This window comes from Tractidigestivibacter sp. (assembly GCF_057241865.1).
In genome coordinates this window covers 57,672-101,888 of sequence record NZ_DBHHPX010000007.1, presented here as the reverse complement: position 1 = coordinate 101,888, position 44,217 = coordinate 57,672, and the positions used below count along the sequence as shown (strand labels likewise).

The window sequence follows — 44,217 nt, the reverse complement described above, 5'->3', positions numbered from 1 at the left end:
CCGGCTCGGTTTGCGAACACCCCATGGGGTGTTCGGGTGAAGTTGCAAATCAACCACTACTAGCCCCCAAAGGCCTACTTCGTCGTTTTTATGGCTCCGACGTGCACTCTTGCGCGTGTCGTGCTATAGTGTCCCAGACGCAATGCACCGCGTGCGTGTTCGTACGGCATGCGTGCGTATCGCAACAACCCCCTCCCTGCATGTGATGGACGGTTCTCTCGTAGCTGTTCCGAAGTCGCGTCGAGGGGTCGCATCGGGCACCACGGCCTCGACGAAGCCTATCAATTAGTTAATTTGCATGACGACTTGGCGCGACACGCGTCTTGCGTGAGAGTGAAAGGTAATACAGCATGGCAGATGAGACACCCGCGGGTTCTCAGGACGCTAGTTCTGAGCAGGCCCCCGAGGAGACGCCCAAACCCAGGCGGCGCCGCCGTACTCGAGCCGAGATTGAGGCCGATAAGCTCGCGAAGGCGGCTGTGGCTGCGGTCGAGCCAGTGCCCGCCGAGGGCCAGCCTGCGGCAGAGGAGGCGCCAAAGCCGCGCCGTCGCCGGGCGGCCAGGAAGAAGGGCGAGGAAGCCGGTGCTGAGCAGGGTGAGCTTCCCATCGCTGCTGCCTCCGCGGCACCCGAAGCCGCTCCTGAGGAGGCGCCAAAGCCGCGCCGCCATCGTCGTACCCGCGCCCAGATAGAGGCCGACGAGCGTGCGAAGGCAGAGGCCGCTGCCCAGGCGGAGGTCGCAGCAGCAATGGCAGAGCCCACCGCGCCTGGCTCGGAGGAGCCTGCTCCCAAGCCCCGACGTCGGCGTCGCACACGTGCGCAGATAGAGGCCGACGAGCGCGCCAAGGCGGAGGCCGCCAAGGGACGCGCCGGCGGTGAGGCCAGCGAGCCTGCCGAGAGCGTACCGAACGCCCCGGAGCGCCAGGAGCCCAAGGTCGCAGGGACTTCCCAGCATGCCGAGCATGACCAGGCAAGCTTTGCTGAGATGACGCGCGTGACGCAGGAGGCAACGCAGGCAAGCTCGATTCCTGCCCCCATGCCGGCAGCAACGCTTGCGGAGACCGATCACGCATCCGAGCAGCAGGACCGCCTCCATAGACAGCCCCGTGAGCATTACCAACGCGAGCGCGGCGAGCAGCAACAGGGCCAGCAGCAAGGTCAGCAGCAGGGCAGGCGCCGCCGCGTGAGCTACAGCAACTCCGGCCACAACCGCTTCAATAACGGCAACGGGGGAGACGGCAGTAATTTCAACCGTCGCAACCAGCAGAATCACAAGCAGCATAACCGCCATAACGGCCAGCCCACGCAGACCCAGCCATCGTTCTCTCGTGACGACCTGCAGGCCATGAAGGTGGCAGACCTTCGTACCAAGGCTGCCGAGCTTGATGTCGAGTATATTGGCGTTCACAAGACCGACCTCGTCGAAGCCGTGTATCTGGCTGCGGCCGCAGCTGAGGGCTTCCGTCCCGTCGACGGTATTCTCGAGATGGGCAACACTGGTGCGGGTTATATTCGCACCGGCAATTACATGAAGGGCGACAACGACGCCTACGTGAGCCAGCAGTTCATCCGCAACTACGCTCTGCGTCCGGGCGACCGCATTGAGGGAACAGTTGGACCTGCTCGCACCAACACCAAATATCCTGCCCAATACCCACCCCTCACTGCCATCTCGCGCGTGAATGGCCGCAATCCGGAGTCTGTGAGGAACCGCCCGCGCTTCCGCGACCTCACCCCCATCTATCCCAATGAACGCCTGGTCATGGAGTGTGGCAAGGACTCCATTACCGGTCGTGCCATCGACCTCGTTGCCCCCATCGGCAAAGGCCAGCGTGGCCTTATCGTGAGTCCTCCCAAGGCCGGCAAGACTACCGTCCTCAAGAAGATCTGCCAATCCATTGCCGCCAACAACCCCGAGGTCCATCTCGTCTGCCTGCTCGTGGACGAGCGCCCCGAGGAAGTCACCGATATGCAGCGCTCCATTCATGGCGAGGTTGTGGCGTCAACGTTTGATATGCCTGCCGATAACCACACTGCCGTGTCCGAGCTTGTCATCGAGCACGCCAAGAGGCTTGTCGAGCTTGGCGAAGATGTCGTGGTGGTTCTCGACTCCATCACGCGTCTTGCTCGCGCGTACAACTTGGCGCAGCCCGCGAGCGGCCGCATCCTCTCTGGCGGCGTTGACTCTGCGGCACTCTATCCGCCCAAGAAGTTCCTGGGTGCCGCTCGCAACATCGAGAACGGCGGTTCTCTCACCATCATTGCGTCTGCACTTGTGGACACCGGATCCAAGATGGATGAGGTCATCTTCGAGGAGTTCAAGGGTACGGGCAACATGGAGCTCAAGCTTGACCGCGAGCTTGCGGACAAGCGCATCTTCCCCGCGATCGACCCGGTCTCCTCGGGCACGCGCAACGAGGACCTGCTCCTTCCCGCCGAGCTCACGCCCTTCGTATGGGGGATTCGCCGCGTGCTGGCGAATATGAACAACACTGAGCGTGCTGCGTCGGCGCTGGTCAAGGGCCTGAAGGCAACCAACTCTAACGAGGAGTTCCTTATCCGCTCGGCCAAGAAGGCCCAGCAGAGCGAGTATGTAATGTAGGTCTCGGTGCGGGGCTTCTTCTCGCCTGTGGCTGTAAAGTTGCGCACCCCGGCGTGTCCGCCAGGGGTGCGCTTTTCGCCGGTTGGTGGCAGTTAACCGTTCGGATTCTACGGCTCGGGTACGGCACCGTAAATTCCGAACGGTCGGCCTGCCCTAACCGGCGATTCTCTACGACTTGCTGCCCACGCCAAGGCTGAGAAGAGCCCCGTCCTATTCGCCAGTACGAGCCGTGAACAGCAGGTCCTGGGCACGCATGACCCAACTTGCTGGCAACACCTTGGCCGCCACGCTTGCCGCCAGCATGTCCGGCGAGGTCACGCAGGTGGAGCGGCCAAGAACCGCGGCATGCAGCGCCTTTCTCACCACGTCAGCGGGCTTCTCGTAACCGATTGTGGTCATGCGGCGAACATTACGCGCGTCGCCGGGATTGGCGAGAAAACCGGTGTCCATGAACTTGGGGCACACTGCCGTCACGTGGATGCCGGCAGGCCGGAGCTCGTAGTCAAGGGTGCGCGAAAGGTCAACCACAAAGCGCTTGGTGGCCGAGTAGGTCGAAAGGCCCGGCTGCGGAATGAGTCCGGCAATCGAAGCCATGTTCACCACGCGCGAGCCGGCAACCATGCGGGGGAGGCAGTGATAGGTGGTCTCGACCACGGCGAGGCAGTTAAGACGCACCATGTTGCCCTCGTCTGCCTCGGAAATCTGGCCAAAGTCGCCAAACTTCCCAAAGCCGGCGCTGTTCACAAGCCACTGCACCGTGGGCGCTTCATCCTCCAGGGAGTCGCGCAGGCACTCGTATGACGAGTCCTTGGTGAGGTCGAGGGCAAACGCGCGCACGGGTGTCGCGGTCTGCTCGGCAACGGCCCTGAGGGCCTCGACGTTCCTGGCGACAACCCAGATCTGGTCGAGCGGGCCACCCGCCCCGCGGTCGAGTTGGCGGACGAACTCGCGCCCAACTCCCGATGACGCTCCCGTGACAACTGCGATATTGGCCATCGTACCCTCCTCAAGACAATTATCTGCTTGCATTTGGCGTGGTGGAAAGTATAGTTGATAGGTAAGTTTGATGACACGCAAGTGTCGCGACGGCAAACGCAACCAAAGACGAACCACGCCGTTGTCAACCTGCCCACACCAGCCTTTCCGGCCGGTGCTCCTCAGGCCATAGGTGAGCATCGTTCGTCTCCAGCCGCGCAGTCGCGAAGGCATCGGAGGTGTATTAGGATGACATGCAGGAGGAGTCCAGCGGTTGTTGCCGGCCTTCTCGGCGTTGTTGCCTTTGGTACGACCATGGCGGCATTTGCGGAAGAGGGTGCCTTGCCCCTTGATGCGTCCCCAAGCCTGAACCTTGCGCAGCTGGGCCTCACTGGCATCGACCTTACGAGCATCAATGCCGAAACTGCCGGAGCCCTTGGCATAAGTTGTGCGTGCGGCGCTCTCGTCTCGATGGGTACCTATGCGCTTCTCCGCGCCATCTCGCGCAAGCGGGCGGTTGCGAACCCCCATGAGCCAGAATCCGCCACCGAGAAACCCGCCGAGTCGACGCAAGCAGGCGACGCCCCCCGTGCCGCGCACGCGCCGCGCCACATGCGCCCCAGGGACTGGGAGCGCGCGGGTCGTCTGAGTGCTGCTGAGAAGGCCGAGGAGATTGCCGACGGACTGGCAGCTAAAGATGCTTCCGGCATGCATGCCGCTCACGGCTACGAGCAAATCGCTGAGAACTACGTGAGCAAGCAGACCTTTAGGCAGCGCATGGCAACGCGCGCGCAGGGCGTTGCTGCGACCCTTTCGGCGCGCATTGACGCCAACCGCATGGAGGGCCTTCCCGTCATCGAGCGCGCGGACGGCTCCGTGGGAGACGTTGGGACCGCGTGGTGGACCGCCGCGATGGGACCCTCGATCTCTGGCCCCATCGACGTGAGCGATGGCACCGCGGATGCCATACCCTCCGAGTTTGGCGCCGAGGGCATTAACGACCTGCAGTTCATGTCTGTAGGCCCGCGTGACATTTCTCGCCGCGTCTCGCCGGTCGAGGAGGATGCCTATCCAGAGAAGCGCAGCGTGGGGGACGCCGGGGATGACGACTGGGACCGCGCCCTCAAGGCCATGGACGAGAGGCTCGGCGTTTCTGGCGCTTCTGTGGCACAGCCGGTGGCAGCGCGGGCCGGCGCGGTCGCGCCCCTCGAGCCCTTCTCGGACTGCGTTGGCGATGAGGGCTCGATTGATGAGCCCGAAGGCATCGAGCAGGACACGGAGTTTCTTTACTTCAGGCCGCCAGCCGGACACCCCGAGGTCGTCGACACCGAGACCTACGTCGATTACCTGGTTGCTGAGGAGTTCTCGCGCAACCCATCTGCTGCTGTGCGCAAATCCTCCCGCGACTACCTGCGCATCATCGAGGGTGGGACCCAGACCGGGGGCCTGCGTGTACAAGGCCGCCACATGGCACCCAGGCGGGGCGGTGACTCTATGGGGAAGACCACCGATTCCATTGGGAAGACTGGCAGGTACAAGCCGCGTCACTTTGCCGGCTCCGTGCCCCTTTCGCACGTCGACGCCTTGGAGGCGTGATGCGAGACGGGATGGGGGAGTCGTCCGACTCCGCAAAAGAACGACTCGGGCCGAGCGCCCGCCACAGGTGGTGGGCGCTCGGCTTCTGCCTGTGGGTTGCCTTCATTTGGGGGCACTCCCTCGTGCAGGGCCCTCAGTCCTCGGCTGAGAGTGCAGGCGTGGTTGCCCAGGTGGCGTCCCTTCTCAACGCGCTCGGTATCACGAGCGAGCATGCCATGACCCTTGCCGTGCGCAAGACCGCCCACTTCCTTGAGTACGCCGTGCTGGGAGCGCTGGCCGTGCCCACGCTTGGGTTTCCTGCCCGTGGGGGAAGGGCCCCTCGCTGGTTGGGCCCGGTTGCAGTCGCCCTCATTCCTGTGGTAGACGAGACAATCCAGCACTTCGTTCCCGGACGTGAGCCCTCTCCTTGCGACGTCCTTATCGACCTCTGCGGTATCGCTGCGGGCGCGCTTGTTGCTCTGCTCGCTTCCCGACGCAGGGCAGACAGGCGGACGGTGGGTGGAGCGACGTGTCCAAAATGACGCGTGCCATCGGCGTTGCCCCAGCTTGCGCATGTTACGAAAACATGCGATGTGTTACGTCTCGAATAAGCTTTCAGGCCTAGTATGCCGCGCTCGGCCCTCGTTTCATAGAGTTGTCCACGAATCGCGTGCGGGCGACCGCGCGGCCAAGACTAGGGAGGGCACGTATGAACACCAACATTTCTAGGCGCAACTTCGTCAAGAGCACTGCCGTCGCGGGCATTGGTCTTGGCCTTGCAGCCTGCGGCGGGAACTCCGCCTCTTCTGGCTCCAGCTCCGACACCATCAAGGTTGGCCTCATAGGCCCGTATACCGGTGACGTGGCCCAGTACGGCCTTGCCTGCCGCTACGGCGCAGGGCTCTACGTCAAGCAGGTCAACAACAACGGCGGCATCAACGGCAAGCAGGTCGAGCTTGACACCCAGGACGAGAAGGGCGATGCCACCGAGGCCGTCAACGTGTACAACAAGCTTGTCGAGGACGGCGTCGTGGGCATCGTCGGCGACGTGACCTCTACTCCCACCATCGCCGTGGCGCAGGCCTCCGTTGCCGACAACATGCCGTGCGTGACGCCTTCCGCCACCGCCGCGGACGTCATCTCCTACGGCAACAACTACTTCCGCGCCTGCATCACCGACCCGTACCAGGGCAGGCTCATGGCCGACTTCGCCGCTGACCAGGGCTACAAGACCGTGGGCGTGATCTACAACCAGGGTGGCGACTACGAGCAGGGCGTTGCCGACGCCTTCGCCGAGGAGGCCGGCAAGAAGGGCATCACCATCAGCGACTCCGAGGGCTATCCCTCTGGCGCCACCGACTTCAACTCCCAGCTCACCAACATCATCGCAACCAATCCCGACGCGATCTTCTCGCCCAACTACTACCAGGACGACGGCAAGATCATCACCCAGGCAAGGAAGCTTGGCTACAAGGGCGTCTTCATGGGCGCTGACGGCTGGTCCAACATCGTGGGAGGCGATGAGGAGTACGCGAGCGCCGAGGACCTCGAGGGCTGCTACTACGACTGCTCCTTCGTGTCCGAGAACACCGACTCCAAGGTCCAGGACTTCATCAAGGCCTACAAGGACGAGTACGGCGATACGCCGTCGAACTTCTGCGCCCTTGGCTACGATGCTGCGATGATCCTCCTCAATGCCATCGAGACGGTCGAGAAGGGCGGCAAGGCCACCTACGGCACCGATGACTACAGGAAGGCCGTCATCGATGCCATTGCCTCCGGCACCGCCAACGGCGTCACCGGTGACATCTCCTACTCCGGTACCGGCGACCCCGTCAAGTCCACCCTGATCATCACCTTCAAGGATGGCAAGCAGGAGGTCTTCAAGACCATCGAGGGCGAGTAAACCCGCGGTACGGTGATTTGGAGGGAAGCGCCGGGTGCGCAGGATGCCCGGCGCTTCCTGAGTTTTATTGGACAGGTTCAAGAGAGAGGAAGTGTTGTGCCGTGACGATACTGACGCAGGTGCTCAATGGCCTTCAGCTGGGCAGCATCTACGCGCTCGTCGCCCTGGGCTACACGATGGTGTATGGCATCATCTTGCTGCTCAACTTTGCCCATGGCGACATCATTATGGTCGGCGCCTACATTTCGTGGATTGTCATGAGCCAGCTGGGGCTGAACCCAGTGCTCGCAATGGTCCTTTCCGTTGTGGGGTGCGCCGGCTTGGGCGTGCTTATCGACAAGGTTGCCTACCAGCCGCTGCGCGAGGCACCGCGCATGAGCCTGCTCATCACCGCAATCGGCGTCTCGTACTTCCTCGAGAATGGCGCCCAGCTGGTCTTTGGTGCCGACGCCAAGGTGGTTCCCGAGTACTTCGACCTGCCCAACCTGAGCATCGGCGGGGCGTCACTCTCTGCAAACGCCATCCTCACCATCGTCGTGACGGCCGCCTCGACCATCGTGCTCAATATTCTGGTGCAGAGGACCAAGCTGGGGAAGGCCATGCGTGCCGTCTCCGAGGACATGGGCGCCGCGCGCCTCATGGGCATTAACGTGAACAACACCATTTCGTTCACGTTTGCCGTGGGCTCTGCCCTCGCGGGCATCGGTGCCGTGCTCTATAGCATGGCGTACGCGCAGGCCACACCGACCATGGGCATCATGCTGGGCACGAAGGCGTTCGTCGCGGCAGTTCTCGGCGGCATTGGCTCCATTCCGGGCGCCGTCATTGGCGGTCTGCTCGTGGGCTTTGCCGAGGTGTTTGTCTCGGCCATCGGCCTCTCTGTTTGGCAGGACGCCGTGGTGTTCTTGCTCCTGATCATCGTCCTCGTGGTGAGGCCCACCGGTATTCTGGGCCGCTCGATGACCGAGAAAGTCTAAGGGGGAGCCGTGACTGCATCTAGGGCAACAACTGCACAGGCAGGCACGCCGGCTGTCTCCGGCTATCGCAGCCTCTCCATGCCTATGCGCTACCTGATCAATGCCGTTCTCGTCGTTGCGTTCCTCGTCGTGGGCGAGCTCATGATTGACGGCGGCGTGATAAGCCGTTACCAGACGGGCGTCATCGAGCAGATCGGTATCTACATCATCCTGGCCGTCTCGCTCAACATCGCCACGGGCTACCTGGGTCAGCTCCCGCTTGGCCATGCCGGCTTCATGTCAGTGGGCGGCTACTCGTGCGCCATCTTCATCATGAGGATGATGGACGTCGTCGGCGTGACGACGCGTGACTTCGCCACCGGCAGCCCTGCTGCCGTGGGTCTCTTTGTGCTCGGCATCATCTTTGGTGGTTTTTGCGCCGCTGTCTGTGGCCTTGTCATCGGTGTTCCCGCGCTGCGCCTCAAGGGCGATTACCTGGCCATCATTACGCTTGGCTTTGCCGAGATCATCCGCGTGGTCATGCAGAACATCGACGGCGTGCTGGGCTTCACGCTTACGGGTGGCGCCAAGGGCTTGACGGGCATACCCTCGTACACGAACTTCCTGAACACCTTTGTCGTGGTGGTCATCTCGCTCTTCCTGATTCACACCATGATGAAGTCGCGCCATGGCCGCGACGTTCTCTCCATCCGCGACAACGAGATCGCGGCTGAGTCGTGTGGCGTCAACACCACGTACTACAAGGTGCTTGCCTTTGTGGCGTCCGCGTTCTTTGCCGGCGTTGCTGGCGGCCTGTACGCGGGATGCATTGGCGTTATGGCGCCTGCGAAGTTTGGCTTCATGAAGTCCATCGAGATTCTGGTCATGGTCGTTCTCGGCGGCATGGGCTCGATGCTTGGCTCCGTCATCTCCGCGACGGTCCTCACCATCCTGCCCGAGGCCCTGCGCGCCGTCTCCGACTACCGCATGGTTGTCTATGCCGTCGTGCTGGTCCTGGTCATGATCTTCCGTCCCGAGGGCCTTCTCGGCGACTATGACTTCTCGATGTCGCGCGTGATCGAGCGCGTCATGAACCACGGCAAGCGCCCGGAGGATTTCTCCCGCGCAGCGGCGTCGGCCGTCGAGACCGTCGCGGGGCCTGCTGTCGTGCCTGCGGCGGCTGCGCCAACCTCCGAGAAGGATAGCGGGAAGGAGGCCGACACCCATGAGTAACGACGAGACCAGGGTGGCCGAGGCCACCCCTGTCGGGAATGGCGCGGCTGCGTCACCCAAGCGCCGCCACCGCTCTGTGCTCGTGCAGATGGAGACCCCCAACCTCGTGCCCGAGCGCGACCTCGGCAAGATGCCCGTGCTTCAGGCGGAGCACCTCGGCATCGACTTTGGCGGACTTACCGCTGTCGACGACTTCAACATCGCCATGGGTCGTACCGAGATCTCTGGCCTTATCGGGCCCAACGGTGCAGGCAAGACCACGATCTTCAACCTGCTCACCAACGTGTACAGGCCTACGCGCGGAACCGTTCTGCTCGACGGCTACGACACCGCCGGCAAGAGCGTGATTGAGGTCAACAAGATGGGCATCGCCCGCACCTTCCAGAACATCCGCCTCTTCAACAAGATGACGGTTGAGGAGAACGTGCTGGTTGGCCTTGGCAACTCCATGTCGACGCACCTCCTCACCGACATCTTCCGTCTTCCCAAGCACTGGAAGCAGGAGGCCGAGTTCCACGACAAGGCGATGGACCTTCTCGGCATCTTCAACATGCAGAGCCTGGCCCGCGAGCGTGCCGGCAACCTTCCGTACGGTGCCCAGCGCAGGCTTGAGATCCTGCGCGCGCTTGCGACCAACCCCAAGGTCCTGCTTCTCGACGAGCCTGCGGCCGGCATGAACCCCGCCGAGACCGAGGAGCTCATGGAGAACATCGAGAAGATCCGTGACGACTTCCAGATTGCCATCCTGCTCATCGAGCACGACATGAGCTTCGTGATGGGCATCTGCGAGGTTATCGGCGTCCTGGACTACGGACGCATCATCGCGAAGGGCACGCCCGAGGAGATCCAGAACGACCCCAAGGTCATCGAGGCCTACCTCGGCAAGCAGGGGGTGAAGTAGATGACCATGCTCTCCGTGCAGGACCTGCACGTCTCGTACGGTGCCATCAAGGCCGTCAAGGGCATCTCGTTCGACATCGACGAGGGCGAGGTCGTCACCCTTATCGGTGCGAATGGTGCCGGTAAGTCGACCACGCTTAACACCGTTGCTGGTCTTATCAAGCCGGACTCCGGCAGCATCAAGTTCAACGGCGAGGAGCTCGTGGGCATCAGGCCCCACAAGATCGTCGAGCGCGGCCTTGCCCTTTGCCCCGAGGGACGCCGTGTGTTCACGCACATGACCGTCTCCGAGAACCTCGACATGGGTGGCTACACGCGCACCGACGCGGAGAACAACGAGACGCTCGAGGTTGTCTACGAGCACTTCCCGCGCCTGAAGGAGCGCACGAACCAGATGGCCGGCACGCTTTCTGGCGGTGAGCAGCAGATGCTTGCCATGGGGCGCGCACTTATGAGCCGGCCTAAGCTCCTTATGCTGGACGAGCCCTCGATGGGCCTGGCGCCCATTCTGGTTGACGAGATCTTCGAGATCATCCAGGCGCTCAACAAGAGCGGGACCACGATTCTTCTGGTCGAGCAGAACGCCAACATGGCGCTTAAGGTTGCCGCGCGCGGCTACGTGCTCGAGACCGGCAAGATCGTGAAGACCGGTACCGGCGCCGGACTTCTCGTGGATGACGACGTCCGCAAGGCCTACCTCGGCGGATAGTTTCCCGAGAGTTCATCTCTGCTTTGGTGATGAGACAAGGGGACAGTCCCTTTGCCTCATCATCTTTGTCTCGAGTTTTTGTCGCCGCCTATGGTAGATGTACGTAACAGCCGTATCTCTAACCGTTCAAAACGACCCTTTCACCGACTGAAATTGAATTATTAGTAATAGTCCACACCATCAGGGCACATTGAAGTCGTCGGGCACTTGAAGAATGGAAGATATAATGCGTTCGAATTCACTGAGAATGTCACTCTGGGTATTGAGCCGGTGCAAGAGGACTTGAGATCAAAAGTACTTGCAAGATCCAACATCAATCTTGGCAATGGAAGTATATGCTCGTTACCAGCGTCTACTACGGTTAGGGGGATGACATGCCGGAAATTCTGATCCTTGTTGTTGTGGCAATTGTTGTTGTCGCCTTAATTTTGGGTGTGCCTCACCTTGTCCGCGCGATAGAGGAGTACAAGCGCGCTGCAAAGTGAGCGTGCTGAGAAATGCTGGTCTGTGATACGCCGATGCCCGGCAATGCTCGCGATGGTGATGCGTCGCGAGCATTTTTTGTCTCGTGAGACAAAGAGACAGAGACAAAGGGACGGTCCCTATGTCTCATCACTACGCATCGGCCCCGCGCCCATCGGGTACAATCGGTTGCCGTTGTCAGCCAATGAGACAAAGTGAGACAGAGAGACTGTCCCTCTGTCTCATCGTTTCGAGAGGGGGGCATCGGTGCGTTTCGCGAGCGTCGCGCTCGACATACCCACGCGCGCCCTTGAGGGCACGTTCGACTATGCCATCCCCGAGGCCATCGAGGACCAGGTGGTCGTTGGCACCACGGTGCTCGTGCCCTTCTCGCACAGAAGTGCCGTGGGCTACGTGCTTGCCACCTCCGACGAGCCGCCCACAGACATCCCCCCAGCGCGGCTGCTCGCGGTGGCACAGGTGCTCGCGCCCTCGGCCTTTGGCCCGCACTCTGCGGCCGTTGCCCGCTGGATCGCGCACGAGTACGCTTGCCCGCTCGCAGACGCCGTACGGCTCTTCCTCCCCCCCGGCCAGAAGGTCCGCGTGACCCGCGAGTCGCCGGACGCCCCGTGGGAGCTTGTCGCCGAGAAGGCCGTACCCGCCGACGCCCGCTGGGTCTCTCTGGCCCCCGGCGCAAAGGGCTTCGAGCCCGCACGCAATGCGAGTCGCCAGCGAGCGGTGCTCGAGGCCCTCTCTGCCGGGGCCATGCGCCTGGCGGAGCTCTCGGCCACCATCCCCGGCGCCTCGTCGGTTGTGAATGCTCTGGCAAGGCGCGGCATCGTGAGCGTCGAGACGCGTCGTCAGATCCGCGGGGGAGAGGCCACCACGCTCTCCTCGGCGCAGGCCACAAGACCGGAGCTCCTCACGGCCGGCCAGCTCGCGGCCGTTGCCGCCATCGACGAGGCACGCTCCCGCGCGGCTGGCGACGTGGTCCTCGTCGACGGCGTGACCGGGTCTGGCAAGACCGAGGTCTACCTCGAGGCCATCGAGAGAACCCTCGCCACTGGCAAAGGCGCGCTCGTCCTTGTGCCTGAGATCTCGCTCACGGCGCAGACCGTGGGTCGCTTTCGCTCGCGCTTTGGCGACGACGTGGCGGTTCTCCACTCGCGTCTCTCGACCGGCGAGCGCTTCGACCAATGGGACCTTGTGCGCCAGGGGGCCGTCCGCGTGGTGGTGGGCGCGCGCTCCGCGCTCTTCGCGCCGCTTGCCAACGTGGGCCTCATCATCATCGACGAGGAGCACGAGTCCTCCTACAAGCAGGACTCGAGCCCGCGCTACCACGCGCGCGAGGTCGCAGCGCGTATGGCCAAGGAGTGGGGCTGCACGCTGGTGCTTGGCTCGGCTACGCCCTCGCTCGAGAGCCTCTATCGCTGTGAGGTGGGCTCGTGGTGCGGCGCCCACTGGACGCGCGTCGAGATGCCCGAGAGGCCCGGCGGCGCCGTGTTGCCAAAGGTCACCATCGTAGACATGGCGTCGCAGTTCAGGGGCGGATCGCGCTCGGTCTTCTCGGAGCCCCTGCGTCGTGCCCTCGAGGGAGTGGCCGTTCGGCGCGAGAAGGCCGTCTTGCTTCTCAACAGGCGAGGGTTCGCTAACTTCCTCATGTGCCGCGAGTGCGGGTGCGTGCCCGAGTGTCCACACTGCTCGACGGCCCTTACATACCACGAGCGTACGCACTCGCTCATATGCCACTCCTGTGGCCGCAGCTGGCCCGTGCGCGCCTACCCCGACCCGTCTACGCGCTGCCCCAACTGTGGCAGCCGCTACCTCGGTGCCTATGGTGTGGGCACCCAACGCGTCGAGGACGAGCTTGCCGTGCTCTTGCCTGAGGGGGTCGAGGTCATCCGCATGGATGCAGACACCACGCGCACGAAGGGTGCCCACCAGCGCCTGCTCGAGCGCTTTGATGCGGCGGAGTGCGCCGTACTTGTGGGCACGCAGATGATAGCCAAGGGCCTCGACTTCCCCGAAGTCACGCTCGTGGGGGTCATAAACGCAGACACCATGCTCAAGCTGCCGGACTTCCGCGCCGCCGAGCGCACCTATGACCTCCTGGAGCAGGTGGCCGGCCGTGCCGGCAGGGGAGGACACCCCGGAGAGGTTGTCATCCAGACATACTGGGCCACACATCCGGCAATGCGCGCGGTCCTCTCGCACCGTCGAAGCGTCTTTCTCGTGCCAGAGCTCGAGGAGCGCAAGGAGGCCTCATACCCTCCGTTCTCGCGCCTTGCTAACGTGCTCGTGTGGGGGAGAAATGCCCGTGCTGTGGGAAACACCTCGGCCAAGATGGCGGACGCGTTGCGCGAGAAGGTCGGCGACCTTTCGGGTTGGGAGGTCTTGGGACCTGCGGACTGTGTCAAGGCGCGCGTGAAGGACAGGTCCCGCCGTCACGTCATGGTGAAGGCCCCTCTCGACGCCGACCTGGGTGGCGTGGTGTCTGAGTGCGCTGCAGGGATTGGCCGTGGGATGGGTATTAACATGGCATTGGACATTGACGCCTACGACCTCATGTAGGCAAAGACATGCTCGCGCGGCGCTGTCGCGCTGTATTGGAGGAGCTATGAACCCGCTCGATGACATTGTGCTCTCGCCCGCACCCGTGCTTTCTGAGGAGTGCGCACCTATCGACAAGATCGATGACGAGATTCGTGAGCTTGCCAAGCGCATGCTGCGCGACATGTATGCCGCAGACGGATGTGGCCTCGCTGCTCCGCAGGTGGGCGTCGCAAGGCAGCTCGTCGTTATCGACGTTGAGTGGTCGGGCAAGGGCTCCAAGAAAAACCCGTACGTGCTCATCAACCCTAAAATCATCACGGCGGATGGGCCCGAGCGCACCATGGGCGAGGGTTGCCTTTCCTTCCCCGGCATCACCGTGGATGTCAAGCGCCCCAGCCATGTGGTGGTGCAGGCGCTCAGCCTCGACGGCGACCTCATGCAATACGAGGCAGCCGACAACCTGCTTGCTGTGTGCCTGCAGCACGAGATTGACCACCTGCATGGTGTGACCATGATCGATCACCTCTCGCCCTCGGTGCGCGTGCGCGCGATGTCCGAGTACCAAGACGCGCTCGAGGCCGGTGCGCGCCCCGGTGACGTGGGAGCTGGGGAGGACTAGCATGCGCATCGTCTTCATGGGCACCCCCGAGTTTGCGGTACCGTCGCTCGAGGCTCTTGCTGCCGCGCATGACGTTACGCTCGTGGTGACGCGACCGGACGCCGTTCGCTCGCGTGGGAAGAAGCTCGAGCCCTCGCCGATAAAGGCCCGTGCGCTTGGGCTGGGCCTTCCCGTGCTCGAGACAAGGCGTATGGACGCCGAGGCAATCGATGCCGTGCGGGCGGTCGCACCAGACCTCATCTGCGTGGTGGCATTTGGCTGCATCCTGCCCGACGAGCTTCTCGCCGTGGCGCCCTTGGGTGCCATCAACGTGCACGGCTCGCTTCTGCCGCGCTGGCGTGGTGCGGCCCCCATCCAGCGGGCCATTCTCGCCGGTGACGAGCGTACGGGCGTCTCGATCATGCGTGTGGCGCACAATCTGGACGCGGGCGCGTGGTGCCGCCAGGTGTCCGTGCCTGTTGGCACCAAGACGGCAAGCCAGCTCTTTGACGAGCTTGCACGGATTGGTGCCCACGAGCTGGTTGCAGCGGTGGCGCAGATTGCTGATGGTACGGCGACCTGGCACGAACAGAACCCAGCCCTGGTTACGATTGCCGAAAAGGTCAAGAAGGGCGAGATGCGCCTCGACCCGTTCGACGCATGTGCGACAAACGCCCTGCGCATCCAGGCGTCGACCGATGCTGCGCCGGCACGCTGCCAGGTTGCGGGCAAGGGTGTGCGCATCGTGCTTGCTGCCGTTGCCGGGGACGACGCACCGCACGTTGCCACGGGAGACGTCGCCCTCGGCCACGGGCGTGTGTTCCTCGGCTGCGCCGATGGTGTGCTTGAGCCGCTGCGCGTGAAGCCCGACGGCAGGCGCGAGATGGATGCCTCCGCCTGGGTCCAGGGCCTGCGTGCTACCGACGGTGCCACCTGGGGGCGTGCCTAGCGCATGGCCTCTCTTTCACCCGCCCGCATCGCAGCCGCGGACGTTCTCTCCCGCGTGAGGCGCAGAAACGCCCGTGCACGCGACCTGCTGCGTGTCTCGGCACCTGTGGCTCGCCTGACGCCTGCCGATCGTGCGCTGGCAACCAGGCTTACCCTAGGGGCCGTTCGCGCCTCAGGCGCCATCGACGCACTTCTCGACGCACACCTGCGCCGCGGCCACCTCGAGCCGCGCGTGCGAGATGCGCTGCGCATCTCGGCCCTCGAGCTCCTGTGGCTCGCGACGCCCGTGCCTGTGGCGCTGAGCCAGGGGGTCGAGCTTGTGCGGCGCGTCTCTCCTCGTGGTGCGGGCCTTGCCAACGCGGTGCTTCACCGTGTGGCGGAGGAGGACGTGCCTGCGCTCGCCCAAGCCCGCAAGCGCGTGGAGAGCGGAAGCTGCACCACTTCCGATATCGCGCTTGTTGCCGCGCTCCCGGCATGGCTTGCGGGCGAACTGGTGGTCTCGCTGGGAATCGAGGGCGCGTGCCACATGGCGCTCTCTGCTATGGAGGCCCCTGGGGCCTACGTGGCCGGAAACGCCTGCCTGCACGACGATGACGAGGCCGAGCGGCTCCTCTCCGCAGCCGGCCTCATCCCGCGCGCTACCTGCCTTCCCGGGTGCCTCACGCTGTTCTCGGCTGCGGGCCTTGCCAAGTCTGGGCTGGTGGACGCGGCAGACGTTGTTCCTGCGGACATGGCGGCGCAGGTCGTGGCCTGGCTTGCCTCGCCTGCGCCTTCCACGCGCATGCTGGAAGTCGGGCAGGGGAGAGGCACCAAGTCACTACTGCTCGAGTGCTGTGCGCAGCGGCGTGGTGGGCTTGCGCAGCTCTCCGCGGTCGAGCTCGAGGCATTCAAGGTTGCCGTGTCGCGTGCACGCATGGAGCGAGCGGGCCTTGGCGCCTTTGTGACCTGCACTGCGTTTGACGGATGTCGTCTTGGCGAGCAGGACCTTCCGCAGGAGATTGCGGGTTCTTTCGACTCCGTGCTTGTTGACGCGCCCTGCTCGGGGACGGGTACGCTTCGCCGCCACCCAGAGATTGCCTGGTCACTCCAGGAGTCCGCGGTTCATGTGGAGGGCCGCTCGCTTCCGGAGCTTCAGCTGGCGATGCTCCAGGCGGCTTCCGAGCGCGTTGGGGCCGGTGGTACGCTGGCATATGCGACCTGCTCAGAGCTTCGCGAGGAGGACGAGGGCATTGTTGCGGCCTTCCTGGCAAGCCCCAAAGGCGCGCGCTTCTCGCTTGTGAGCCCGCGCGCGACACCCGCCTTCGCCGCGCTGCCGCCTGAGGCCCAGGGTCTGGTAGCCACCATGATTGGCGACGATGGCATGCTGCGCACCTCTCGCGCGGACAGTGCGGATTTGCCGCTTGATGGGCACTTTCTGGCGCTTCTCATGTGTGCGGTATAGGGGCTCGCGACGCGGCCGGACGGGCGGGAAGTTGGGTTGGTGCGTACGCTCATCCCTGCGTTTCTGCCGATTCCGCCCTTGGGAGTTATGAGCTGTCAAAAAGGCGATGGCGTGCGTACGCATGACCCCGCACTTTTGGCAAGACCCCTGCGTTTGCCCAGTTGGGCGGGAGGGACTTGGCAATAGGTGGGGGTAGTGCGTACGCACGACCCGGGTTTCTCGCCAGCGGACGGCCCTATGGGGTCCAATCTGGTAGAAGCCAGAGGTGGTGCGCGCACCTTCGGGTTTCCTGCCGCCGGAGACTCCACCAGAGGGCGAGCGCAGCCCCATCCCTCTTTATCCACAGATCTGCGATTCTCTTCATTCTCAATGGCATACTGTCTGGCTTCGGACTATTATGGCTCACGCATTGTTCGAAATCGTACTAGTTTGGGGTGCTACATGCCGGACGAGCAGTTTGGCATTGCGGAGGCGGAGGGAGTTCCCGTTCCTACGGTCCGTGATATGGATATCGCTTGCCAAGAGGTCAATCGCCTCTACTATGAGATTTCAAAGGGGTGCGGCGTCTCCGAGACCGCGTGCTGGATTCTCTTTGATGTGCTGGTCGCGGGTGGCAGCTGCCCTCAGAGCACCTTTGCCAGCATGCACTCGCTTTCGCGTCAGACGGTGAGCTCCACCATGAAGTCGCTTGTCGCACGGGGCCTGGTCTCGCTCGACTATGGCGAGGAGGACCGCAGAAGCAAGGTCGTGAGCCTCACTGCCAAAGGGCGGGCGTTTTGCGCCCGTCGCATCGAGCCTGCGCTTCGCGCCGAGCAGCGCGCCTTCGAGACCCTTTCCAAAGGCGAGCGCACCCAGTTCGTGGGCCTTGTCCGCCGCTATGCCGCGGCTGTCTCCGCCGAGGTGCGGGCCCTGCGTGACGTGACATCCGACGAGGCGAACAGAACGAAGGCATCCGATGTCAGCCGATTGTGACTACAGCAGGCGTGCGTCATGGAGGGTCTTGTCCGGTCTCATCCGCCCGCATCGCGGTCTGGCCGTGGCAGCTCTCGCGCTCTTGCTTGCCGACGTCGTAGGCATGCTGCTCGTTCCAACGCAGCTTGCAGCTCTTGTGAACGTTGCTGTGGGAAGCCACGATACCGCCGAGCTTACCTCGCACGGGCTGGCCATGCTCGCCGCCGCTGTGCTGGGTTCGGGCGGTTGCGTGGCATCGTACTGGGCTATCTCGCGCCTTGCCGCCTACGTGGGACGAGACCTGCGCATGGCTGTCTACAAGAAGTCCCTTGCGCTCTCGGGCACCGACTTCAACGCGTTTGGCACGGGCTCCATGATCACGCGCACGCTCTCCGACGCCAACGTGGTGCAGCAGACCCTGCTCATGACGTTCATGATGGCCTTTCCGGCACCTGTGACCTGCGCGGTTGCCATCATCCTGGCGTATGGCATCGATCCTGTCATGGGACGGATGCTCCTGGTTGTGACGCTGGCGATGCTTGCCATCTGCGTCTTGGCTATTGCCAAGGCCACACCGATCTTTCTTGCCATGCAGGGATTCATCGACCGCATGAACTCCCGCCTGCGCGAGGTTGTGACGGGCACCCGTGTCATCCGCGCCTTTGGCAAGGAGGAGCACGAGCGTGCCCGCCTGGACGAGACCTTCGGGGACTACGCGAGCAACGCCATCCGCGTCAACATGCTGTTCTCGGTGACGGACTGCACAACGTTTTTCCTGATGAACATCGTGGAGGTGCTCGTGATGTGGCTGGGTGCCGACCGCGTGGGCGCGGGTGCCATGCAGATCGGCTCCATCTCTGCGTTACTCGAGTATGCCATTCTCATCATGTTCTTCATGATGATGGCGCAGTTTGCGATCATCCAGGTGCCCCGTGCGCTCTCGTGCCTCACTCGTGCGGCCACCGTGCTTGACTCCGTACCCACCGTGACGGAGCCCGAGAAACCAAAGCCCCTGGCAACACCAGCGGATCCCCGACCCGGCGACGAGGTCGCACGCTTCTCACACGCAAGCTTCCGCTTTGCGGACGCCGATGAGGACACCCTGCATGACCTCGACTTCTCCGTGAGGCGCGGCGAGGTCACGGCCATCATGGGCAACACGGGCTCGGGAAAGTCCACCGTGGCCAAGATGCTTCTGCGCTTCCACGACGTCACGAAGGGCGAGCTCGACGTGCTTGGGCGTGACGTTCGCGAAGTCACCCAGCATGACCTGCGCGCCCACATTGCCTACGTCCCGCAGCAGGCCTGGCTCTTCTCGGGAACGATCGCCGAGAACCTCCGCGATGGCAATGCCGCCGCCACAGACGACGAGCTCTGGCACGCCCTCGACGTGGCCCAGGCGAGCTTCGTGCGAGAACTGCCCGATGGCCTTGCCACGCGCGTCGCACAGGGAGGCTCGAACTTCTCGGGCGGCCAGCGGCAGCGGCTTGCGATTGCCCGTGCGCTCGTGCGTCGCGCCGACCTCTACGTCTTCGACGACTCCTTCTCGACGCTCGACTACAAGACCGACGCGGCGCTGCGTCACGCCCTTGCAGGCGAGCTTGACAACGAGGCCGTGGTCATCATCGCCCAGCGCGTGAGCACGGTGCGCCATGCGGCGCAGATTGTGGTTCTGGGCGACGGGCGTGTGGTGGGTCGCGGGACTCACGGGGAGCTTATGGAGACGTGCCCGGCCTACCGCGACATTGTCGAGTCCCAGACGAGAGGAGGTGCGACTGCCAATGAGTGACGAGAAGAGCCACCGGCTCGATGGGCTCGACGAAGAGCGTCCGCATGACGCTCGGGGAACGGCGCGGCGACTGTGGATTTCCGCTGGCAGCCAGCGCTGGCGCCTTGTGGTGGCTACCGTCTGCGCCGTCGTGTACGTTGCCGCAAGCCTGGGAGCGGCTGCCTACAGCGCCTATGTGGTCGATGTCTTGTGGGCAGACATCCAGGCGAGCCTTGGCCGCGGCGAGGCATTTCTCGTGGGTTTTGACAGCGGTGGCCGAGAAGTGCTCATCTACCTGGGCATCTGGACCTGCGCTTGGGTCTTCTACAGCGTGCAGTCGCTCGTGACGGCAAGCTTTGCCGAGCGTCTCAACCTGCTTTTGCGCAAGGAGATTGCCGCAAAGCTCGGGAGGCTTCCCCTCTCGTACTTTGACGCCCACCAGCCAGGTGACACCATCAGCCGAGCGACCAACGATCTGGACAAGGTCTCCGAGGTGCTGCAGCGAGGGTTGCTCCAGCTCATCGTTGCCTTTACCACCCTGGTGGGCGCGATTGTCCTCATGCTGCTCTCGAATGCCGCCTTGGCGCTCGTGTTCTGCGCGTTTGCCGCAGCGGCCACGGCAGTCACGAAGTTCGCTGCGCGCCGCACGCTGGACGCGGCGGCCGAGCGCCAGGATGCGCTGGGTCGTCTCACGGAGGGCGTCGAGGAGGCCTACTCGGGCCGTGTCGTCATCAAGGCGTTTGGCGTGGAGGGTGCGAGCCTTGAGGCCATCGCGGATCGCGCCGAGAAGGTGGCGGCGACAAGTGCCCGAGCAGACTTTCTCACCAACGCCATCTCGCCCGCGATCCGCTTCCTCGTGCGACTCTCGCAGGTTGGCATTGGCCTTGCTGCCGGAGTGCTTGTGGCAGGCGGACAGATGACGGTCGGCTCGTTCCAGGCGTTCTTCCAGTACGTGACCCAGGCGTCAGAGCCGCTCACGCAGCTCGGCTTTACGGTTAACATGCTGCAGGGCGCCCTCGCTGCCGCGGAGCGCGTCTTTGCGCTGCTCGACGCCACCGAGGCCAAGTCGGATCCCGAGGCGCCTCTTGCGCTCCCGCAGCCGGTGCGGGGCCGTGTTGCCTTCGAGTACGTTCGCTTTGGCTACTCGCCTGACGCGCCGCTCATGCGCGACGTCTCGCTTGTGGCCGAGCCGGGCGAGAAGATCGCCATCGTCGGCGCGACGGGTGCGGGCAAGACCACCCTCATCAACCTGCTCATGCGCTTCTATGAGGTCGGCGGCGGGCGCATCACGCTCGATGGGGTGGATACCAGGCTTCTGTGTCGAAGCGACCTACGGCGCGAGTTTGGCATGGTGCTGCAGGACGCATGGATCTTCGAGGGGACCATTGCCGAAAACATTGCCTACGGCAGGCCTGGGGCAACGTGCGAGGAGGTCGAAGCGGCTGCTCGCGCGGCGCATGTGGACTTCTTCGTGCGTACGCTCCCGCACGGTTACGACACGCTGCTCGCCGATGGTGGCGAGAACGTAAGCCAGGGCCAACGTCAGCTTCTGACCATTGCGCGCGCCATGCTCACCGACCCAGCCATGCTTATCCTGGACGAGGCAACCTCAAGTGTTGACACCCGCATCGAACAGGCCATCGTTCGTGCGATGGAGGCCGTCATGGAGAATCGCACGAGCTTCGTGATCGCGCACCGGCTCTCGACCATCGTCGATGCCGACCTCATCCTCGTTATGGACCACGGCACCATCATCGAGCAAGGGACGCACGAGTCGCTTCTCGCCAAGGGTGGCGCATACGCGTCTCTCTACCATAGCCAGTTTGCGTGAGACAAGGGGACAGCCCCCTTGTCTCATTCGCCAATCTCGTCAGGCCAAACTGCGCTTTCGGGCATGGTCGCATCGCAGCTTGCGATGTCAGATGGGATGGAGTCGTCGCTTGCCAAGAGCTCGCTTATGGTAACGAAGGTGTATCCCTGTGACTGGAGCGTATCGATGATTTGAGGCAGCGCCTCGACATCCTGGTCTCGGTTGCCGCCGCCGTCGTGCATCAGGATGATGCTTCCGGGCTTTACGCCTGTGGTGGCGTTAGAGACGATCCGGCCTGCGCCTGGTAGCCGCCAGTCCTCGGTGTCGATGTCCCAGCGCACGGAGACCGTCGCCACGCCCTGCGTGGAGAGCCAGGTCTTCTGCGTGAAGCTCCCGTAGGGCGGGCGGAACGCCGTGGTCTTCACGCCCGTGGCGTTTTCTATGGACGAGAAGGATGACGTCAGCTGGTCGAGAACCGTCTGCGCGTCCGAGTTCCTGAGGTCGGGGTGGTCATAGGAGTGGCTGCAGATCTGGGAGCCGGCATCCACGATGGCCTTGGCGGCACTGGGATTTGCGTCCACCTCCTTACCCAGGCAGAAGAAGGTTGCCTTGACACCTTTCGCCTTGAGGATCTCCAGGTACTGACTGGTGTACTGGCTCGGGCCATCATCAAAGGTGAGAGCCACAAGCCTCTTGTTGCCTGCCGGCTGGACGTCCTTCACGGTGACGATGCAATCCTGGCCCTGCTGGTAGACCGTGCCGTCGGCTTGCTCGCCAGACTCCTGGCCGGTAAGCACGTCCTTTACGGTGGTAGACCCCCACTGCGAGATGTAGTTGATGGCGCCCACGTTGCCCTCCATGAGGAGCCTTGGCGCCTGGTTCACGGTCTCGGTGGTGTAGGGCTCCGTGCGGTCGCCTCCGTCATCGATGGAAATGCGCTCGCCGCCGGACACCTTGTAGACGCTTGCCTCGTCGTAGGGGGTGTCCTTGTCGTTGATGGTGACCGAGTAGGGATGGCCTCCGCCCTCGGCAAGGACGTTTCCGGAGACGCTTACGTAGTTGCCCGATGCGGTCTGGATGTTCTCGTCCTGCTTGATCTGGTCAATCGTGGTGCCTACGGTCACGCTTTGGAGCGTTCCGTTCACGGTCACTTGCACTGGGCGAAGCTTTGTCCACCAGAAGAAGCCTCCGCCCAAGATTGCTGCGAGGACCAGCAGCGGGACGAGCGTTCGTGCCACAAAGCGCCTGCCGCCTCTGTCGTGTCCGTTTTGGCCGCTGCCTTCGGACATCACGTTTGCGTTGCCAGTGGGGATAAAGCCTGCGTCCTTCCCAACAAGCCCAAAGCCCTGCTTTTGCTCGGTGCCCACTGTCCTCTTGGATGGGGTCCTCTCATCATTTGTGTCAGACATGCTGCCTCCGGAACTCACGTCCGTCTCGTGTGTCGATAGCGCCTTGCCGTGTCGAAGAGCTTAGCCCGACGTCCGCGAGAGACTACCTTAGTTTACTTTATGGCTGCCAAGCCAATATACTCTCCCCCTGATTCTAAGGGAACCCGATGCGTCATATGCGCCCAAAGATGGGCTTGGGCGCAAGTTGTCGGGCTGACCTGGCGCGGGCGAGTTTGACCCGTCCGCCGTACAGCTCATCGGGGCGAGGGCGCGACACAGTCCAAGGCCCCCGTCGAGAAGCGACGGGGACCTTGGACTGCTGCATGTTGCCTGGGGTACGGATTCTCTGTACCGCGAGAGCTACTTCCCTCGCTGGTCGGTGTTATAGAACCCCGATCCCTGGAAGACAATTCCCGAGGTCTCGAACACGCGCTCGGCCTCGTGGCCGCACTTGGGGCAGTTCACCTTGGGATGAGCGCTCATGGGGTGCTCGACCTCGAAAGTCGAACCGCATGAGGGGCATTTGTAATCATAACGAGCCATATTCTTCTTCCTCCGGAAGCTTGGTGCAGATGCTGTATGGTATCTCGGGCGGGCGCGACAGCGTCTAAGCCATGGGATACTTTACCCAACTGGACAGGTTGCTGCCAACTCACGCTGGGCTCGCCTGGGGACAACACCGAATCTGCTCGCGACGTGACGGCTGTGTGCCGCAGGGAGAGACGATGGCTTTCAAGGGTGCCATTTTCGACTGTGACGGAACGCTCATTGACTCCATGCCCATGTGGGGCAGGGTCATGAAAGAGGTCGTTCAGGCCCATGGCATCCAAAGCGCCGGCGATGACTTCTTTCCCCGCATCGAGAAGGTCAGTCTCCTCGACGGCTGCCGGACAATCCACGACGAGCTGGGCGTGCCTGCGTCGCCAGAGGAACTCTACGAGGAAGTCGCAGCCATCGTTCGGCGCCATTACGCGCATGATGTCAAGCTCATGCCCAGGGCCAAGGAGTTTCTCGCGGAGCTTGACGCCGCTGGCGTCCCCATGGTCATCGCGACCTCGACGCCGCTGCGCGAGGTTCGGGTGGCGCTTGAGGTGCACGGCATTTCTCGCTTCTTCAAGGACATCGTGACAACGGAGCAGGTGGGGGAGCGCGACAAGGAATTCCCCGACGTCTATCTTGAGGCGGCTCGGCGCTTAGGCACGCCGGTGGAGGATACCTGGGTCTTTGAGGACGCGCCATTTGGTGTGCGTACCTCCAAGCGTGCGGGCTTTAACGTCGTGGGGCTTATGAATGACCACGACGGTCGAGACGAGAGGGATGTGGAGCCCTGGTGCGACATATACGTGCATGGCTTCGCCGAGCTCTCCGTGGCACTCATCAAGGACTATGCAGCGCCGACGCCGCAGACTGCAGAGGTGCCGTCCGACGCGAATCCGCTGCGTGCCCTTGTGGTGGACGGGTCGCCCACGCCAAGCTCACCGGAGCTGGTCGCGCGACTTGCCGCCGAGGCGGACTACGTTGTCGCAGCGGATTGCGGTGCCGAAACATGCCGGGCAGCCGGCGTGGCGCCAAACGCGTACTGCGGCGACCACGACTCCGTTTCCGCGGCGACAGGTGCCTGGGCGAGCGAGCAGGCTGGCCGCACAATCGAGTTTCCTTCCGAGAAGTACGCCACGGACCTCTCGCTTGCCATCGATTGCGCACGCCATGAAGCTGCGCGACAAGGGCGCCCGCTGCGCCTGACGGTGACCTGCGCGTCTGGCGGGCGTCCGGACCACGCGCTGGGAGTGGTGGGCCTTCTCGCCAGCGCTGCCGACGCCTGGCCCGCGTTGGTGGAGGACTCCTTCGAGATGCGTATTGTCGCCGCTGGGGGCGCGTCGGAGTGGCGGCTTGGCGAGAGGGCAGAGGGCCATACCTTCTCTGCGGTTGCTGTGGCGCCGGGGACGGTGATTAGCGAGTCGGGCATGAGGTGGTGTCTCGAGAAGCGTCCGCTTGGGCTTCTCAACGACCTAGGAATCTCGAACGTGGTGGTGAAGAAGAACGCCGTGGTCTTAGTGAGCTCGGGTGCCGTTGCGGCGTTTTTGTTGAGGTAGGGAGTGCCGGCGTGGCTGGTGGTGGCCGATGCGGCTGGCCCTGGCGACGGCCGGCATGCCGTGCTTTTCGGGCATTTAGGCTCCTCTAAACGGCGAGAGTCTGCGGAGCCGTTGTCAAGGCGTGAGAAATCGCCGTTTAAGCATTGCTAACCGTTCGGATTTTGCGGAGCCGTTATCCACCCGTAGAAAATTGCCGTTTAAGTGGGACTAAACGTTCGAGAAACTTCTAAACGGCGAAAAACAACAAGCAACTGGAAAGAAGAAGGCTCGACCAAAAAAGGGGCCGCACCAGAACGGCGCGGCTCCGCGTGTCACATGCAATCCAGAGGACTACCCGCGAACGAGGTTACCCTTCTTGAGGCACCTGGTACAGACGTTCAGCTTCTTGCGCCGGCCGTCGACAACGACGGAGACGCGCTGGATGTTTGGCTTGAACGTGCGAGCAACCGTGCGATGGGAGTGGCTGATGGAATGACCGGCAACGGCGTGCTTGCCGCAGATATCACAAACCTTCGACATGACCTTGACCTCCAAAGTGCGGCGCTCGCGCGCCCGTTAATCAACAAGCCTTGCAAATATACCACTTGGGGTGTTTCTCGCAAGGGATACACACAACTTCTTGGCATTGGCCTCGTCGGCGTTGGGCTGGGACCCGTCGGGCTGAGACCCCCGCCTGCACCCCTCCGCGGGACGGTCACGCGTTTGCACGAGCCTGCGCTATAATCACATGGATTTTGTCGTTTCTATCGCCCCCGCACCCACGAGGGCTTTGAGAGGAGACCCCATGGCCGGTGTCGTTCCGGGAGCGCTCAAAGTTTCTAACGACTGCATTGCAGATCTGGCTGGCTACGCTGCGCTGGAGTGCTACGGTGTCGTTGGCATGGCGCTCATCGACGAGCAGGGCGGCGTCGCTCAGCTCCTGCCCACAAACCGCCTGCGCCGCGGCATCGACGTCAGCGTCACGCCTGATGGTCACCTCTCGGTCGACCTCCATGTCGTTGTCGAGCAGGGCGTCAATATGGCGTCAGTCGTCAACAACCTCACCAGCTCGGTCAAGTTCATCCTTAAGCAGATTGCCGAGCTTGACGACATCAAGGTCACTGTCCACATCGAGGGCCTCCGCTCCAATCGCTAGGCCGCTGAGAAAGAACCGAGGTCCAATAAGATGATTGCGTCAGTCATCCGTACGTGCTTCCCCGTGGCGGCGAACGTTGTTGCCGATCGTGCAGAGGAGATCAACAAGCTCAACGTCTTCCCCGTTCCCGACGGTGACACCGGCACCAACATGTCGCTTACCCTGGGAACCGTCGTCAAGGAGGTGGAGGCGCTTTCCCAAGATGCCACCATCGAGGACATCGCCAAGGCGATAACCCACGGCTCACTCATGGGCGCGCGTGGCAACTCGGGCGTCATTACCTCCCAGATTCTCCGTGGCCTTGCAGAAGGTCTCTGCGATGCCAAGGACCAGGACAATCCCACTTCCGCAGACATCGCGCACGCGTTCCGTCGCTCGGTCAAGGTCGCCTTTAAGGCAGTTCGCAAGCCGGTCGAGGGCACGATCCTCACCGTCCTGCGTGACATGTCTACTCGCGCCGACCAGCTCGAGAAGGCCCGTGTCTCCGCAATCGAGATGCTCGACGCACTGGTCATCGAAGCGTACGAGTCTGTCGCCCGCACGCCCGAGCTCCTGCCCGTTCTCAAGGAGAACGGCGTGGTAGACTCGGGTGCCTTTGGCTTTGCCACCTTCTTCGAGGCCTTCGTGAACGCCGTCGAGGGCAAGGCCGGCGAGATCTCGGACTTCAAGACCACCGTCGACTCCGAAGACGCCAAGGCGGCCGTCTCCTCCAAGGTCGCCATCGAGCTCAACGACGACTGGGAGGGTTCCCAGTACCGCTACTGCAACGAGTTCCTCTTCCACGCCAACAACGAGTCGTTCGACCACGACGCGGCGCTTGCCTTCCTTGCCACCATGGGCGACTGCGAGCTTCTCGTGGGTGAGTACCCTGACTACAAGGTGCACGTGCACTCCAACACGCCCGACAAGGTCCTTGCCTACATGCTCGAGTACGGCCAGATCTTTGAGGTCTTCATCCACAACATGGACCTCGAGGCTCACGAGCGCACGGCAAAGATTGCTGCGGACAAGGCCGTCGAGCAGAAGGCCCCCAAGAAGCCTCTGAGCTTTGTCGCAGTTGCCGCAGGCTCCGGTGAGGCGTCCATCCTCACCTCCCTTGGCGTCGACGTCGTTGTCTCGGGTGGTCAGACCATGAACCCCTCGACCGCCGATATCCTTGCTGCTGTCGAGAAGGCCAACGCCGAGAATGTCATCGTGCTTCCCGACAACGGCAACATCCGCATGGCCGCCGAGGCGGCGGCTTCTGCCTGCGAGGACGTCCATGTGGCCGTGGTTCCCACCAAGACCGTGCCCCAGGCCTTCTCGGCAATGTTTGTCGCCGATCCCGATGGTACCCTCGAAGACAACGTCGATGCCATGACCGAGGCCATCGCCGAGGTCCGTGGCGGCGAGGTCACCCGTGCCGTGCGCGATTCCCAGGCGGCCGACGGCTCGCCCATCCACGCCGGTGACGTCATGGGCATCGAGGACGGGGACATCATCGTCGTCGGCTCGTCGGTGAAAGACGTCACGGTCGAGCTTGTGCATCGCATGCAGGAGGCGGAGGAGGGCGACACCCTCACCATCCTCGCGGGCGCGGACCTCGATGACGCTTCGTTTGAGGATATCGTCGCAGCCATCTCGGCTTCCGAGCCCTCGCTCGAGATTGACTCCCACCGCGGCGAGCAGCCCCTCTATCCCATCGTCTTCTCTATCGAGTAGTGGCCCATGGGTGTCCCGCATCCGTCACCCGCAGCCGGTACTCCGAGCGTCGGGGCGGCTGCGGGACGCGTCGATAGGACGCTTGCCCTCACGGACGGCGTCTCGCGCCTGCGCTATGTCTCGTCGAGGGGCGCGTCATCGCGCCTCGACGCGCTGGAGCGCCTCGGCATCCACCGGGTGCGCGACCTCTTTCTCCATGTGCCACACCGCTACGTGGACTACTCCCACGTGGTGCCCATAAGCCATGCCGACCTCGGCAGCGAGGTAACGGTCGTGGGTACCGTCGACAAGGTCGAGCTCAAGCGGCCTCGTCCGCGTCTCACGGTGGTCGAGCTCTTCGTGGTTGACCAGACCGGCGTGCTCTCGGCAAGCTTTTTTGGCCAGCCATGGCTGGCTGAGCAGGTCAGGCGTGGCGACAAGATCGCGCTTTCCGGCAAGGTGGACTTCGCCTACGGCTTCAAGCAGATGCGTGCGCCCTTCCACGAGGTCCTGGAGCCAAACGCCAACGCCTCAAGCTATCGTCGGGTGCTGCCCGTGCATTCCGTGGGGGAGGGGATTACCACCTCATGGATGCGCCGCATCGTCTCGTGCGCGCTTGCCGACGTGGGCGACGTGGCAGATTGGATGCCCGCGACGCTTGTGGAGCGCCATGGGCTCATGACGCTTGCGCGCGCCGTCCGCGAGGTCCACTTCCCACAGAGCCTCGCCACGGCGGAGGAGGGGCGCCGGCGCCTTGCCTTTGACGAGCTCCTCTGCCTTCAGGTGGCCCTTCTCAGCCGTCAGGCCATCGAGCTGGGGGACGTGCGCGCAACCACGCATGCAAGCTCGGGGCCGCACATGGACGCCCTTCTCGCCGCGCTGCCCTTCTCGCTCACCGACGAGCAGCGCCACGCCGCAGATCAGATTCTTGCCGACATGGCCGCTCCCCGCGTCATGAACCGCCTGCTTTTGGGCGACGTGGGCACGGGCAAGACGGCCGTGGCCGCCGTGGCCCTGGCAGCCGTGGCAGACACCGGGACCCAGGGCGCTGTCATGGCACCCACCTCGGTTCTTGCGCGGCAGTATGCCGAGAAGCTCGGGCCCATTCTCGATGCAGCGGGCATCACGTGGGCGCTCGTCACGGGTGCGACCCCGTCCGCCGAGCGTGCCGAGGCAGCCCGCCGCACGGCCGCGGGCGAGCTCTGCGTGACCTTTGGCACCACCGCCCTGCTCTCCGATGACATCGCGTTTGCCCGTCTCACGTTTGTGGTCGTCGACGAGCAGCACCGCTTTGGCGTGGACCAGCGTGCATCACTGCGTCGCAAGGGTGCGGGGGCAGACCTTCTCGCCATGACGGCAACGCCCATCCCACGCACGCTTGCGCTCTCGATCTACGGCGACGTCTCGCTGTCCTGCATCCGCAATCGTCCAAGAGCCACGGCCGGTGTCACCACGAGCATCGTCACGCCCGAGAACCTCGACCTCGCCTACGGCTCCATTCGCAGCGCCGTCGAGGCGGGCCACCAGGCCTATGTGATCTGTCCCCTGGTAGACGACGCCGACTCAGGTGACGGCCTGGGAAGCGACCTCGACGACGTTCCGGAGTCGCAGCGCAGCAAGGGCACTCGCGTGCGCTCTGCCACCTCGACTCTGGCCGAGCTCTCCGAGCGGGTCTTTCCAGACCTCGCATGCGCCCTGCTCACCGGTCGCATGTCTGCTGCCGACAAGGACGCCGTCATGGAGGAGTTCCGTGCGGGCAGGGTGGATGTCCTGGTGGCCACAACGGTGGTCGAGGTCGGCGTCGACGTGCCCAACGCAACGGTCATGCTCATACACGACGCGGACCGTTTTGGTCTGGCGACCCTGCACCAGCTGCGTGGTCGCGTGGGGCGCGGCGACTGGCCGGGCGAGGTCTGGCTCTCCTGTGCCGCGAAGCAGGGGACACCGGCCCGCAAGCGGCTCTCGGCCCTTGAGAGCACGGCAGACGGCTTTGAGCTGGCGCGTCTCGACCTCAAGCTGCGGCGCGAGGGCGAGGTCCTGGGGTATCGCCAGCATGGCGGCATCACGCTGCGTGTGAGTGACCTTGCGGCGGACGAGGACCTCGTGGTTGCGGCCCACGAGGACGCGCAAGAGATCTTCGCCAAGGACCCCTCTCTTTCCGGCCCCGAGCTTCGCCCCATGGCGCTCGAGGCAAGGGACCGCTTTGGCGCCTACTTTGAGGAGCTGGACAAGGCATGAGGGTTGTTGGTGGCAAGTGGGGCGGAAGGTCCCTGGAGTCTCCCGATGGGCGTGGTGTCACCCGTCCCACGACGGACCGCACACGCGAGGCCATGGCGTCGATGATTCTCTCGGCACGTGGGCTTGACCTTGGTGGTGCCTCGGTGCTCGATGCCTTTGCAGGCTCGGGTGCCATGGGGATCGAGCTCCTCTCGCGCGGCGCCGCGCACTGCACCTTCATCGACCAGGACTCACGCGCCGTAGCCCGGGTGCGCCGCAATCTGGGACTGGTTGGTGCCGAGAAGGACGTGTTCGCCGTTCTCCGTGGCGATGCCTGTCAGCTCGCCGAGAGGGGACGCATTGCCGGAGCACCCTTTGACGTGGTGTTTCTCGATCCGCCCTATGCCCTTTCGGTGGCCCTTGTGAGTGATATGCTCAAGCATCTCTCTGCGCATGGCGCGCTCCCCCCTGGGGCAATCGTGGCCTACGAGCGCTCCGCCGAGGCCCCAGAGCTTGACGTGGCGGGGCTTGCCCCCGTGCGAACCAATCGTCACGGCATCACCTGCGTGGACCTCCTCGAGAAAGGATCGGACGTTGGCTAGCAATCTCTGCACGCATGTGGTGGTGCCTGGCACCTTTGACCCGGTGACCCTGGGCCACATGGACGTCATTCGCCGTGCCCGAAAGCTCTTCCCGCGGGTCACGGTTGCCGTAGCGGAGTCGCGGCACAAGCGTGACACCGGCACCGAGTTCACGCTCGAGGAGCGCGTTGACATGCTCAAGGGCGCCCTTCTCGACGACGGGATGGAAGACGGTGTCGAAGTGGTGCCATTCTGTGGGCTGCTCGTTGATTTCTGCAAGAAGCAGGGCGCGGGTGGCGTGGTCAAGGGCCTGCGCGCCACCACCGACTTTGAGTACGAGCTGCAGCAGGCCGACCTCAACACCTACATGGCACCCGACCTCGAGTCCATCTTCGTCATGTCAAACCCCCAGTACGGCTATGTCTCCTCCTCTGTCGTGCGCGAGATCGCGGCCATGGGGGGAGACGTTGACTTCCTCGTTCCGCCCAACGTTGCCGTGTGCCTCCGTGCGCACTATGCGTGAGCTTTAGCTCCTTTGAGGACTTGAGGCTCTTTTCTGCTACCATCAAAGTGATATGCCCCTTGGGCAGCGCACGGGCATGCCCGAGCAGTGGCCCGTATTTGAAAGGAGACCTGGATGCAGCCGGGTGAAGAAATAGAGAGCCTGGTCGACGAGCTCGAGCAGCTAGTGAACGAGGCGAAGTCCCCGCTTACCGGCGGCGGTCAGAAGAAGATCGTCGACTCGCAGGATGTGTACGAGATTCTCGACGAGATTCGCAGGGTCTTCCCGCAGGAGTTTCAGGATGCCCGTCGCATCCTGAAGGAGGAGCAGGAGACGCTCGACCGTGCCCAGCAGCAGGCCGACAGCATCATCGCTGACGCCCAGCAGCAGGCCATGATCCTCGCCGGTGACCAGGAGGTCGTGCGTCTGGCCCAGCAGCAGGCCGACAGCATCAAGGACCAGGCCGCCCAGTACGAGCGCGACACCCGCTACAACGCCGAGGAGTACGCGGACACCGTCCTCGCGCATCTCGAGGAGAACCTCAAGTCGCTTACCAACTCGGTCTCCCGCGTTCGCCAGACGCTCGACGAGAACTCCGGCCCGCGCAACACGTCGAACAACGTCCCCTGGTAAGCGTCATGCAGCCAGTCGTCTTTGCGCTTGACGCACGCCTTGGCGAGGCAGGGGACACTCTGCCCCTCAAGGGTCACCTCGACGAGAAGTCCTACTCGCTGGGCGAGCGTGACTTCTCGCTTCCCGAGGGCATCGACTACGACCTCATGCTCACCAACGCCGGCGAGGGCATTCTCGCCACCGGCATTCTCACGGCACATGTGGTTGGCCCGTGCGATCGCTGCCTGAGCGATGCGGAGTTTGACGTGAGCGGCGAGGTCGACGAGTACTACCTCTTCGAGGAGCCCGAGGATACGGGTGGTGGTGACGATGAGGACGAGATAGACTTCTCTCTTGTCTCGGCAGACAGCACCATCGACCTCTCTGGCGCGCTTCTCTCGGCCCTTGTCATGGAGACGCCCTTCGTGGTGCTGTGCCGCCCGGACTGCAGGGGTCTTTGCCCCGTCTGCGGCGCCAACCTCAACGAGGAGGGCTGCGGGCACGCCGCCCAGATGGAGGAGGAGCGCCTGAAGTCCAGTCCCTTTGCGGTTCTCGCCTCACTCGATTTGGGCCATGAGAAGCATGACCAGGACGTCGTGCCGGAGGCCGGGAGTCAGCTCCAGAACGCTCCCCAAGGCGGCGCGCCTCACGCAGAGTGAAGATATTGCCACAACTAGCGCATGTGCCGTATTGCGTGGTATAGTCATCGGCGCATGATTTTTGGTCAAGTTGCCCCGCGTCTCCACGAGGGGCGCGGCGTAAGAGCAAGAGAGGTTCAAGATGGCAGTTCCTAAGCAGAAAAAGGGCCGTGCAGCCACGCGCACCCGTCGTTCGGCCAACAGCAAGGTCGCCACTCCGGCCCGGTCCGTGTGCCCGCGTTGCGGTGCCCCCAAGCTGCCGCACCACGTGTGCCCTAACTGCGGCTACTATAAGGACCGCGAGGTCGTTGTCACCGAGTAGCCTCATACCAGCAACATGGCCTGGGAGGTCGGTCCCTTCTGGGGTCGGCCTCCTTTTTTAGTCGCGCACGCGAGTGCCTCATTGCGACCTTGGAGGATGCATGACCACAATTTGCGTTGATGTCATGGGATCGGATCGGGAACCCTCCGTGCTGCTCGAGGGCGTTTCCATGGCGCTCGAGCGCGATCCCGAGCTTAAGGTTCTCGTAGTAGGCGATGCCGTGGTGGTTGAGCCCTGCGCCCGTGACCACGAGCGTACGAGTGCCCTTGTGACCACTGGGGTCATTGGCATGGACGAGCACCCTGCAAACGCGGTGCGCAAGAAAAAGGACGCAAGCATCGTGCGCGCGGCCGCTGCGGTTCGCGCGGGCGAGGCAGACGGCCTCTTCTCGGCTGGTTCCACAGGTGCGGTGCTCACGGCAGCCACCTTCGGCATTGGCCGCATCAAGGGCATCCGCAGGCCTGCGCTCACCCTTGCCATCCCCGGCGTCACGGGCAAGAAGACGGTGTTTCTCGACTGTGGTGCCAACGCCGACGTCCATCCAGACACTCTCGTGCAGTTTGCGCATATGGGGTGCGCCTACGCGCAGGTGGTCCTTGGCATCGAGGAGCCGCGCGTGGCACTTCTCAGCAATGGCTCCGAGGACACCAAGGGCTCCGGGCTTGCGCTCCAGTACCACCAGGCACTCAGCGAGGGCAACTGCGGCTTTGTGGGCAACGCCGAGGGCAACGACCTCCTCGCCGGTACCTTTGATGTGATTGTTTCCGACGGCTTCACTGGAAACGTTGCCCTGAAGGCCGTCGAAGGCACAGCCAAGTTCATCATGTCGCGCGTTAAGGCTGCGACGGGCAACTCCAAGAGCGCGGCCCTGGGGGCCCTCATGCTCAAGCCTGCGCTCAGGTCCGTTGCAGGCGAACTCTCGGGCGACGAAATGGGTGGCGCCGTCCTTCTCGGCCTGCGCGCGCCCGTGGTCAAGGGTCACGGCAGCACCAGTGCCGAGGCCGTTGCCAACGGGACGTTGGCCTGTGCACGCGCTGCTCGAGGGCGGCTCTGTGAGCGCATTGCCAAGGTCTGCGAGACGGCCGAGTAACGGGTACCATATGCTTCGTGCGCATGGCGGCTTCGTCTTGCGCACGCGCCATCCATTCAATCCGCAAGGAGGAACCTATGGACCATGACGCCATTCTCGAGAAGGTTACCTCGGTCGTGAACGAGACCCTCGAGGTCCCCTCGGGCGTGAAGCTCACTGAAGGGACCGCCTTCAAGGACCTCGGCGCAGACTCGTTTGACCTTCTCGAGCTGGTCACCGCCCTCGAAGACGAGTTTGACCTCACCTTTGACGACGAGGCCCTCGAGAAGATCGCCACCGTGGGCGACGCCGCGAACGCCATCGAGGCCGCTCAGTAGGCAAGCAGGGGAGTTCTCTCATTTGGACACGCATGAACAGATCAGTGAGGTGGAGCGCATCTGCGGTCACCACTTCACCGACAAAAGGCTCATAACGTCTGCCATCACCCATCCTTCGGCGGTGGAGGGCAAGCCCGTCTCGGCTTCGTATGAGAGGCTCGAGTTCTTGGGTGACTCCATCCTCGGCGCCATCGTTGCCACGGAGCTCTTCGAGCGCTTTCCTGCGCTCGACGAAGGGGCCCTTACCAGACTCAAGATCTCGCTCGTCTCTGGCGAGACGCTCTCCGAGATCTCGGGTGACCTGGGCATCGCTCCGCTCATCATTGTGGGCGAGTCCGAGAAGGGCACGCATGCTCGCGGCATGCACTCCGCCCTGGAGAACGTCTACGAGTCCATCGTGGGTGCCCTGTACCTGGATGCCGGCTATGAGGATACCAGGGCATTCGTTCTGCGCACGCTCTCCTCGCACGTTACGCCCGAGCTTGTCGACAAGCTCTCCGAGCGGCCCATCAACCCCAAGTCTCGCCTTCAGGAGATTACGCAGCGCGATCTTCGCCTTGCCCCCGAGTACAAGCTTGTGGGCGAGAAGGGGCCCGCCCATGACCCCACCTTTACCTCGGTCGTGCTGGTCGACGGCAAGCGCGTGGGCAGGGGCTCCGGCCCGTCCAAGAAGAGTTCCGAGAACGCGGCCGCTGCAGATGCCCTCGAGCGCATGGGGCAGGGCGGCGACCCTGGCGCAGATGCCAGCGCCCCTGGCGACACGACCGGGTACTAGGCACAAGAAGCGAGAGGACCACCCTTGTATCTGAAGTCGCTCACCCTCAAGGGCTTCAAGTCCTTCGCCGACAGGACTGCCATGACTTTTGACTCCGGTCTCAACGTGGTCGTGGGCCCCAACGGCTCGGGAAAGTCGAACGTCTCGGACGCAATTCTTTGGGTCTTGGGTGAGCAGAGCGCCAAGATGCTCCGTGGCCAGGCCATGGAAGACGTGATCTTTTCTGGTAGCTCGGCCAGGCCCGCCGTGGGCGTGGCCGAGGTCACGCTGGTGCTCGACAACTCCGACCACACGCTGCCCATCGACTTTTCCGAGGTGGGCGTCACACGCAGGATGTATCGCTCGGGCGAGTCCGAGTACCTCATCAACGGCGCACCCGCGCGCCTCATGGACGTGCAGGATATCCTCCACGACTCGGGCTTGGGCAAGGACACCCACTCGATCATCAGCCAGGGCAAGCTCGACTCCATCCTCCAGAGCCGCCCCGAGGAGCGTCGCGAGCTCATCGAGGAGGCGGCCGACATCTCCAAGCACCGTCGCCGCAAGGAGCGAAGCCTGCGCAAGCTCTCCTCGATGGATGACAACCTTGCGCGCGCCAAGGCGATCGAACGCGAGATAAACCGCCAGCTCAAGCCCCTCGAGCGCCAGGTCGACAAGGCCAAGCGCGCACACGACATCACAGAGCGCCTCACTGAGCTGCGCACACGGCTTGCGGTGGACGACCTGCGCCAGCTGCAGGCATCCTACGGGACGCTTTCCGCCCGCGGCCGCGAGGCCGATGCAGCCGTAGAGCTTGCCCAGTACCGTCTGGACGAGAAGTCTGCCGAGCTCGAGAAGTACCAGTCGCTTCTCGAGCAGAAGGGCCTCTTCGTGGGCGACCTCGGCGAGCAGCGCCGCCGCATGCAAGACATCCTCGGCCGCATGGACTCGGACATGCGCCTTTTGGAGGAGAAGGGCAAGAACATGGTTTCTCGTCTCTCCGAGATGCGCATGCAGCTCTCCACCATGCGCAAGCAGCGTACGGACGTGACCGAGGAGCACGAGCGCGTGGCCGGTGACCTCTCGGATGCCCGCGTGCGCCAACGCGAGCTCGAGGAGGGCATGGACGCGCTCTCGAAGGCGTCGCGCGAGGCTGTGGCGCGCCGGCGCGAGCTAGAGGATACGCTCAACAAGCGCCAGGCAGACGAGCGGCAGGCTAGGGCCGAGGCGGATAGGGAGACCCTCGCCTTCGCCAAGCTGGAGGACCAGATTTCGAACGCCGAAGTCGAGGATGGCATGTACAGGAGCCGCCTCGAGCAGGTGGCCGAGACCCTCGCCACGACCGAGGAGGCCCTGGCAGAGCGCAGGGAACGCAAGCAGCGCCTGGAGGCTCAGCTCGCCGGCGCCCGTGCCAGGGCAGAAGCGCTCAGCGGCACCATCGCGGAGGTCCAGGCTGCGCTCAAGCGCGCTCGCGACGAGGAGCGCTCTGCTCGCACGAAGCTCTCGTCCTCCGAGGCGACGCTTTCGGCACTGCGCTCGGTTGATGCCAACATCGAGAAGGCAAGCCCACTAGCCGAGGCTGTCTCGAAGGGTCGTGCGGCGGGCCTTGTCGAGTGCCGCCTGGCAGACCTCATCGATGCGGGCGAGGCGACGGAGTCCCTCGTCGAGCGCCTGCTCGGCGATGACCTTGCTGCCTTCGTGGTGGCAAGCGCAGCCGACGCCGGCACGCTTGCAGCGTCTGCGCTCTCGCAGGGACGGACGGAGGGCAGGGCAACCGTGGTCTTCCGCGAGGCCATGCCTGGTGCGGGTGCGGATGATGGCGCCCCTGGCGAGCCCCTCATCGACCGCCTGCGCGTCTCTGACGCCGCACGCCCGCTGCTCTTTGCGCTGCTCGGCGATGTGAGGCTTGTGGGGAGCGTCGACGAGGCGATTCGGGCCCACCAGGCGGTGCCGGTGCTCACCTACGTCACGCACGACGGTGTGACCATGATGCCCGATGGGCGCTGCGTCATCGGCACCGCTCCTTCCACCGAGGCGGGCGCCCTCGAGCGCAAGCGCCGCATCCGCGCCCTCGAGGAAGGCATGGACGGGCTCCGGAGTGCACTTGTTGCCGCAACTCAGGAGGTCGCATCCGCCGAGGTCGCACTTGCCGAGTCCCGCGAGGGTGCGGCGTCGGCCAGGGGTGAGGTCGCGCGCCTCTCGGGAGAGTTCTCCTCCGTCACGTCTGAGATGGGCCGTCTCGATGCCCAACGCCAGCGTGCCGCAGACGAGCAGCGCCAGGTCACGCGCCAGCGCGATGCCGCCTCTGGGCGCGCTGCCGACGCCCGCTCGCACATCAAGGACCACAAGGCTGCGGCAGCTGCCGCCCGTGCCAAGGCAGAGGTGCTCTCGGCAGGCCTCAGCGACCTGCGAACGCAGCGTGACGAGGCCGTGCGGGCCCAGGGCAAGGCGTCCCACGAACTCTCGGACGCTCGCCTCGAGCTTGCCATGGCCAAGGAGCGCGCGAGGAACCTCTCGTCTCGCGAGCGCGAGCTTGCCAACCGCAAGCATGACCTCGACGCCCGCATTGTGGCCACCGAGGAGGGCTCGCGCGCTCTCGAGGTGGTGCGCCTGCGCGTGGACCCTCTTCACGACCGCTACGATGCCATCCGTTCTCGCGCGCTTGACTGGGCAGCACGCCTCAAGGACCGAGCGTCTCTGGCAGAGGCGGACTCCGACTCCCTTAAGCGCATGATTGGCAACGCCAAGTCTGCCGTGAACGATGCCTCCGCGGAGCTCACCCGCGCCCGCGATGCGGCCTCTGCGGTCAAGGTTGACCTTGGCCGCCTGGAGGTGCAGGTCCAAAACGCCATCGAGGCCATTCAGGCAACGGGCACCGTGCTCGACGAGGCACTTTCGCTTCCCGCGCCGGAGGATCGTGAGGCCGCCGAGCGCGAGGCGAACCAACTTGAGTCCCAGCTTGCCTCCATCGGCCCCGTGAACGAGGTCGCGATGGACGAGTACGTGCACCTGAAGCAGCGTGCAGACTACATCGGTGAGCAGGTCCAGGACCTCGAGGCGGCCCGCGTTGCCTTGAAGAAGATCAACGCCGCCATCGACCGCAAGATGCGCAACAGGTTCCTCGTGGTCTTCGACAAGGTGAACGAGAACTTCACGCAGATCTTCTCGATGCTCTTCCCGGGCGGCCATGCCCACATCGAGATGACCAACCCGGACAACCTCTCCGAAACGGGCGTCGAGATCGTGGCGCAGCCGAGGGGCAAGCGCATCACCAAGATGTCGCTCATGTCGGGCGGTGAGAAGTCGCTTACGGCGCTGGCGCTGCTCTTTGCGGTATACAGGACGCGCACGGTGCCCTTCTACGTGTTCGACGAGGTGGAGGCCGCGCTCGACGACTCCAACCTCTCTAAGTTCCTAGACGCCATCGAACAGCTCAAGGACACGACGCAGCTCATCGTCATCTCTCACCAGAGAAGGACGATGGAGCAGGCAGACGTCCTCTATGGCGTCTCCATGCAGGCCGACGGCGTGAGCCACGTCGTCTCTCAGCGTCTCGACAAGGCTACTGGAAAGGTGGTCGATGCCTGATGGGCTTCTTCGACAGGCTCAAGAGCGGCCTCTCGCGCTCGCGCGAGGCCATCAACGAGATCTTCTACATGGGCGGCGAGGTCGACGAAGACTTCTGGGGGGACCTCGAAGACACGCTCGTGATGGGTGACATGGGAGGCGAGCTTGCCATGCGCGTGGCCGATGACCTGCGAGAGCAGGCGGCACGCGAGAACCTCACGCGCTCGGATCAGCTGCGCGACGCCCTCGCCAACCGTCTTGCTCAGGAGTTCCACACCGCCGAGCGCGACCCCTTCGAGGACGTGCCGTCGTGCGTGCTGTTCGTGGGCATCAACGGTGCCGGCAAGACCACAACGGTGGGCAAGCTCGCCGGGCGCGCTCGCGGGGAGGGAAAGAGCTGCCTTATCGGCGGCGCTGACACCTTCCGTGCGGCTGCCATCGAGCAACTCGAGGTATGGGGGCGTCGCGCGGGCGTGGACGTCATCACGCGCGAGCGCGGGGCGGACCCGGCAAGCGTCTGCTACGACGTGGTCGAGGAGGCCGAGAGGTGCGGCACCCAGCTGGTCCTCATCGACACCGCCGGGCGTCTGCACACCTCCTCCGACCTCATGCGCGAGCTTGCCAAGGTGGTAAACGTCACGCGTAGGCGCTGCACCTCTATGCCGGTTGCGGTCGTTCTCGTGATTGATGCTACTACCGGCCAGAATGGCCTTGCCCAGGCAAAGGAGTTCAACGATGCTCTCGACCTTGACGGGCTCGTCGTGACCAAGCTTGACGGAACCGCCAAGGGTGGCATTGCGCTTGCCATCTCCGATCAGCTGGGGCTGCCCATCTACCGCATTGGGGTGGGGGAGTCCATCGACGACCTTGAGACCTTCAATGCGCTCGACTTCTGCCGTGCGCTCGTTGGGGAAGGAAACTAGCCATGTTCAACAGTCTCTCCGACCGCCTTCAGGACACCTTCGAGAAGCTTCGCGGCAAGGGCAAGCTCACCGAGGCCGACATCAACGTTGCCATGCGCGAAATTCGCATGGCGCTGCTCGAGGCAGACGTCAACTACCGCGTGGTCAAGGACTTTGTTGCCTCCTGCAAGGAGAAGTGCCTCACGGCCGAGGTCCTCGACTCGCTCACGCCGGCGCAAAACGTTGTGCGCATCGTGCTCGACCAGCTCACCGAACTTCTCGGCACGACCGATTCCAAGCTGGTGCTGGCGCAGAACCGCACACCCAACGTAATCATGCTCGTGGGCCTGCAGGGCTCGGGCAAGACCACGGCAGCGGCCAAGCTAGCCTATCTCCTCAAGGGACAGGGCCATTCTCCGCTGCTTGCCGCCTGCGACACGCACCGTCCTGCGGCAGCCGACCAGCTGGCCACGCTTGGTGGCGAGATTGGTGTGCCGGTCTTTCGCGGAGACGGCAGGGATGCGGTCAAGGTTGCCTCCGAGTCGATTCGCCAGGCCGTCGACCACCTGAACGACATCGTGATCGTGGATACCGCTGGCCGCCTGCAGATCGACGAGGAGATGATGCAGGAGGCGGTCGCCATCAAGCAGGCCGTGAAGCCCGACCAGATCCTCATGGTGGTTGACGCCATGACCGGCCAGGACATCGTGAACGTTGTCCAGACCTTTGCGGAGCGGGTGGACTTCGATGGCGTCATCATGTCCAAGCTTGACGGTGATGCCCGTGGCGGCGGCGCGCTCTCTGTTCGTGCGGTAACGGGCAAGCCCATCAAGTTTGTCTCGATGGGCGAGAAGCCCGACTCGCTTGAGGTCTTCCACCCCGACCGCATGGCCAAGCGCATCCTGGGCATGGGCGACGTCTACGGCATCATCGAGCAAGCCCAGAAGGTGGCCGACCAGGAGCAGATCGACGCTGCAGAGCGCATGCTGCGCGAGGGCTTCACGATGGATGACCTGCTCAACCAGATGCAGCAGATCAAGCGCATGGGTGGCCTTGCCAAGATCCTCTCCGCCTTGCCTGGCGGCGACCGCGCGATGGCACAGCAGGGCGGCGTGGACGAGAACTCGCTCACGCGCATCGAGGCCATGATCCACTCCATGACCAAGGAGGAGCGTGCAAGGCCGAAGATCATCAACGGACAGCGCAGGAAGCGCATTGCCATGGGGTCTGGCCGCAGCGTGCAGGAGGTCAACCAGCTCATCAAGCAGTGGGGCGAGATGAACAAGATGATGAGCAAGATGCGTGCGGCTACCCAGGGTGGCAGCAAGAAGCAACGTCGCCAGATGCAGTCGATGATGCGCGACATGGGCATGCCCGGAGGGCGCGGCTGGAGATGAGACAGGGGACAGTCCCTTTGTCTCATCTCACTCGAGGGACTTTTTGGGCAGAAAGGTACGGATGTGCGTACGCACCACCAGTGACTTTTGACACGGCCCCGACATTTGCCCAGTTGGCCGGGTGGGCTATGGCAGAAATGGGTGGTTGAGCGTACGCACGAAGCCAGAAATCTGACAATCGGACTCCTACGAGGAGCCATTTGGGCGGAAAGGTGCCGTCGTGCGTACGCACAAGGGGCGATAGTTGCCACTGTCGACAAAAGCTGCCATCGGGGCGATCACAGGGCGCCTGTCCTTCTCGGCGCCTGTCTGCGTCTGTTGCGTAGCCGGTGTGCGCGGCCTACTCGTGGATGATGACGACGTCACCCACGTTGCACAGCGAGTAGAGCTGCTCGCCCTTCTCGTACGAGAGGTTGATGCAGCCATGGCTGCCGTTCGTGAGGTAGATGTCGCCACCAAAGGCCGAGCGCCACGGCGCGTTGTGGAAGCCCATGAGGTTACCAACGACGCTCATCCAGAAGTCGACGTGGCTCACCCACTGCGGATTGCCCGACTCGTTGTTGGGGCCGACGAGCGTCGATGGGCTCTGCTTGTTCGTGATGGTCCACGTACCCTGCGTGGTGCTGCGGTTGAGGTTGGGCTGACCGGTCACGATGTCAGCCTCCCAGATAACGGAGCCATCGGAGTCAAAGAAGATGGCGTGCTGGTCGGAGATGTCGACGTCGATGAAGCGCGTGGGCCAGTCCTGCCCACCGGGGTTGTACGTGGCAGCAGAGTCGTAGCAGGGAAGCTCAAGCGTGGTGGGAGAGCCGGACACGATGTTTCTGTAAATGTCCTGAGCTGCCTCGATGCCGTTGATTGACCACCCGTAGACACCGCCGGCGGCAACGGACTCCTGGACGCCATCGGGGCGCGTGTAGGTGCGCGCCGTGCCAACGGAGTCGGTCTTAGCGGAGAGGTCGCCCTTTGCCCATGTGGTGATGGCATCCTGGTCGAGGGTTATCGAGAGGTCGTCTCCAATGGTCACCCACTGCGAGATGAGGTCGGCGTCAACGGTCGTGACCTCGGTGCCTCCCAGCGTGAGCGTGACGGTTGCCCCGAGCATGGCGTTTGCGGTGCTCAACGCAGCGTCGACGGACTCTCCGCCCTGAAGCGATTCGTCTCCCAACTCGATGGAGGTGGCAAGTGAGCGGACCTTCTCTGCGATGGTCTGGGTGGCGCTTGCCTGGTTGATGCGATTGGCCTGCGCCGTGCCCGATGCCACATAGGCCTTCTTCTCGGAGTCGTAGGAAATCCCTGTGGTGTTGGTCCCATCGTCCGCCGCGGCCACGGCGCTCACGGCGTTTGCAAGTGCGGTGGAGATGCCCGTTGGGTCAAGGCTCACATAAGTGGAGGCGTCTCCGGTGGAGAGGCTCTGGTCCTTGCCCTGCGCCAGCTCGACGGGCCACGCCCAAGGGCGCTGTTGGGCTATGGCGGCACGTGCGGCAGCCTCCCCATCGTAGGCGAGGGAGACGTCGGCCGCAGCAAGGTCGAACGACACTCCGTCACCGGAGACGGTCGCCTTCCAGCCGGACACCTTGGTTGTCGAGAGCGAGGCGGCTACGTCATTCACGCTCATGAGCGAGACGTCCTGGCCGTCGAGGGTGGTCGATGGCATGAAGAAGAAGCTGAAGTATGCCACGCCTCCCAGGTAGATGGCGAAAATGACGGCGAATGCGATGGACAGGGCAATGATGGGGCCACGGCTCGAGTGCTTCTCCGGCTTGCTTGCGAAGTGAGCGCCGTGCGTAGATTGTTCCATGGTGATGGCAGTTTCCCCTCAACATCGGGCGGTTTGCCGCCTCGGCATACTTATCATGTTTGTCTATAGTAGCCCAAGGCGGCGTGGCGTCCGGCTGTGATAGAGAAAAGCTCCAAAGGCCACGATGGCTTGGGCGCCCGCCAAGGCGCGAGATGCTACTAGGCAGTTCGTCGAGGAGGACGGAATTCGTGGACATGCAGGTCATACGCATCGAGACCGCCGAGGATGCGCGGGTTGACGCCTACGTTAGGCTCACCGACCGCCAACTTAGAAACAGGCTTGAGCCCGAGAAGGCCGTGCTCATCGCAGAATCGCGACTCGTCGTGGAGGTTGCGCTGGATGCGGGTCTCGAACCCCTTTCGTTTCTGGTGGACGACGCAAGGCTCGAGTCATGCGCGGACCTCATTGGGCACGCGGGCTGTGTCGCATACGTCCTTCCGCACGACCAGATGGAGCTTCTCACGGGCTTCAATGTGAACCGGGGGCTGCTCTGCGCCATGCGCCGGCCTTGCCCTCGCACGGTTGACCATGCCCTCCTCGGCGCTCGCCGCGTTGCCGTCCTCGAAGACCTTGTCGACGTCACCAACGTAGGCGCGCTCTTCCGCTCGGCCGCGGCTCTCGGTGCCGATGCCGTGCTCCTCTCTCCACGCTGCGCAGACCCCTTGAGCAGACGGGCGGTGCGCGTCTCGATGGGAGCGGTCTTTCGGGTCCCATGGGCGCGCGTCGAGGGGAACGCCTGGCCGGAAGGCATCGTAGACCTCCTCGATGACCGTGGCTTTACCTGCCTCTCGATGGCACTCGAGAAGGAGGCCGTGCCCATAGACGACCCGTCGATAGCGTCTGCCGATAAGGTCGCGCTCTTCTTTGGTTGCGAAGGCTATGGGCTCGACCGCAAAACCCTAGACGCCGCCGGGCGTTCCGTGATCATCCCGATGTCGAATGGCATCGATTCGCTCAATGTCGCCGCATCCTCGGCGGTCGCCTTTTGGGAGCTCTTTGCCCGCAGGCGCCGATAGCCTGACGCGGCCGGCGACGCCAGCCGCGCGCGTCCGTGCGTCTCGCCGAAATCACGGCGCCTCTCTTGCCTCGCCGGTACAGACTGAGACGATACAGCCGACACAGGGAGCAAACCACATGCAGGAAACAGACGCCGCACAGCTCAAGTACCTGGAGCTTCTATCCGAGAAGTTCCCCACCACCCAAGCCGCGTTTACCGAGATCATCAACCTAGAGGCCATCCTCAACCTGCCCAAGGGCACAGAGCACTTCGTCTCGGACGTCCATGGCGAGTACGAGGCGTTCGAGCACATCCTCAACAACTGCTCCGGTGTCATCCGCGAGCGCGTGGAGGGGGTCTTCAACCTCGAGCTCACGGCAAGCGAGCAGGCAGACCTCTGTACGCTTGTCTACTACCCGTCCGAGAAGCTCCGTCGCCTGCGCGAGGAGGGGGTGGCCACCAGCGAGTGGTACGCCATCACGCTCATGCGCCTCGTCCGTCTCGCCAGGCGCCTTTCCGGCTCCTACACCCGATCCAAGGTGCGCAAGGCGATGCCTGTGGCCTACGCCTACATCATCGACGAGCTCCTGCACATCTCGCCAGACGAGCGCGAGGCACGCCTTGCCTACCACCAGCGCATTATCGATACGATCATCGACACCGGCTCGGCGGACGACTTCATCTGCTCGCTCGCGGCGCTCATCAAGCGGCTGGCCGTTGACCACATGCACCTGGTGGGCGACATCTTCGATCGCGGTCCCCACGCCGACAAGATCTGCGACCGCCTCATGGGATATCACTCGATTGACGTCGAGTGGGGCAACCACGACATCGTGTGG

Annotated in this window: 37 protein-coding genes (1 of these 37 cut by a window edge); 32 read left to right on the top strand and 5 right to left on the bottom strand. The window is 63.6% G+C overall.

Going from position 1 to position 44,217, the window contains the following annotated elements; all coding sequences use genetic code 11:
• The first annotated feature begins 350 nt into the window (after nt 1–350).
• Nucleotides 351–2,600 (top strand): transcription termination factor Rho, encoded by a 2,250-nt coding sequence (rho, locus tag ACO59D_RS03930; protein ID WP_485125849.1) that lies wholly within the window; start codon nt 351–353, stop codon nt 2,598–2,600.
• 210 nt (nt 2,601–2,810) lie between these two features.
• On the opposite strand, the gene ACO59D_RS03925 is transcribed toward rho, so the two are convergent.
• Complete coding sequence (locus tag ACO59D_RS03925) at nt 2,811–3,596, bottom strand: SDR family NAD(P)-dependent oxidoreductase (RefSeq protein ID WP_485125848.1); 786 nt, start codon at nt 3,594–3,596, stop codon at nt 2,811–2,813.
• Nucleotides 3,597–3,824: 228 nt separating this feature from the next.
• On the opposite strand from ACO59D_RS03925, the gene ACO59D_RS03920 reads away from it, so the two are divergent.
• From ACO59D_RS03920 to ACO59D_RS03855, 14 genes are all read left to right on the top strand, one after another.
• Nucleotides 3,825–5,171: a hypothetical protein gene (locus ACO59D_RS03920; RefSeq protein WP_485125847.1), complete on the top strand. Its 1,347-nt coding sequence runs from the start codon at nt 3,825–3,827 to the stop codon at nt 5,169–5,171.
• Nucleotides 5,171–5,692, top strand: coding sequence for a VanZ family protein (locus tag ACO59D_RS03915; RefSeq protein ID WP_485125846.1), 522 nt, complete (start codon nt 5,171–5,173; stop codon nt 5,690–5,692). The genes ACO59D_RS03920 and ACO59D_RS03915 overlap by 1 nt, the downstream gene beginning before the upstream one ends.
• 167 nt (nt 5,693–5,859) lie before the next feature.
• The gene (locus ACO59D_RS03910) at nt 5,860–7,056 is read left to right on the top strand and encodes an ABC transporter substrate-binding protein (RefSeq protein WP_485125845.1); all 1,197 of its coding nucleotides are present in this window, start codon (nt 5,860–5,862) and stop codon (nt 7,054–7,056) included.
• Between the two features lie 101 nt (nt 7,057–7,157).
• Complete coding sequence (locus ACO59D_RS03905; protein WP_485125844.1) at nt 7,158–8,033, top strand: branched-chain amino acid ABC transporter permease; 876 nt, start codon at nt 7,158–7,160, stop codon at nt 8,031–8,033.
• A 9-nt stretch (nt 8,034–8,042) separates the two neighbouring features.
• Nucleotides 8,043–9,245 carry a branched-chain amino acid ABC transporter permease gene (locus tag ACO59D_RS03900; RefSeq protein ID WP_242622188.1) on the top strand — a complete coding sequence of 401 codons (1,203 nt, stop codon included), beginning with the start codon at nt 8,043–8,045 and terminating at the stop codon, nt 9,243–9,245.
• Between the two features lie 88 nt (nt 9,246–9,333).
• On the top strand, nt 9,334–10,146 hold the full coding sequence (locus ACO59D_RS03895; RefSeq protein ID WP_485125853.1) for an ABC transporter ATP-binding protein: 813 nt from the start codon (nt 9,334–9,336) through the stop codon (nt 10,144–10,146).
• Nucleotides 10,147–10,854 (top strand): ABC transporter ATP-binding protein, encoded by a 708-nt coding sequence (locus tag ACO59D_RS03890; protein ID WP_485125843.1) that lies wholly within the window; start codon nt 10,147–10,149, stop codon nt 10,852–10,854.
• A gap of 729 nt (nt 10,855–11,583) precedes the next feature.
• Nucleotides 11,584–13,887: a replication restart helicase PriA gene (gene priA / locus ACO59D_RS03885; protein WP_485125842.1), complete on the top strand. Its 2,304-nt coding sequence runs from the start codon at nt 11,584–11,586 to the stop codon at nt 13,885–13,887.
• 46 nt (nt 13,888–13,933) lie between these two features.
• Nucleotides 13,934–14,488, top strand: a complete 555-nt coding sequence (gene def, locus ACO59D_RS03880; RefSeq protein ID WP_130811932.1) for a peptide deformylase — start codon at nt 13,934–13,936, stop codon at nt 14,486–14,488.
• Between the two features lies 1 nt (nt 14,489).
• Entirely contained in the window at nt 14,490–15,416 is a 927-nt protein-coding gene (gene fmt, locus ACO59D_RS03875) for a methionyl-tRNA formyltransferase (protein WP_485125841.1), read from the top strand.
• Nucleotides 15,417–15,419: 3 nt separating this feature from the next.
• Nucleotides 15,420–16,856 carry an RsmB/NOP family class I SAM-dependent RNA methyltransferase gene (locus tag ACO59D_RS03870; RefSeq protein ID WP_485125840.1) on the top strand — a complete coding sequence of 479 codons (1,437 nt, stop codon included), beginning with the start codon at nt 15,420–15,422 and terminating at the stop codon, nt 16,854–16,856.
• Nucleotides 16,857–17,297: 441 nt separating this feature from the next.
• Entirely contained in the window at nt 17,298–17,828 is a 531-nt protein-coding gene (locus ACO59D_RS03865; RefSeq protein ID WP_165443613.1) for a MarR family winged helix-turn-helix transcriptional regulator, read from the top strand.
• A complete protein-coding gene (locus ACO59D_RS03860; protein WP_485125839.1) occupies nt 17,812–19,596 on the top strand; it encodes an ABC transporter ATP-binding protein in 1,785 nt (594 codons plus the stop codon). The genes ACO59D_RS03865 and ACO59D_RS03860 overlap by 17 nt, the downstream gene beginning before the upstream one ends.
• Nucleotides 19,589–21,406, top strand: a complete 1,818-nt coding sequence (locus ACO59D_RS03855) for an ABC transporter ATP-binding protein (RefSeq protein ID WP_485125838.1) — start codon at nt 19,589–19,591, stop codon at nt 21,404–21,406. The genes ACO59D_RS03860 and ACO59D_RS03855 overlap by 8 nt, the downstream gene beginning before the upstream one ends.
• Before the next feature lie 23 nt (nt 21,407–21,429).
• Here ACO59D_RS03855 and ACO59D_RS03850 read toward each other — a convergent pair whose 3' ends face one another.
• Together ACO59D_RS03850 and ACO59D_RS03845 are read right to left on the bottom strand one after the other, a co-directional pair.
• Complete coding sequence (locus ACO59D_RS03850) at nt 21,430–22,794, bottom strand: polysaccharide deacetylase family protein (protein WP_485125837.1); 1,365 nt, start codon at nt 22,792–22,794, stop codon at nt 21,430–21,432.
• A 339-nt stretch (nt 22,795–23,133) separates the two neighbouring features.
• Nucleotides 23,134–23,316 carry an FmdB family zinc ribbon protein gene (locus ACO59D_RS03845; protein ID WP_130811939.1) on the bottom strand — a complete coding sequence of 61 codons (183 nt, stop codon included), beginning with the start codon at nt 23,314–23,316 and terminating at the stop codon, nt 23,134–23,136.
• Between the two features lie 182 nt (nt 23,317–23,498).
• Here ACO59D_RS03845 and ACO59D_RS03840 point away from each other — a divergent pair, with 182 nt between their 5' ends.
• Nucleotides 23,499–24,866 (top strand): thiamine diphosphokinase, encoded by a 1,368-nt coding sequence (locus ACO59D_RS03840; protein WP_485125836.1) that lies wholly within the window; start codon nt 23,499–23,501, stop codon nt 24,864–24,866.
• Nucleotides 24,867–25,196: 330 nt separating this feature from the next.
• On the opposite strand, the gene rpmB is transcribed toward ACO59D_RS03840, so the two are convergent.
• On the bottom strand, nt 25,197–25,385 hold the full coding sequence (rpmB, locus tag ACO59D_RS03835; protein WP_130811941.1) for a 50S ribosomal protein L28: 189 nt from the start codon (nt 25,383–25,385) through the stop codon (nt 25,197–25,199).
• A gap of 265 nt (nt 25,386–25,650) precedes the next feature.
• Between rpmB and ACO59D_RS03830 the strand changes: the two genes are divergently transcribed.
• The 14 genes from ACO59D_RS03830 to ffh all read left to right on the top strand — a co-directional run bounded on the left by ACO59D_RS03830 (nt 25,651) and on the right by ffh (nt 40,580).
• On the top strand, nt 25,651–26,001 hold the full coding sequence (locus ACO59D_RS03830) for an Asp23/Gls24 family envelope stress response protein (RefSeq protein ID WP_130811942.1): 351 nt from the start codon (nt 25,651–25,653) through the stop codon (nt 25,999–26,001).
• 30 nt (nt 26,002–26,031) lie between these two features.
• Nucleotides 26,032–27,702, top strand: coding sequence for a DAK2 domain-containing protein (locus ACO59D_RS03825; RefSeq protein WP_130811943.1), 1,671 nt, complete (start codon nt 26,032–26,034; stop codon nt 27,700–27,702).
• A gap of 6 nt (nt 27,703–27,708) precedes the next feature.
• The gene (locus ACO59D_RS03820; protein WP_485125835.1) at nt 27,709–29,919 is read left to right on the top strand and encodes an ATP-dependent DNA helicase RecG; all 2,211 of its coding nucleotides are present in this window, start codon (nt 27,709–27,711) and stop codon (nt 29,917–29,919) included.
• The gene (gene rsmD, locus ACO59D_RS03815; RefSeq protein WP_485125834.1) at nt 29,916–30,500 is read left to right on the top strand and encodes a 16S rRNA (guanine(966)-N(2))-methyltransferase RsmD; all 585 of its coding nucleotides are present in this window, start codon (nt 29,916–29,918) and stop codon (nt 30,498–30,500) included. Before ACO59D_RS03820 ends, rsmD begins: the two co-directional genes overlap by 4 nt.
• On the top strand, nt 30,493–31,002 hold the full coding sequence (gene coaD / locus ACO59D_RS03810) for a pantetheine-phosphate adenylyltransferase (protein ID WP_256386421.1): 510 nt from the start codon (nt 30,493–30,495) through the stop codon (nt 31,000–31,002). Before rsmD ends, coaD begins: the two co-directional genes overlap by 8 nt.
• Nucleotides 31,003–31,116: 114 nt before the next feature.
• Nucleotides 31,117–31,614 carry an ATP synthase subunit B family protein gene (locus ACO59D_RS03805; protein WP_130811946.1) on the top strand — a complete coding sequence of 166 codons (498 nt, stop codon included), beginning with the start codon at nt 31,117–31,119 and terminating at the stop codon, nt 31,612–31,614.
• A 5-nt stretch (nt 31,615–31,619) separates the two neighbouring features.
• Nucleotides 31,620–32,252, top strand: a complete 633-nt coding sequence (locus ACO59D_RS03800) for a YceD family protein (protein WP_485125833.1) — start codon at nt 31,620–31,622, stop codon at nt 32,250–32,252.
• A gap of 121 nt (nt 32,253–32,373) precedes the next feature.
• A complete protein-coding gene (gene rpmF / locus ACO59D_RS03795) occupies nt 32,374–32,553 on the top strand; it encodes a 50S ribosomal protein L32 (RefSeq protein ID WP_320832299.1) in 180 nt (59 codons plus the stop codon).
• Nucleotides 32,554–32,653: 100 nt separating this feature from the next.
• Nucleotides 32,654–33,643: a phosphate acyltransferase PlsX gene (gene plsX / locus ACO59D_RS03790; protein ID WP_485125832.1), complete on the top strand. Its 990-nt coding sequence runs from the start codon at nt 32,654–32,656 to the stop codon at nt 33,641–33,643.
• Between the two features lie 77 nt (nt 33,644–33,720).
• Nucleotides 33,721–33,960, top strand: a complete 240-nt coding sequence (acpP, locus tag ACO59D_RS03785; protein ID WP_130811950.1) for an acyl carrier protein — start codon at nt 33,721–33,723, stop codon at nt 33,958–33,960.
• Nucleotides 33,961–33,982: 22 nt separating this feature from the next.
• On the top strand, nt 33,983–34,735 hold the full coding sequence (rnc, locus tag ACO59D_RS03780; RefSeq protein WP_130811951.1) for a ribonuclease III: 753 nt from the start codon (nt 33,983–33,985) through the stop codon (nt 34,733–34,735).
• A gap of 24 nt (nt 34,736–34,759) precedes the next feature.
• Nucleotides 34,760–38,302 carry a chromosome segregation protein SMC gene (gene smc, locus ACO59D_RS03775; RefSeq protein ID WP_485125831.1) on the top strand — a complete coding sequence of 1,181 codons (3,543 nt, stop codon included), beginning with the start codon at nt 34,760–34,762 and terminating at the stop codon, nt 38,300–38,302.
• Nucleotides 38,302–39,204, top strand: coding sequence for a signal recognition particle-docking protein FtsY (gene ftsY, locus ACO59D_RS03770; RefSeq protein WP_485125830.1), 903 nt, complete (start codon nt 38,302–38,304; stop codon nt 39,202–39,204). Before smc ends, ftsY begins: the two co-directional genes overlap by 1 nt.
• Nucleotides 39,205–39,206: 2 nt before the next feature.
• A complete protein-coding gene (gene ffh, locus ACO59D_RS03765; RefSeq protein WP_485125829.1) occupies nt 39,207–40,580 on the top strand; it encodes a signal recognition particle protein in 1,374 nt (457 codons plus the stop codon).
• A 340-nt stretch (nt 40,581–40,920) separates the two neighbouring features.
• On the opposite strand, the gene ACO59D_RS03760 is transcribed toward ffh, so the two are convergent.
• Complete coding sequence (locus ACO59D_RS03760; RefSeq protein ID WP_485125828.1) at nt 40,921–42,381, bottom strand: L,D-transpeptidase; 1,461 nt, start codon at nt 42,379–42,381, stop codon at nt 40,921–40,923.
• Nucleotides 42,382–42,575: 194 nt separating this feature from the next.
• Between ACO59D_RS03760 and ACO59D_RS03755 the strand changes: the two genes are divergently transcribed.
• Entirely contained in the window at nt 42,576–43,397 is an 822-nt protein-coding gene (locus ACO59D_RS03755; RefSeq protein ID WP_485125852.1) for a TrmH family RNA methyltransferase, read from the top strand.
• A 118-nt stretch (nt 43,398–43,515) separates the two neighbouring features.
• Nucleotides 43,516–44,217, top strand: partial view of a fructose-1,6-bisphosphatase gene (locus tag ACO59D_RS03750; RefSeq protein ID WP_485125827.1) — the beginning only. 1,194 nt of this gene lie beyond the right edge of the window; 702 of the gene's 1,896 nt are visible here — the first part of the coding sequence; it begins with the start codon at nt 43,516–43,518; its stop codon lies beyond the right edge, outside the window.

Coding starts and splice junctions, on each gene's coding strand:
- rho (WP_485125849.1), top strand. CDS start 351: ATGGCAGATGAGACACCCGCGGGTTCTCAGGACGCTAGTTCTGAGCAG.
- ACO59D_RS03925 (WP_485125848.1), bottom strand. CDS start 3,596: ATGGCCAATATCGCAGTTGTCACGGGAGCGTCATCGGGAGTTGGGCGC.
- ACO59D_RS03920 (WP_485125847.1), top strand. CDS start 3,825: ATGACATGCAGGAGGAGTCCAGCGGTTGTTGCCGGCCTTCTCGGCGTT.
- ACO59D_RS03915 (WP_485125846.1), top strand. CDS start 5,171: ATGCGAGACGGGATGGGGGAGTCGTCCGACTCCGCAAAAGAACGACTC.
- ACO59D_RS03910 (WP_485125845.1), top strand. CDS start 5,860: ATGAACACCAACATTTCTAGGCGCAACTTCGTCAAGAGCACTGCCGTC.
- ACO59D_RS03895 (WP_485125853.1), top strand. CDS start 9,334: ATGGAGACCCCCAACCTCGTGCCCGAGCGCGACCTCGGCAAGATGCCC.
- ACO59D_RS03890 (WP_485125843.1), top strand. CDS start 10,147: ATGACCATGCTCTCCGTGCAGGACCTGCACGTCTCGTACGGTGCCATC.
- def (WP_130811932.1), top strand. CDS start 13,934: ATGAACCCGCTCGATGACATTGTGCTCTCGCCCGCACCCGTGCTTTCT.
- fmt (WP_485125841.1), top strand. CDS start 14,490: ATGCGCATCGTCTTCATGGGCACCCCCGAGTTTGCGGTACCGTCGCTC.
- ACO59D_RS03870 (WP_485125840.1), top strand. CDS start 15,420: ATGGCCTCTCTTTCACCCGCCCGCATCGCAGCCGCGGACGTTCTCTCC.
- ACO59D_RS03865 (WP_165443613.1), top strand. CDS start 17,298: ATGCCGGACGAGCAGTTTGGCATTGCGGAGGCGGAGGGAGTTCCCGTT.
- ACO59D_RS03860 (WP_485125839.1), top strand. CDS start 17,812: ATGTCAGCCGATTGTGACTACAGCAGGCGTGCGTCATGGAGGGTCTTG.
- ACO59D_RS03855 (WP_485125838.1), top strand. CDS start 19,589: ATGAGTGACGAGAAGAGCCACCGGCTCGATGGGCTCGACGAAGAGCGT.
- ACO59D_RS03850 (WP_485125837.1), bottom strand. CDS start 22,794: ATGTCTGACACAAATGATGAGAGGACCCCATCCAAGAGGACAGTGGGC.
- ACO59D_RS03845 (WP_130811939.1), bottom strand. CDS start 23,316: ATGGCTCGTTATGATTACAAATGCCCCTCATGCGGTTCGACTTTCGAG.
- ACO59D_RS03840 (WP_485125836.1), top strand. CDS start 23,499: ATGGCTTTCAAGGGTGCCATTTTCGACTGTGACGGAACGCTCATTGAC.
- rpmB (WP_130811941.1), bottom strand. CDS start 25,385: ATGTCGAAGGTTTGTGATATCTGCGGCAAGCACGCCGTTGCCGGTCAT.
- ACO59D_RS03830 (WP_130811942.1), top strand. CDS start 25,651: ATGGCCGGTGTCGTTCCGGGAGCGCTCAAAGTTTCTAACGACTGCATT.
- ACO59D_RS03825 (WP_130811943.1), top strand. CDS start 26,032: ATGATTGCGTCAGTCATCCGTACGTGCTTCCCCGTGGCGGCGAACGTT.
- ACO59D_RS03820 (WP_485125835.1), top strand. CDS start 27,709: ATGGGTGTCCCGCATCCGTCACCCGCAGCCGGTACTCCGAGCGTCGGG.
- rsmD (WP_485125834.1), top strand. CDS start 29,916: ATGAGGGTTGTTGGTGGCAAGTGGGGCGGAAGGTCCCTGGAGTCTCCC.
- ACO59D_RS03805 (WP_130811946.1), top strand. CDS start 31,117: ATGCAGCCGGGTGAAGAAATAGAGAGCCTGGTCGACGAGCTCGAGCAG.
- ACO59D_RS03800 (WP_485125833.1), top strand. CDS start 31,620: ATGCAGCCAGTCGTCTTTGCGCTTGACGCACGCCTTGGCGAGGCAGGG.
- rpmF (WP_320832299.1), top strand. CDS start 32,374: ATGGCAGTTCCTAAGCAGAAAAAGGGCCGTGCAGCCACGCGCACCCGT.
- plsX (WP_485125832.1), top strand. CDS start 32,654: ATGACCACAATTTGCGTTGATGTCATGGGATCGGATCGGGAACCCTCC.
- acpP (WP_130811950.1), top strand. CDS start 33,721: ATGGACCATGACGCCATTCTCGAGAAGGTTACCTCGGTCGTGAACGAG.
- ftsY (WP_485125830.1), top strand. CDS start 38,302: ATGGGCTTCTTCGACAGGCTCAAGAGCGGCCTCTCGCGCTCGCGCGAG.
- ffh (WP_485125829.1), top strand. CDS start 39,207: ATGTTCAACAGTCTCTCCGACCGCCTTCAGGACACCTTCGAGAAGCTT.
- ACO59D_RS03760 (WP_485125828.1), bottom strand. CDS start 42,381: ATGGAACAATCTACGCACGGCGCTCACTTCGCAAGCAAGCCGGAGAAG.
- ACO59D_RS03755 (WP_485125852.1), top strand. CDS start 42,576: ATGCAGGTCATACGCATCGAGACCGCCGAGGATGCGCGGGTTGACGCC.